Below are 55424 nucleotides of genomic sequence, written 5' to 3' on the forward strand. Positions count from 1 at the left end.
ATGACTCAGGTCTCGTGTCCGCGATCGCCGCGGGAACACCCCCGGACCGGGCGCCGCTTCACCGGCTAGGTCAGGTCGAACTCGCCCTCCCGGGCCCCCGAGACGAACGCGCCCCATTCGTCGGGCGTGAAGATCAGGGAGGGGCTCTCGGGCCGGGCGCTGTTGCGCATGGCGATGAAGCCTTCGACGAAGGCGATCTGTACATCCCCCCGGCCACGGCTGCTGGACTGCCAGTGTGCGTTGCTGAGGTCCAGGTCCGGCTTGTCCCAGCCCGTGAACGGGCGCTGTTGGGTGGTGGTCTCGGGCACGTCCGTGCTCCTCCCCATTTCGTCGTCCGCGGCCAGCCTAGCGACCGGGTCCCACCGCCGACAGGGCACGTGAGGAGGACCTTTCGGCGGTGGCGATTGAACCCCGGGTGACGTCCGGACGTACTGGTGGTGGCAGGCCCGCGCGAGGGCTCTGTTCGCCATGCCTTTGCACGACCGCACGGAAGGACCACCGGGTGTCGCCTTTCACTCGCTCCCGCCCTCAGCCGGACCCGGCCGCGAGCGGAACGGAACCGGACGACGACGGCACCGGACCGGCCCTCGATCGGGTCCAGAGCCCGGCCTCGGCCCCCACGCCTGCGGAGCACGCTCCCGGCGAGGACGGGAACGGCGGTACGGCGGAGCCCGAGGCCCCTGAGGACGGGGAGCGGCCCGGCTGGTTCCGCCGGCGTCATCCCCGGGCCGCCCGGGGGACCTCGATCGCGATCACCGGGCTGGCCGGCGTGCTCGTGCTGTTCGCGTTGCTCCTGCCCAACCGGATCGAGCGGCTGGAGTTCGCGTCGTTCGTCCGGATCCCCGCCGAGGGCGTGCTGCTGGCGGGGCTGCTGCTCGCGCTGCCGCCGAGGCCGAGGCGGATCACGGCCGTCGTGACGGGGGTGCTGCTGGGGCTGCTGACCGTCCTGAAGTTCCTGGACATGGGGTTCTACCAGGTCCTGGCGCGGCCGTTCGACCTGGTCCTGGACTGGATCCTGCTCGACGACGCGACGGACTTCCTGCGGGAGTCGTTCGGCCGCACCGGCCAGGTCCTGGCGGTGACCGCCGTGGTCGTGCTGTTCGTCGCGCTGCTCGTGCTCACGACCCTGGCGGTGGTGCGGCTGACGAACGTGATGGTCCGGCACCGGCAGACCGCCGGCCGGACCGTGCTCGTCCTGGGCACGGCGTGGATGACCTGCATGACGCTGGGGCTGCAGATCGGCACCGTGCCGATCGCCACCAAGGGCAACGCGGACTTCGTCGGCAACCGGGTCAAACAGGTCCGGGCGGGGTTGCGGGACGCGCGGGTGTTCCGTCAGCAGGCCGCCGTGGACGCCTTCGCGAAGACCCCGCCGGACCGGTTGCTGACGGGGCTGCGGGGCAAGGACGTCCTGTTCACCTTCATCGAGAGCTACGGCCGGGTGGCGATCGACGATCCGGCGATGGCCGCGCAGACCGGTGCCGTCCTCGAGGAGGGCACGGCCGGGCTGAAGTCCGCCGGGTTCGCCTCGCGCAGCGGCTGGCTGCGCTCACCGGTGACGGGCGCGGGCAGCTGGCTCGCCCATTCGACGTTCCTGTCCGGACTGTGGATCAAGAACCAGCAGCGCTACCGCAGTCTGACCACCAGCGACCGCATGACGCTGACCAAGTACTTCGGCAGGACGGGCGCCTGGCGGACCGTCGGCATCGTGCCGGGCGTGCGGCGGGCGTGGCCGGAGGGGAAGTTCTTCGGCCTGGACCACATCTACGACTCCGAGCACCTGGGCTACCACGGCCCCTACTTCAGCTGGACGCCGGTGCCCGACCAGTTCAGCATGGAGGCCTTCCAGCGCCTGGAGCACGGCAGGAAGGACCGCGAGCCGATCATGGCGGAGATCATCCTGGCCTCCAGCCACAACCCGTGGTCCCCCGTCGCACACATGATCGACTGGGAGGACCTCGGCGACGGCTCGGTGTTCCATCGGATCAAGAAGGAGGGCACCGACCCGAAGGAGGTCTGGAAGGACCCGGAGAAGGTGCGCGCCGAGTACCGCAAGGCCATCGCGTACTCGATCCGCAGCCTGACCGAGTGGATGCGGCGCTACGGCGACGAGGACACGGTCCTGGTCTTCCTCGGCGACCACCAGCCGGTGCCGACCGTCCTCGCCGGGGACACCGGCAGGGACGTGCCGATCAGCATCGTCGCCAAGGACCCCAAGATCCTGGACCGCGTGGCCGACTGGGGGTGGACCGACGGCCTCAAGCCGGCGAAGGACGCGCCCCGCTGGGGTATGCACGAGTTCCGCGACCGCTTCATGACGGCCTACGGCCCGCAGCCGTGACCGGCCCGCCCGGCGGCGGCACGGCCGGCCGGCGTGCGGTCAGGCGAAGAAGGCGGACACGCGGCGGGTGAACCACTCCGGGTCGTCGAGCCACGGGTAGTGCCCCGCGCCCGGCTGCACCACGCACTCGGCGTGCGGGAAGACACCGGCGGTGCGGCGGGCGAGGGCCGGGGCCGGTCCGCCGTCGGCTCCGCCGGCCAGGACGAGCACGGGGGCGGTCAGGCGGGCCAGTGCGCCGCGCGTCGCCTCCGGGTCGTAGGCGCCGTCACCGCCGTAGGCGCCGGCCGCCTCGTCGTTGGTCTCGGCCTCCTCACGTTCGGCGTGGGCCCGGGCGGTGTCGTCCCAGCGTCCGTGGAAGAACGGCACGAACACCGCGTCGAAGTCGCCGGAACCGTCGAGCCAGGCCTCGAATTCCGGGAACGCCTCCGCGAACCAGGGTTCCGCGGCCCTCAGCCGGGCCGCGGTACGCCGGTCGTCGGCCGTCGCGGGCCACCCCAGGGCCCAGGGAGTGGCGGTGACCAGCGCCAGCCGTGCGACCCGCTGCGGATACCGGGCCGCGTAGAGCATGGCGAGACTCCCGCCCGCCGAGTGCGCGAGCAGGTCCATCCGCTCCAGGCCCAGGTGGAGCCGCAGGGCCTCCACGTCGTCGACGAGCCGGTCGCAGCGGTACGTCGCCGGATCCGCCGGGGTCTCCGACTCGCCTGTGCCGCGCAGGTCGAGCAGCACCAGGTGCCGGTGGGCGTCCAGTCCGCCGAGGTTGCCCAGGTAGGCGGAGGCCCGCATGGGGCCGCCCGGCAGCACGACCAGCGGCTCGCCCTCGCCGAGCCGGTGGAAGGCGAGCCTGGTTCCGTCCGGGGCGTCGAAGATCGGCATGGCGTCGATCCTGGCGTCCGGGGCCGGTCTGGCACAAGCGGGCCGGCGGTCCGGTCTATTGCCGTCCGAGGTCGTCCCGGAGTCGGCGCTTGAGGATCTTCCCGCTGGCGTTGCGCGGGAGTTCGTCCACGAACACCACGCGTTTGGGCGCCTTGTAGGGCGTGAGCCGCTCGCGGACGTGGTCGATGAGCTCCGCCTCGGTGACCTGCCCGTGCGGGACGACGACGGCGGTGACGGCCTCGATCCACCGCTCGTCGGGCAGGCCCACGACCGCGGCCTCGGCGACCTGCGGGTGCGTGTACAGGGCGTCCTCGACCTGGCGTGAAGCGATGACGACACCGCCGGAGTTGATGACGTCCTTCACCCGGTCGACGATCGTGAAGTAGCCGTGGGCGTCGCGCACCGCGAGGTCGCCGGAGCGGAACCAGCCGTCGCGGAAGGCCTCGGCGGTCTCCTCGGGCTTGTCCCAGTAGCCGTCGCACAGTTGCGGGGAACGGTAGACGATCTCGCCGGGGGTGCCGTCGGGTACGTCCTTGCCGTCCTCGTCGACCACCCGGGCGTCGACGAACAGCACGGGCCGCCCGCAGGAGTCCATGCGGCCCTTGTGCTCGTCGGGCGCGAGGACGGTGGCCAGCGGGCCGATCTCGCTCTGCCCGAAGCAGTTGTAGAAGGCCAGGCCCGGCAGGCGCTCCCGCAGGCGTTCGAGCACGGGCACCGGCATGATCGACGCGCCGTAGTAGGCCTTGCGCAGGCCGCTGAGGTCGCGTGTGGCGAAGTCGGGGCGGTGGGACAGGGCGATCCAGACGGTGGGCGGGGCGAACAGGCTGTCCACCCGGCCCGTCTCGATCAGGTCGAACAGCCGGTCGCCGTCCGGTGCGTCGAGGACGGTGTTCGTCGCGCCGACGGCCAGGTAGGGCAGCAGGAAGACGTGCATCTGGGCCGAGTGGTACAGCGGCAGCGCGTGCGCGGGACGGTCGCCCGCACGGAGGTCGAGCGCGGTGATGGCGCTCATGTACTCGTGCACCAGGGCCCGGTGGGTCATCATCGCGCCCTTGGGCTGGGCCGTCGTGCCGGAGGTGTAGAGCAGTTGCACGAGGTCCTCGCTGCGCGGCTCGGGACCGTCGTATGCGGGTGCGCCCTCCAGCCGGGCGAGCAGCGAGCCGCCGGCGTCGCGCAGGGGCAGCGTCGGTGTCCCGCCGGGGAGCCGGGCGGCCAGGTCCGGGTCGGTGAGGACGAGCGAACTGCCGGACTGGGAGACGAGGTAGGCCAGATCGTCCCCGGTGAGGTTCTGGTTGACCGGGACGTGCACGAGTCCGACGCGGGCGCAGGCCAGGAAGGCGATCAGGTAGGCGTCGGAGTTGTGGCCGTAGGCGCCGACCCGGTCGCCCGGGGACAGTCCGAGGCCGAGCAGCACACTCGCCGCGCCGGAGACGGCGGTGTCCAGTTCCTGGTAGGTCCAGGTGCGCTCGCCGTACTCCACGGCGACGCGGGCCGGAGTGCGCCGGGCGCTGCGCCGCAGGAGTCCGTCGACCGTGCTGCCGTGTCCGGGCGGGATCGTCGCGGGCGTCGTCATGACGACGATCCTCGGTTCGGCCCGGCGGTGGGTCAAGGACGTGCACCGGCGCCCCCGCCGTCTGCCCTCCGTCTGGGTGCCCGTCAACAAGGCGCGTTGCGAAGGGGGCGTGTCCGCGCGGTCCTCCGGTTCGCGGGTGCGTGCGGCGGACATACTCCGGGGGACACGCGTGACGGTTGAGGCGAAGGGATGCGCGGTGACCCACGAAGCGGCAAGCGGCGGACCGACCCGGCGTCAACTGGCCCGGGCGGGACTGGCCCTGGGCGGGGCCCTCGCCCTGGCTCCCCTGCCCGCCGGGCCGGCGGCGGCCGCACCCGCGGCGCGGGACCGGCGCCCCACCCTGCGGCACGGCTCGGCCGCACGCGCGGGGCTGCTCCCCTCCCATCTGCGCCGGCTCGTCACCGACGCCGAGGCGTTCCTCGGCCCCTCCCCCGTGCACCCCTGGTACTCCGGTGCCGTGCTGCTCGCGGGGCGCGGCGGCACGGTCGCCCTGCACCGGCCCATCGGCATGGCGGTGCGCTACCGGGCCTACGACGAGAAGACCGACACGGGCGTGGAGTTCCCGCCCGGCGAGCAGATCCCCATGGCCGAGGACACCGTCTTCGACCTGGCGTCGGTGTCGAAGCTGTTCACCTCGATCCTGGCCGTGCAGCAGATCGAGCGGGGCGCCTTGGGGCTGGAGGCGAAGGTCGCCTCGTACCTGCCGGACTTCGGGCGGGCGGGCAAACAGGACATCACCATCCGGCAGTTGCTGACGCACACCTCGGGGTTCCGCGCGTGGATCCCGCTGTACAGCGCCCCGACGCCCGAGGCGAGACTGGAACTCGTCTGGAACGAGGCGCCGGTCTCCGCACCGGGCACGGCGTACCTCTACTCGGACCTGAACCTCATCTCGCTGCAACTGGTGCTGGAGCGGATCACGGGCCGCTCCCTGGACACCCTGCTGCGCGAGGAGGTCACCGCGCCGCTCGGGCTGCGCCGCACGCGCTACAACCCGCCCGCCTCGTGGCGGCCGCGGATCGCGGCCACCGAGGACGCCCGCAAGCCCTGGTCGGGGCTCGACCGGGGTCTGGTGTGGGGAGAGGTGCACGACGAGAACGCCTACGCGCTGGGCGGGGTCGCGGGTCACGCGGGTGTGTTCTCCGACGCGTGGGACCTCGCGGTGCTCGGCCGGACCCTGCTCAACGGCGGTGTGTACGGGCGCCGTCGGATCCTGTCGCCGGAGTCGGTGGAGCTGATGTTCACCGACTTCAACACCGCGTTCCCCGGTGACGAGCACGGCCTCGGCTTCGAGCTCTACCAGCACTGGTACATGGGCGCGATGGCCACCCCGCGCACCGCCGGGCACACCGGTTTCACGGGCACCTCGCTGGTGCTCGATCCGACGACGGACTCGTTCCTGGTGGTGCTCGGCAACTCCGTGCACCCGGTGCGCAGTTGGCGTTCGGGATCCGCTCCGCGGGTGGCCGCCGCGAATCATCTGGCCCGGGCGGTGCCGGTCCGGCCCGCCCGGGGCCGGACGGCCTGGTTCTCCGGTACGGCGGTCTCCGCGACGGCGACGCTCACGCTGCCCGCGCTCGACACGTCGCGCGGCCGGGCGCGGCTGCGCTGCGCGCTGTGGTGGGACACGGAGCCGGCGGCCGACGTGCTGGCGCTGGAGGCGTCCACCGACGGCGGTGCCGGCTGGCAGCCGGTGCCGTTCACCACCTCGCGCCCGGGCGAGGAGCAGCGACCGCACCCGGCGGGCACGGTCACGGGCTTCTCGGGCCGGGTCTGGCACCGGATGACCGCCGACCTGCCCGCCGCCCGCGGCCTCGTCCTGCGCTGGCGGTACACGACGGACCGGCTCTACGTGGGACGCGGCTGCTACGTGGACGGGCAGCGGGTGGAGTCGGCCGACGGCGTCCTGTTCGACGAGGCGCGTCCGGCGGACACGGCACGCGTCGAAGCGGTGGGCTGGGCGCCCTCGGCCGACTGACACGGCTGTCCGGTCACTGGTGGAAGACGGCCTTCTGCACCTCGTTGGGGCCGTCGAAACGGTCCTCCTTCAGGCCGTCGAGGGTGCTGACGACCTTGTCGTCGGCGTGGTTGCTGCGGGCGCGGTCCACCAGGGGTCTCCCATGGAGTGGTGCGACCGGCCGATACGGCCGGACACTCCGTTTTCTTGCGTTTTGCCGGAGTGCCCCGGGGCGGGCGGGGCGATTCATCCCGTCCGCGTTTCGAGGACCGCCATCGCCGCGTTGTGCCCCGGCACCCCGCTGACGCCGCCGCCGCGCACCGCGCCCGCCCCGCACAGCAGCACGTTGGCGTGCCGGGTCTCGACGCCCCAGCGGCCCGTGCCGTCCTGGGCGAAGGGCCAGCTCAGTTCGCGGTGGAAGATGTTCCCGCCGGGCAGGCCCAGGTCGCGTTCCAGGTCGAGGGGTGTGCGGGCCTCGATGCAGGGCCGGCCGTCGGCGTCGGTGGCCAGGCAGTCCGCGAGGGGTTCGGCGAGGTGGGCGTCGAGCTGGGCGAGGGTCGACGACAGCAGCTCCTCGCGTACCGCGTCGTTGTCCCCCGCGAACAACCGGGCCGGGGTGTGCAGGCCGAAGAGGGTGAGCGTCTGGCAGCCGCGCTCGGCGAGAGCGGGGCCGAGGATGGTCGGGTCGGTGAGCGAGTGGCAGTAGATCTCGGAGGGCGGAGCGGCGGGCAGCTCGCCGGCCGCCGCCTGGGCGTGCGCGGTGGCCAGCTGCTCGTAGCCCTCGGCGATGTGGAAGGTCCCGGCGAACGCCTCACGCGGGTCGACGGAGGTGTCGCGCAGCCGCGGCAGGCGTTCGAGGAGCATGTTGACCTTGAACTGTGCGCCCTCCGCGGGCTCCGGGGGCGTGTCGCCGGTGAGTTCGGCGAGGGCCTGGGGGGAGGCGTTGACCAGGACGTGCCGGGCGGCGACGGTGCCCTCGCCGTCGGCCGTGCGGTAGGCGACCTCGGCCGTGCGGCCGTCCGTGGCGATGCTCAGCGCCTCGTGACCGGTGGCGAGGACGGCGCCGGCGGCGCGGGCGGCGTCCGCGAGGGCGTCGGTGAGTGCGCCCATGCCGCCGACGGGCACGTCCCAGTCGCCGGTCCCGCCGCCGATCACGTGGTACAGGAAGCAGCGGTTCTGCTTCAGGGACGGGTCGTGGGCGTCGGCGAAGGTGCCGATGAGGGCGTCGGTCAGGACCACCCCGCGCACCAGGTCGTCCGTGAAGTGCTCCTCGACGGCGACGCCGACGGGCTCCTCGAACAGCGTCCGCCAGGCCCGGTCGTCGTCGAGGACGCGGCGCAGTTCCTCGCGGGTGGGCAGCGGCTCGGTCAGGGTCGGGAAGATGCGCCGCGCCGCGCGGCCGGTCATGCCGTAGAACTCCTGCCAGGAGCGGTACTCCCGGTCGGAGCCGGTGAGCCGGGCGAAGGCCTCCCGGGTGCGCCGCTCACCACCGCCGACCAGGAGGCCGGTGGCCCTGCCGTCGCGTGCGGCCGGCGTGTACGAGGAGACCGTGCGGGTGCGGACCCGGAAGTCCAGGCCGAGATCCCGGACGATCTTCCGGGGCAGCAGGCTGACCAGGTAGGAGTACCGGGACAGCCGGGCGTCGACCCCGGCGAAGGGCCGGGTGGACACCGCCGCCCCGCCGGTGTGGTCCAGCCGTTCGAGGACCAGCACGGAGTGGCCCGCCCGGGCCAGGTAGGCGGCGGCGACCAGGCCGTTGTGGCCGCCGCCGACGATGACGGCGTCGTAGGTCCGGTGGACACGGGGTGCCTCGGGTGCGGTCATGGTTCTTCGTAACACGGGGTGATCGCCGTCGGCCAGACGGCCGCCGGACCGGTCACTGACCGGCCGGCGTCCGCTGGTCCCGCAGGGCCGCCACCCTGCGGTACAGCCCGGCCGCCTCCTCGGCGCGGCCCAGTCGCTCCAGGCAGTGCGCCTCGTCCCTGCGGGCGTCCAGGGTGTCGGGGTGGTCCGGGCCGAGGACGCTCTCCCGGGCGGCGGCCACACGCCGGTAGGCGGTGAGCGCGTCCGCCCAGCGGCCCAGCCGGCCCAGGCCCACGGCCGCCTCGCGGTGGCTGAGCAGGGTGTCGGGGTGGTCCGGGCCGAGGAGGTGCTCGCGTTCGGCGGCGACGGCCCGGTGCACCTCCTCGGCCTCCTCCCAGCGGCCGAGCCGGCCCAGGCTCAGGCCCGCCTCGTGCCGGGTGGCCAAGGCGGTCAGGGCTCCCGGGGACGGGGTGGGCCGCTTCTCGGGGTCCGGGTCGCCAGGGCCGGTGGCGGGGCGGGCGATCCAGTCGTCGGACAGGGCGGCCGCCGGATCGGGCTGCGGGGTGCGCGGCACGGCGCCGGCCGCCCTGCGTCCGCTGGTCATGCCCTGGGCCCAGGACGGCACCCGGCCCGCCGGCGCCGGCCCGCCGGGAGCGGGAAGGGGTGCGCCGGCACCGGACGCGGGGACCGGGGCGGCGCGGTGGGCGGTGATCCGCCACGCCAGTTCCCGTGCGTCGCCCGGTCTGTCCTCGGGATCCTTCGCCAGGAGGTCCAGGATCACCCGCTCAAGGAACACCGGTATTCCGGGCCGGAGTTCGCGGGGCGGACGGGGCGGGGTGTCGCGGTGGCCGACGAGGATCGCCCAGGCGTCCTCGAGGTCGAACGGCGGCACGCCGGTGGCGAGTTCGTACAGCACGCAGCCGAACGAGTAGAGGTCGCTGCGCTGGTCGACGTCGGTGCCGCCGATCTGCTCGGGGGACATGTAGAGCGGGGTGCCCATGGTGATGCCGGTGCCGGTCAGCCGGGAGGTGAAGCCGATGTCGTGGCCGAGGCGGGCGATGCCGAAGTCGCAGATCTTCACCGTGCCGTCGCCGAGCCGCACGATGTTGGCGGGCTTCAGATCCCGGTGCACGATGGCCTGTTCGTGGCAGTACGCCAGAGCGGAGGCGACCTGTTCGGCGATCTCCACGATGTCGGCGACCGGCAGCGGGTGGTGCCGGTGCTCCGCGAGCAGCTCGCTGAGGTTGCGGCCGTCCAGCAGCTCCATCACCAGGTACAGGACGCCCTCGGACTCCCCGAAGTCGTGCACCACGGTGATGCCCCGGTGCTGCAACGCGGCGGCCACCCGGGCCTCGCGGCGGAACCGCTCCCGCACGACGCGGGTGAAGGTGTGGTCGTGGTTGGCGCCCAGCGGCTTCAGGCACTTGACCGCGACGTGCCGGCCCAGCGACTCGTCGCGCGCCCGCCACACCTCGCCCGTGCCGCCGCGCCCGATCAGCTCCAACTGCCGGTACCGGCCCTGGATGAGCCTGTTCTCCCCCATGTCGCGCGACGCTCCCCCCGGTAGCCGTTCGCCCGCCCCCTGGCCCCATCAGTATGGCGGCCCACCGTCCGCGTGTGTACGGGGCGGTCCGGGGAGCGCGCCGGCCGCGCCGCCGGTCAGTCGAGCGTGGCGAGGAACTCCGTGCAGGCACGCGCGCAGGCGCGGCAGGCCGCCGCCGAGTCCTCGGCGCCCGGCTGCCGGTCGAAGACGTGCGCGGCCTCCAGGCACACGGTCCGGCACCACTCCACCTGGACCCGGATGGTGTTCTCGTCCACCTGGTTCTGCTCGGACAGCACGCGGCAGGTCGCGTCGCAGACCTCCGCGCACATGATGCCCTTGCGCCGTACGAGTTCCTGGTTCTCGGTGCCGTCGGGATCCACGAGGCTCGCGCGCAGCGCGCAGGCCCGCGCACACTCGGTGCACGCCTGCGCGCAGGCGAACCGGTCCTCCAGGAACCGGAACAGCTCCTGCTGGGATGTCGTCGAAGTCACGCAGCGCGGGTAGCCGCGCCCGGCGCCGGTCAAACCCGGGACGGCGGCACCGGGTGAGCCTGGTTCACGACGCGAAGCAGGGGTACCCGCGTCACATGAATAGCGCATGGATGGAGATGGCCGCGGGGCGTGGAGCCCTCGGCATCGGGCTGGCTGTGGCGGGTGTGGTGGTCGTGGCCCTGCTGCTGGGGGCCTTCGTCCTCGGCTTTCGCAGCAAGCGCAAGGAACTGCCCACACCGCGCCCGGAGGAGCAGCCGCACCTGCCCGAGGGCGGCCCGGTCCGGGAGACGCAGGAGCGCCGGGAGCCCGACGAGATGCCGCGCAGCGACGAGCGCCTGACGCCGCACGAGCTGAAGACGAACGGCCGGCAGAGCGACCGGACGAGCGCCACGCAGGAGCGCCCGCGCTGGAACGAGGGCAGCAGCGGAGGCTTCGGCAGCGGCGGCCCCGGAGCCCGCTGAGCCGCGCGCTTCCCGCGACCTCGTCCGGTCCGGGAACCGACGAAGGGCCCGTGCCTGGAGCACGGGCCCTTTCGCATGCCCGGCACCCTTCGGCCGACCGTGGCGTGGATCACAGCTGCAGAGTGCAGCGCGGCGGGGGGCCCAGCGTCTTTCCACAGGTGTAGGGGGCCACTGAGACGCGGGACGGTGAGGATGGAGCAGGTTCGGGCGGACGGCTTCGACGAGTTCGCGGCCGCCCGTTGGTCGGCGCTGCTCCATGTCGCGCGTCTGCTCACGGGGGGCGATCGGCAGCGGGCCGAGGACTTGGTGCAGGAGGCCTTGGTGAAGCTCTGGTTCGCCTGGCCGAAGGTCGCCGAGCAGGCGCCGGAGGCCTATGTGCGCACGGTGCTCGTGCGGCTCGCGGCGCGCTCGGCCCGGCGCCGCTGGTGGGGCGAGCGCCCGGTGGACCAGCTGCCCGACCGGGCGGACCCCGGCGACATGTCGTCGGCCGTCGCCGAGCGCTCGCGGCTGGAGGCGGCGCTGGCCCGGCTGTCACCGAAGCAGCGGGCCGCCGTGGTGCTGCGCTACTACGAGGACCTGCCCGAGGCGCAGGTCGCCCAGGCGCTGGGCTGCCCGGTGGGTACCGCGCGGTCCCACGCCTCACGCGGAGTCGCCCGGCTCCGCCTGCTTCTGTCCGACACCGTCCGGCCCGTGGGGTGAGAGGAGTGGAGATGGACGACTTCGAGCGGGACCTGTCACGCCTGATGCGCGACACCCGGCAGCACGCCCCCTACGAGCCCGAGCACCGGCGGCGGCTGCACGCCGGCATCCGGGCCCGCCGCCGGTCCAGGATGCTGTGGAAGGCGGGCGGTTCGGCCGTCGCGGTGGCCGGGCTCAGCGTGGGACTCGCCCTGCTGCCCCAGCTGGGCAGCCGGGCCCAGCCCGCCGAACCCCGGCCGCAGCGCACGACCAGCCCGGCGCCCACCGTCGAGCCGTCCCCCACGACCGGCGCGCCGAGCCCGAGCGTCACCCCGACCCGGCCCGAGTCCTCCGCCCCCGCGACGACGGCGGGCAGCGACGCCCCGCAGGGCGGCACGACCATGCCGGTCGATCCGACCCCGCCCGCCACGGTCGCCGAGAGCGACACCGCGTCGAGCCCGCCGGACGCCACGCCGTCGTCCTCGGCTCCCGGCACCGTCCCGCCGTCCGTCCTGGAGTCGCGGCCGCCCTCCGCCTCGTCCTCCGTCGAGTAGCCGCCCGCGCGGCCCGTCCCGCCGGGTACGCCACCCGCAACCGTCATCCCGCCACCCGCCACCCGCCACGGGCGCCTTCGGCCTGCCCGGAAACCGGCGCGCCCGCCGTGGCCGCGCGCCAGAAAGCGACCGTGAGACGCCATGAGAACCGCACGGCGGCCGGCCCCGGCCGCCCGCCCGACACCCGAGCCGTCCGCGCTGCCGCGCCGGGCGCCCCTGCCCGCGCACCACCCCGAGCCGGTGCTCGACGTGGTCGTGCCCGTGCACAACGAGGAGAACGACCTGGAACGCTGCGTCCGGCGGTTGCACGCGCACCTGGGTGAGACGTTCCCCTACCCGTTCCGCATCACCGTCGCCGACAACGCCAGCACCGACGCCACGCCCCGTATCGCCGCGCGGCTGGCCGCCGAACTGCCCGGCACCCGCTGCATCCGGCTGGCGGAGAAGGGGCGCGGCCGTGCGCTGCACACCGCCTGGTCGCGGTCGGGTGCGCCGGTGCTGGCCTACCTCGACGTGGATCTGTCCACCGACCTCGCCGCACTGCTGCCGCTGGTCGCGCCGCTCATCTCCGGGCATTCCGACATCGCCATCGGCACCCGGCTGGCGCGCGGCTCACGCGTGGTGCGCGGGCCGAAACGGGAGATCATCTCCCGCTGCTACAACGGCCTGCTGCGCGGCACGCTCGCGGTGGGTTTCTCCGACGCGCAGTGCGGGTTCAAGGCGGTGCGCCGGGACGTCGCCGAGCGGCTGCTGCCGCTGGTCCGGGACCGCGAGTGGTTCTTCGACACCGAGCTGCTGGTCATCGCCGAACGGGCGGGGCTGCGGATCCACGAGGTGCCGGTGGACTGGGTGGACGATCCCGACAGCCGGGTGCACATCGTGTCCACGGCGCTGGCCGACCTGCGGGGCATGGCCCGGCTCGGCCGGGCGCTGGCCTGCGGCCGGCTGCCGCTGAGCGCGCTCGGCCGGCGCGGCGGCGACCTCGCCGGGGAGCTGCCGGCGGGCCTGGCACGCCAGGCCGTGCGCTTCGCCGCCGTGGGCCTGGCCAGCACCCTGTGCCATCTGCTGCTGTACACGGCCCTGCGGCCGGCGGCGGGCGCGCAGACCGCCAACGGTCTCGCCCTGCTCGTCAGCGCGATCGCCAACACGGCCGCGAACCGGCGGCTCACCTTCGGCGTGCGGGGCCGCGGCGGCGCACTGCGCCACCACCTCAAGGGCCTCGGGGCGTTCGTCGTCGCACTGGCCCTCACCAGCGGCTCCCTGGCCGTCCTGCACCGTCTCGCGCCCGGGTCGGGCCACCGCGTCGAAGTGGTGACGCTGATCGCCGCCAACCTCGCCGCGACCCTGCTGCGCTTCCTCCTCCTCCGGGCCTGGGTCTTCCCCTCCCGGCCCGCCCGCCGTACGACGGGGGCCTCATGACCACCGTCGAGCTGAGCCGGCCGCCGTCCGGCGGCGGGGCGCCCGAAGCCCCGGGCGCCCGGGGCGGGTTCCGCTCACGGCTGCGGGCCGCGGCGGTCCGCCACGGCCCCGTGCTGCTGACGTACGGCGTGCTGAAGCTGGCCGGCTTCGCCGTCTTCCTGTATCTGCTGGACTCCACGGGGGACTTCCGCGAGAAGCACCCGCGCTTCGGCGGCGGTGAGCACGCCTGGGACGTCCTGGCCAGCTGGGACGGCTGGTGGTACCAGCAGATCGCCCTGCACGGCTACGACCCCGCGCTGGAGCCGATCCCGGGCGCGACGGGCCTGATCACGCTGGAGGGGAACTCGGCGGCGTTCTTCCCGCTGTACCCGGCACTGATGCGGCTGGTGTCGGAGGTCACCGGCCTCGGCCCGTACGGCGCCGGCATGACCGTCTCCGTGATCGCCTCCTTCGCCGCGGCGCTCGGCATCCACACGGTCACGCGGCGGTTGGGCGGGCACCGGGCCGGTCTGATCGCGGCCGGGCTGTGGGCGGTCTGGCCCGGATCGGGCACCGAGTGGTCGGGCTACTCGGAGTCCCTCTACACGGCGCTGGCCGCCTGGGCCTGCCACGCCGTCGTGACCCGCCGCTGGCTCAGCGCCGGCGTACTGACCTGCGCCGCCGGGCTGTGCCGGCCCACCGCCGCCGCGCTGATCGCCGCGCTCGCCGTCGCCGTGGTGCTCTCCTTGCGGCGACGCGAGGACGGGGTCCGCCGTCCGCTGGCCGCGCTCGCCGTCGCCCCGCTGGGCCTGCTCGGCTACCTGGGCTGGGTCAACCACCGCATGGGGGACATCGACGGCTACGCGAAGCTCCAGGACGGCGCCTGGGCCCACAAGTTCGACGGGGGCGTCCACACGTTCGACGTACTGACCTCCGTGCCCGTCGGGCACTTCGACTACCTCTTCGCGATGCCCTTCGAGGACGTCATCGGTGTGTGCGTGGTCCTCATGGTGCCGGTGCTGACGGTCCTGCTGCTGCGTCTGCGGCCGCCCGCCGTGCTGGTGGTGTACACGGTGCTGTCGTACCTGATGGTGATGACGACCCAGCAGTACTTCGGGAACGTCTCGCGCTATCTGCTCCCGCTCTTCCCGCTGTTCGTCCCCCTGGCGCTCGCGATGCGCCGGCTGAGCTGGCCGTCCCTGGTCACGGTCCTCGGCACCGCCGCCCTGGCCTCCGGTTCCTACGCGGGATACGTGCCGTTCGAGCTGGGCGTGCCGTGACGTGGGGCGGCAGCGGGCGCGCGGGCGGGCGCAACGGCGCGACCTGGCGGCATACTGATCACGCGCCGTGCCACGACCGGGCAGAGCGGCGCGGAGGGGATGAGGTGACGTGACCACGGAAGGAACGGGTGGGCGGGGGACGTCCGGCGAGCCGGACGGCCTTCCGGCGCTCACCGACAAGGTGTGGCTGAGCTTCCTCGGGGACAGCGAATCGGCCATACGGGCCACCGCGCCGCGGGAGCCCTCCGCGCGGGAGCGGGCGCAGGGCCTGCGGCCCGAACCGCCGCAGTCCGTGGGCGAACTGTGGCAGCCGGACGACCCGCGGGTCCGCGTGGCCTGGCGGGATCTGGACCACCGCGCGAGGATGCGGCGCGCCGGACGCTTCGCGGCGACCGCCGCCGCCGTGGCCCTGGCCCTCGGGGCCTGGTCGCAGCTGTCCACGGGCGCGGGCACGGACGGCGGGCGGGAGGAGGGCACCGTGCAGCAGGTGGGCGCCGAGCTCTCCACGGCCACTCCCCTGCCCTCCGGCACCCCCGGCCCGGACGCCCCCCGATAGCACGCGCAGGACGGGTGCGGTCCGGCGCCTCCGCTTAGGATGACCTCACCGGCCGGATCCGGGCGTCCTCCCGGGCACGGCCCCCGCCGGCGAGCCGACCGGGACGCGCACGCCGACCCGAAGGGGACAGCCATGAGCGCGCCACGCCTCAGCAGTACGCCGTTGCCGGGCATAGGCGTCCGCTACGACCTGACGACCCGGGACAGCCGCCGCCTCTCGGTGGTCGCCCACCGCGACGGCCACCGCACCCTCAGCGCCTACCGGGAGGACGACCCGGACGCCTGCGACCTGTCCGTGCGGCTGACGGCCGACGAGGCGGCCACCCTCATCGACGCGCTGATGCCGGCGCACCACACCCCCAACCTGCTCTCCACCACCGACCTCGGACTCGTCGCCGAACGAATAGAACTGCCCGGCTCCTCGCACTGGAACGGGCGGCTGCTGGGCGAGTCCCGGATCCGCACCGACACCGGCGCCTCCATCGTGGCGGTGCTGCGCAGAGCGGACGCGGTCCCCTCCCCCGCCCCGGACTTCCGGCTGGCCGGCGGCGACATCCTCATCGTCATCGGCACCCGCGAGGGTGTGGAGGCGGCCGCCGCGATCCTCGGGCGGGAGTGACCCGCCGTGCACGACTCCGCGGTCTTCCTCATCGAGTTCGGGTGCCTCATCCTCGGGCTCGGACTGCTCGGCCGGATCGCCGGGCGCTTCCGCTTCTCACCGATCCCGCTGTACCTGCTGGCCGGGCTGGCCTTCGGCAAGGGCGGTCTGCTGCCGCTGGGCGCGAGTGAGGACTTCGTGGCCATCGGCGCGGAGATCGGCGTCATCCTGCTGCTGCTCATGCTGGGCCTGGAGTACACGGCGGCCGACCTCGTCACCAACCTGCGCACCCACTACGCGGCCGGGCTGGCCGACGCGGTCCTCAACGCCCTGCCGGGTGCCGTGCTGGCCCTGCTGCTGGGCTGGGGCCCGGTCGCCGCCGTCGTCCTGGCCGGGGTCACCTGGGTGTCGTCCTCCGGCGTCATCGCCAAGGTCCTCGGGGACCTCGGCCGGCTCGGCAACCGCGAGACACCGGCCATCCTGAGCATCCTCGTCCTGGAGGACCTCTCCATGGCGGTCTACCTGCCCATCGTCACGGCCCTGCTGGCCGGGGTGGGACTGGCCGCCGGCGGCGTGACCCTCGCCATCGCCCTCGGGGTGGCGTCCCTGGTGCTCGTCCTGGCGGTGCGCTTCGGCCGTCACGTGTCCCGCTTCGTCTCCAGCGACGACCCCGAGAAACTGCTGCTGGTGGTCCTGGGGGTAACGCTGGTGGTGTCCGGGGTGGCCCAGCAGCTGCAGGTGTCGGCCGCGGTGGGCGCCTTCCTGGTGGGCATCGCGCTGTCCGGGGAGGTGGCCGAGGGGGCGACGAGCCTGCTCGCACCGTTGCGGGACCTGTTCGCCGCGGTGTTCTTCGTCTTCTTCGGTCTGCACACCGACCCGGCCAGCATCCCGCCGGTGCTGCTGCCGGCCCTCGCCCTGGCGGCGGTCACGACGGCGACGAAGATCGCCACCGGTTACTGGGCCGCGCGCCGGGCCGGGGTCGGGCGCAAGGGGCGCTGGCGGGCCGGCGGCACGCTCGTCGCCCGCGGGGAGTTCTCCATAGTCATCGCCGGTCTCGCCGTCACCTCGGGCATCGAGCCCTCCCTCGGCCCGCTCGCCACGGCGTACGTGCTCATCCTGGTCCTGCTCGGTCCGCTGACCGCGCGCTGGACCGAGCCCCTGGCCACCCGCCTGACCGACCGCCGGGATCGCGGGAGGCGGACCGGGCGGACACCTCCGGCTCCCCCCGGCGACCACGAGACGATCGAGGGGCGGGACGCGGTCGGGCGGGCCTGACGCGAGCGAGCGGGCCACGGTGCGGGACGGATGCGTTCAGCCCGTCTTCCAGCCCCGGCGGGTGTCGATGCGCTCCCACTCCGCGTCCCACATCGCCAGGCGGCGCCGGTCCAGGGCCAGGCGGGCCAGCCACAGCGTGCCGAGGACCGTGCCGCCCACGAAGGCCCCCGCGAGCACACCGCCCATCGTCGAGTGCAGCCACGCCTCGCCGCCGGTCACGGGCGGTCCGGTGAGGTCGCCGGCCCGGTTCACCCACACGGCGACCGCTGAACCGGTCTCGGCGCGGGGCGGTACGCGGGCCTGCTCCTGGTGGCGGGATCCGTCCGGCGCGGTCCAGCGCACCTTGCCCCACACGCGGTTGTCACTCGACCCGCGGGCCGCGGACGGGCCCGGTGCGTCCTGCACGAGGACCGCCCGTACCTCGTGGCTCTCCGCCCGCTGCCGTTCGACGGCCCGGTCGACGGCGGCCGACGCCGTCAGTCCCGCGAGCGAGCCGCCCAGCAGGGCCAGCAGCCAGCCGGCGAGCACGACCCAGGCCTCGACGACGTCGATGCGCCGTCGGAGCGGGTTGTGTCGCCACCGCCACCACCGCGCGGTCGTGCGCTCGGACGCCTCCATGGCCGACACCCCCTCGTGAGCACCGGCAGCACCCTTCCAGTGTGCTCCCGGAACCGCCGCGAGGCCCTGTCGAGAGGGGCCCTCAACCGGACCAGCGGTCCTCTCCGGGGCGGCGCAGCACCGTCAGCAGGCCGTCCTGGCCGGCCACCGCCTCCAGGGCCAGGGTGCGGTACCCGGCCTGCGCGAAGAAGACGGTGATGCGGTCCTGGTCCTCGCTGAGCACCGTGCCGTCCCCCCACTGCTCGTGCCGGACCTCGGTGCCGACGGGGTAGGCGGCCGCGGCCGGGTGCTCGGGCCGCTCGCCGGGTCCCCGCCCGTCCCGGTCCTCGTCGCAGAGGTCGCAGTTGCCGCAGGGCGCCTCGTGCTCCTCCCCGAAGTAGCCGAGCAGGAACTGCCGCCGGCAGCCGGTCGTCTCGGCATAGGCCCGGGCCATCTCGACGCGGGTGCGGTCCGTGCGGCGGTGCGCCTGCGCCGTGCGCGCGGCCTCCTCCGCCGCCTCCTCGGGGGTCACCCCGTCGGCCGGGCGGATCTCACCGTCCTCGCCGGTGTCGACGGCCTCCGCCTCCTGGAGGAGGTTCACCGCGGCGGTGACCCGGTTCCTGGACAGTCCGGTGTCCTCGCGCAGGTCGTCGAGGCCGGCGGGGTCGTCGCCGTGCTCGTGGACGGCCCGGGCGACGTCGGACAGGGTGTCGCGGCCGGGGGTGCGGCCCGCGAACCAGGTCTGCATGCCGGTGTCCTCGGACCGGTAGTGCAGCACGGCCAGGGCCGGCTCCCCGTCCCTGCCGCAGCGGCCGATCTCCTGGTAGTAGGCGTCCAGCGAGCCGGGCAGCGACGCGTGCAGGACGAACCGCACGTCCTCCTTGTCGATGCCCATGCCGAAGGCCGAGGTCGCCACCACCACGTCCGTCTCGCCGGAGAGGAACGCGTCGTGGATGCGCTCGCGTTCGGCCGCGCGCAGCCCGGCGTGGTAGGCCTCCGTGGTCAGTCCCAGGGAGGCGAGTTCGCGGGCGAAGTGCTCGCTGTCCTTGCGGGTGCCGGCGTAGACGATGCCCGGCTTGGGCTCCGCGGCGGCGCGTTCGACGACGGTCCGGCGCCGCTCCTCGTCGTCCAGGAACCGGCGGACCTCCAGTCTGATGTTGGGCCGGTCGAAGCCGGTGACCATCAGCCGCGGCCGGCGCATGCCGAGCCGTTCGGCTATCTCCTTGCGCACCGGTGAGGCGGCGGTGGCGGTCAGGGCCAGGACGGGCGGCCGGCCCACCCGGCGCACGGCCTGCTCCAGGCGCAGGTAGTCGGGGCGGAAGTCGTGGCCCCAGGACGACACGCACTGCGCCTCGTCCACGACGAACAGGGCCGGTTCCACCGCGGCGAGCCGCTCCAGCACGTCGTCCTTGGCCAGTTGCTCGGGCGACAGGTACAGCAGCCGGGCCTCGCCCCGCTCCACCGCCTCCCAGGCCTCCTGGGTACCGGTCGCGCCCAGGTCGGAGTTGATCGCGACGGCGCCCGGCGCGCCCTCGCCCTGCGGCAGCCCGGCGATCTGGTCGCGCTGCAGGGCGAGCAGGGGCGACACGACCACGACCGGCCCGGACAGCAGGACCGCGGGGACCTGGTACACGGCGGACTTGCCGGACCCGGTGGGCATGACGACGAGGGTGTCCTCCCCGTCGAGCACCCACTCCATGGCGGTGGCCTGCTCGGGCAGGAGCGTGTCCCAGCCGAACACGTCGGCGGCGGCCTCCCGCAGGCTCGCGGCCCGGTCCCGTCGCGTCCCCGACCCCGTCCGTCCCATGCCGGCTCCTCGCTGTCTCCGTGCGGACGGCGCTGCGTCGCCTCCGCGGCGCAGCCCTGGGTACCCGCCGCGCCGCGTACGTATCAGGGGGGTGCGGCGGCGGCCTCAGCGCGGGGCGGCGGCGATCCGCACCCGGCCGCGCCCGTCGCCGGGACGGTCCGCATCGGCGGAGCCGGCGCGCAGGAAGGATGCCAGGGCGCGTCCCTCCTCCCCCACGGCGTCGCGTTCGGCACGGGAGAGGCCGCGCAGCGGGGCGACGTGGACGGTGTCCGCCTCGACGGTCCAGGTCGCGGCGACCCGGCCGTCGACGAGGACCAGGCGGGCGCCGGCGACCGACAGGCCGCGGTGGGCGTCGTCGACGACCCGGCCGCGGTCGTCGTAGCCGAGGACCGCGTTGTCGAACGCGGGCAGGAACCGCACCGGGGCCGGGGTGCCGGGGTCGGGGCGCGGCGCGTCGGGGAGGTCGAGGAGTTCCCGGCCGCGTTCGTCGCGGAAGGAGAGCAGTTCCCCGCGCAGGGCGCTCACCGCGCGCGGCAGCCCCGCCAGGCCGCACCAGGCGCGCAGGTCGGCGGTGGCGGCGGGGCCGTACGCGGCGAGGTACCTGCGCACGAGCGCCTGCCCGACGGGGTCGGAACCGTCCGTGGCCGGTGGGTCGATCGCGCGTCCCAGCCAGGAGGACATGAGGCCGTAGCGCGCGCCGCCCTTGGTCCGCCACAGGCCCCGCGGCGGGAGCTGCACGGTCGGCAGGAGACCGGCGACCAGCATCTCGCCCAGGGGCCGCGGGCCCGCCAGCGGCCAGCGGCCGGCGACGGCCCGGGCCAGTTCGGGCATGGTGCGGGGCTGCCCGTCGGACATGACCTTCTCGCCCTCCGCGGCGAGTTCGCCGAGGTCCACGCCGTCCAGCTCGCGGCGGTAGACGCCCAGGACCCGTTGGCGCAGCATGGCGTCGTGGCGGGCACGCCAGGCCAGGGCGTCGTCGGCGGTGACCAGGTGGACGGTACGGCGCATCAGGTGGGTGCGCACCACCCGCCGTGCGGTGAGCAGCGCGGACAGGTCGTCCGGGTCGAACGCCCGCAGCCGCGACCAGAGTCCGGTGAACGGCTCCTGCGGTTCCTGCGCCTGCAGCCCGCCCAGGTGGGCGACGGCGTCGAGCACGGGCAGGCCCACGCGTTCCAGGAGCAACTGGCGTGCCAGGGTGGCGCGGTTGAGCGCCCGTGTGTCGAGAACGGTCATCTCGGAACCTCGGTCTTCGCGTCGTTCGCCGGCCCGTCGTCCGCCGGGCGGGCGGCTTCGCGGCCACCCTGGCAGGCGAAGAGGTCAGGTGCTGACCGCGACCACCGGGTCCGCGGTCCCGCGCCACGGGTGCGACCCGCCCGCCCTCCGGCTGCGCGCGGTGCCGGGTCCGCGCGGTGCCGGGTCCGCGCGGTGCCGGGTCCTCACGGTTCGGGTCCGCGCGGTTCGGTGACGGGGCCCGGGGCCATGTCGCCCGCGCCGGGCTCCGGTGCCGCCGTCCGGCGGCCCGGGGTGTCACCGTTCGGCCGGGCCCTGGGGCGACAGTCCGGTCAGCCCGGCCGCCGCGCCGACCGGCTCCAGGCGCGGTCCGATCCATTCGCACAGCAGGACGGTGGCGTCGTCCTCCAGCCGGCCGTGGTGGTAGTCCAGGACGGCCTGGACCAGGCGGCGCAGCGTCTCGGGGACGGGCAGGCCGTCGGCGTGGTGGCGGACGAGGAAGTCGGTGAAGCGCGCCAGGCCGAACTCCCGGCCACCCGAGCTGCCGGCCTCGGTGATGCCGTCCGTGTACAGCACGATGCGGTCCCCCGGCTGGAGGTGCTCCTCGCACACGGTGGTGCGCAGACCCAGCTCGGTGCCCATGGGGTGGCCCGGAGGGCAGCGCAGATGGCTGGACCAGCGCCTGTCCCGGATGATGATCGGCGGGTGGTGGCCCCGGTTCACCCACCGCAGGACGCCGGTGCGGGTGTCGAGGGTGGCCAGGATCCCGGTGACGTAGCGCCGGTGGTCGTACTGCTCCAGCAGGGCGGCTTCGACGGCCTCGGCCTTGTCGGCCAGACCCGCACCCTGACGCCTGGCGTTGCGGCAGGCGCCGAGTGCGAGGGCGCCGGACAGCCCGGCTGCGGTGTCGTGCCCCATGGCGTCGAAGATCGTCAGGTGGACCAGGGGACCGTCGACGGCGTACTCGAAGACGTCGCCGCTGATGTCGTAGGCCGGTTCCAGGGCGGCGGAGACGGTGACCCTGCCGTCCGCGTAGGTGCGCGGCGGCAGGAGGTTCCACTGCATCTCCGCGGCCACGCTCATGGGCCGGCTGCGCGCGGCCCGGGCCAGCGCGTCGCTGGTGCTCCTCTTGCTCACGATGATCAGTGCGACGAGGCCCGCCAGCGCCTCCATGTCCGCGTGGGCTGCCGCGTCGTCGTGCTCGGCGCTCACCCGCAGCAGTCCGATGCGCTCCGTCCCGTCCAGCAGCGGAACCCACCACTCGGAGGCGTCGCCGACCGGGGGCGCGGCGGGCAGGACGTCGCCGTACTGGAAGGCCCGTCCGGCGACCGTGCTCTCGACGGGCAGCTCGCGTTCGACGTCGTCGCCGACCGGCCCGGCACCGGGCAGCAGGCGCAGCGTCCGGCGCTGGAGGTCGGCGAGGTAGATCAGCACCCGGCCGACGGAGGCCGCCCGTGCGCACTCGGTCGCCTTGTCCGGCAGCAGCTCGACCGGCATGAGGTGGCTCGCGGCCAGCAGATCGGCGAGCATCCGCCGTCCGTCCTCCCCGCTGTGTTCCCTCACGGTCCCCACTCCTCCGTTTCCCGCCCGCACCGGACGTGCGGGCCACCGTCGCGCGCGGGGCGGACGCCCGCCGGGCCGCCGCGCTCCGCCGCGGAGGCGTCGGCGACCGGCCCCTGGGTACTTCGAGGGTGGACCACTCCCCGCCGCACGTGGAAACGGAGGCCGTGTTGCTGTCCCACTCCCTCGCCAACGGAGTCCTCGTCGTCACCGTCCACCGTGACCCCGGCGCCGGCGGGCGCGCCGAGCTGTTCACCCGGATCAGCGGCCTCGCCGAGGCGTACCGCCCGGCTCCGCTGGTCGTCGTCCTGGAGGAACCGGCCTCGCCCGCCACGGTCGGTGTGCTGCTGCGGGTGCACCGCCTGTGCGGCCGGCTGGGCGTGCTGGTGTCGGTGGCGACGCACAGCGCCCCCACCCGCCGGGCGCTGGAGGCGGCAGCCGACGTGGCCGGCACGCGCCTGGTCGTCCACGCCCGTACGGACGTCGCCGTCACCGCCGCGTACGCCGCGGCCGCCTGAGAAGGGGGTCACCGGCGTCACGGCATCGTGCTCTGGGCGCTGACCAGGTCGGTGACGGCCCGCAGGCCCCCGTGTGCGAGGGCCGCGCGCTGCCGGTCGGCCCCGGTGCCGTCCTGCAGCAGCCGGTGGACCAGGGACGTGACCTGACGGGCGTCGCCCGAGGCGTCGAGGGCGAGGCTCACGTGCCGCAGGAGCTGGTACAGCACGTCGCCCGCGCGGTGCAGGGTGCCGCCGGGGTCGACCAGGGTGTCGCCCAGACCGTGCCGGGCGGCGTGCCACATCGCGCCCTGGAGCAGTTCCTGGGCGCAGTCGAGGGCGGGGACGCCGGCGTTCGCCTCCGCAAGGGCCGTCTCCACCAGGGCCCGGATGATCGCGGCGAGCATGACCGCCTCGTCGGCGCGCAGCTGGACGTCCGGGCAGCGGACCTCGATGGTCGGGTAGCGGGAGGAGAGGCGGGCCTGCCAGTAGAGCTGACCGACGTCGGAGATCAGGCCGGCCTCCAGCAGCCGCTCCACGCGCCGGTCGTAGTCCTCGACGTCACGGAAGGCCGGGGGCATCCCGCTGACCGGCCACCGGCTGAAGATCACCGTGCGCCAGCTGGCGAAGCCGGTGTCGTGGCCGTCCCACAGCGGCGAGTTGGCGGCCATGGCCGTCAGCGTCGGCAGCCAGAGGCGAATCCGGTTGAGGACCTGTACGCCCGCTTCCCGGTCCGGCACGCCCACGTGGACGTGCGTGCCGTTGACCAGCTGCTCGGCGACCAGCTGCGGTGCCTGGACGACCATCGCGCGGTAGCGGGCCTGGTCGGTGACCGCGGTGGGGCGGCCGTGCCGCACGGGGGGTGTCCCGCACACCCCGATCCGGCAGCCGTGCTCCTCGGCCGCTCCGCCCACGGCGTGCCGCAGCCGCAGCAGATGACCGCCGACCTCCTCCAGGGTGCTGCAGACCGGGGTGGCCACCTCCACCTGCGCCTGCAGCAGCTCGTACTGCACCTCCTGGTCGGCCACCAGGCGGCCCACGCCGGCCGCGGCGCGCACCTTGTCCGCCTGGGGCACGGGCAGACCCGTGGCCGGGTCGAGCAGCAGGTACTCCTCTTCCACGCCGATCGTCGTCATCGACCACCCTCTGTTCCGCCCGCCCGGCGGGCCGGGGCACCGTTCGCCCGGCCTGCGCTCGGTGCGCGGCGAGGACCGCTCTCGCGGGTCACCGAGTGCCGCGGCCCGCGCGCGGCAAACCAGGCCGGGGAGGGGGAAACCAGCTTCTCCCGGGAAAGACGCGTCCGCGAGGTGTGGGCGGCGGAGTATGGGTACCCGCGCGCGGCATCCGGCGCCCACGGGGGCGATGCCGGCGTCGCACCGGCCCGTGGAAGGGAACGGCCCATGCCGAGGATCGTCGAGCGAACGGCGTCGAGCGCACCGCCCCATCGAATGGAACATTCCGCCATTCAGCTCAAGAACGCACGATGTCGGGCAATGGCGACGAATGAGAGCGATTAGGTTCCTCGGGTCGGATGACCCGTCACCCGTCACGCATTGTTGCTGCCGATAGAGGACTGATGGCGACACACACTGAACCGGTTGCGCCCGTACCCGCGGCGGAGCGCCGCGGCAGGGGGAAGGTGATCGTCTCCTGGCTGACGACCACCGACCACAAGAAGATCGGACATCTGTACCTGATCACCTCGTTCGTGTTCTTCCTGATCGGAGGAGCACTGGCGATGGCGATCCGGGCCGAACTGGCGCGGCCGGGCCTGCAGATCCTGTCCAACGAGCAGTACAACCAGTCGTTCACGATGCACGGCACGATCATGCTGCTGCTGTTCGCGACGCCGACGTTCGCCGGGTTCGCCAACGCGATCATGCCGTTGCAGATCGGTTCCCCGGACGTCGCCTTCCCGCGGCTGAACATGTTCTCGTACTGGCTGTTCGCCTTCGGCGGGCTCATCGTGATCAGCAGCTTCCTCACCCCGCAGGGCGCGGCCGACTTCGGCTGGACCGCCTACACCCCGCTCAGCGGCGGCGAACGCACCCCTTACATCGGCGGAGATCTGTGGATCATGGGCCTGGCCCTCGCCGGTTTCGGCACGATCCTGGGCTCGGTCAACTTCGTCACCACGATCATCTGCATGCGCGCCCCCGGCATGACGATGTTCCGCATGCCGATCTTCACCTGGAACGTGCTGCTCACCTCGGTGCTGGTGCTGCTGGCGTTCCCGGTGCTGGCCGCCGCGCTGTTCGCCCTGGAGGCCGATCGCCGTTTCGGGGCGCAGATCTTCAACCCGGAGAACGGCGGAGCGGTGCTCTGGCAGCACCTGTTCTGGTTCTTCGGCCACCCCGAGGTCTACATCCTCGCCCTGCCGTTCTTCGGCGTGATCACCGAGATCATCCCCGTCTTCGCCCGCAAGCCGATCTTCGGTTACACGGGGCTGGTCGGCGCCACCATCGCCATCGCGGGCCTCTCGGTGACGGTGTGGGCCCACCACATGTTCGCCACCGGCGCGGTGCTGCTGCCGTTCTTCGCCTTCATGACGTACTTGATCGCCGTGCCGACGGGCGTGAAGTTCTTCAACTGGATCGGCACCATGTGGAAGGGGTCCCTGTCCTTCGAGCCGCCCATGCTCTGGGCGGCCGGCTTCCTGGTGACCTTCCTCTTCGGCGGTCTGACCGGCGTCATCCTGGGGTCGCCGCCGCTGGACTGGCACGTCACCGACAGCTACTTCGTCATCGCCCACTTCCACTACGTGCTCTTCGGCACCATCGTGTTCGCCATGTTCGGCGGCTTCAGTTTCTGGTGGCCGAAGATGACCGGCACGATGCTCGACGAACGCCTGGAGAAGATCCACTTCTGGACGCTGTTCGTCGGTTTCCACATGACGTTCCTGGTGCAGCACTGGCTGGGCGCCGAGGGCATGCCCCGCCGGTACGCCGACTACCTCGCCGCCGACGGGTTCACCGCCCTCAACACCATCTCGTCGATCGGCGCCTTCCTGCTCGGCATGTCGACCTTCCCCTTCCTCTACAACGTGTGGAAGACGGCCCAGAAGGGCGAGAAGGTCGAGGTCGACGACCCGTGGGGCTACGGCCGCTCCCTGGAGTGGGCGACCTCCTGCCCGCCGCCTCGGCACAACTTCGTCACCCTGCCGAAGATCCGCTCCGAGTCCCCCGCCTTCGACCTGCGCCACCCCGACGTCGCCGTGCTGGACCAGGCGGAGAACACCGGGCGGCGCGATGTCCTGGAGGCCGAGGGCCACAAGGGCGACCGGCCGTGAGACGCGGCGGGCACGGGGCGCCGGCCGGCGCGACCGGCAGCGGCCTGGCGGAGGAGGCCGAGGGGTATCTCCTCGCCCAAGCCCATCGCGACCAGGCCCGGCGTGAGGCCGAGGAACTGTGCGCGCACCTGCCGTGGCTGACCGCGGCCGAGGCCGAGGACCTCACCGTCCACTTCGTCCGGCAGCGGCTCGACGTCAGCCGCCGTCTGCTGCGCGGCACGATCCAGCGGGCGGCGGAACTGCGCGAGGAGTACGAGGCCCGTTACGCAGCACTGCGGCGCACTCTGCTCCGGCGCCACGCGGCCGGGGCGTGTGCCGTCCTGGCCTGTGCGGCGTCGCTGAGCGCCGTGGTCCGCGACCTCACCGGCTGACGACCGAACGACGAACGCGAGCGGGTCGCCTCGATCAACTTCGAGGCGACCCGCTCGCGTTCGTCGTTCGCGCTGCGGCTCACCGGGTGTGGGCGTCCCCTCGGGGCAGGGGCCCGACGCCGGCCCGGCGGCCCCGGCGCAGGGCGGCGTGCCGCTGTCCCGGGCCGGGTCCGTTCCGTGCGGCGAGCGCGTCGGCCACGGCGCCGGTGACGAAGGCGTAGACGGTCTTGTGCAGGACGTCGACGACGAGTTCCTTGCGGGGCCAGGTCTGGGGCGGGGCCCCGACGCCGGTCGCGTTCTCCAGGATCTGGTCGTTGGTGAGGCGCACGACCGTGAACTGGGCCGAGGCGAGCGGGCCGCGCAGCCCGGCCTGGGCCATGACCGAGCGCAGCACGCCGAGTACGGCTGCCTGGCCGAAGTGCATGGCCCAGTTCACGGGGAGCGGCTGGGTACCGGGCCGTTCGGGCAGCCCGGTGATCCGCTGCAGGACCCGGGCGGGCACGTGGGAGTCGGGCCGGCCGGTCACCGCCTGCTCCGCCTTCTCGCCGAGAGTCATCACGACGCCGCCGACGGTACCGGCGACCAGCCCCTGCCACAGTGCGCGCCTGATCATGCGGCGGCGGGTACCCCGGTGCCGCGGGCTTCATCCCGGTGCCGCGGCTTCATCCGGTGCCACGGCTTCATCCCGGTGCCGCAGCTTCATCCCCGGCACGGCTGAGCGGCCGGTGACGGGCCCGCCTCACGGCGTGCCGTGGACCATCCGCCCGGTCACAGGGCGTCGGCCAGGCGGTCGACCTGGGCCGGGTCGGAGCCGTAGCAGTAGAGCATCACCTCGTCGGCGCCGAGGCCGGCGAAGCCGGTGACCGTTTCCCGGACGCCGCCGGGCGTGGTGATCAGCCCGGCGACCATGCGGTCCGCCATGCCGGTGAAGGCATAGTAGGCGTGCATCGCGGTCCGGGCGTCGTCGACGACGTGGTCGGGGCCGAGGGCGACGTTGACCTGGGCGACCAGACGGGGTTGGCCGTCACGGCCGTACTCCTGCCAGAAGGCGCGGGCGGTGTCGAACAGGCCGCCCGCCCAGGTCAGCGGTGCCGCGGCGAGGAAGCCGTCGCCCCAGCGGGCGACGCGTTCGATCGCGGCCGGCTTGAAGCCGCCGAAGAGGACCTCGGGGCCGCCGGGCCGGGCGGGCAGCGGGCCGATCGGGCCCGCGCCGTCGCCGTGGGCCTGCCCCGACCACAGCCGCCGCATGACGTCCATCTGCCCGTCCAGGCGCCGGCCCCGGGTGCTCAGGGGGACGCCGGCGACCCGGTGGTCGTCGTCCCGGCCGCCGACGCCCAGACCCAGGACGAGGCGGCCGCCGGTCATCCGGTCCAGCGTGGCCGCCTGCTTGGCGAGCAGGGCGGTGTCGCGCAGCGGGGCGAGCAGCACCTCGGTCTGCACGCGGATGCGGGAGGTGGCACCCGCGAGGACCGCGAGCGCGACGAGGGGTTCGGGGTTGTCGTAGACGAGCCGGTCGAGCAGGCCGAGGGTGCTGAAGGGCCCGGCCTCGGCACGCCGGGCCCAGGAGAGCAGGGACGCGGGGTCGCCGATGGGCAGACCGATACCGACGTTCATGGAGAAGACCTCCGACAGGAAGGGTCGACAAGGACAGCTGCCGCCCCTCCGGCACCTCAGTGAGGTGGGACGCTCCCGCCCTGCGGCGTGCTTCCGGGGAACGTCTCGTCGAAGTGCCCCCACCCTAGGGCCGCCTGCGTCCGGCGCCAACCGGATTTCGCCGGGACGCGTCGCACGGCTGTCGGGCTCGGCTCGTCCCGCCGGATGGGGCCCGGGGCGAGGCCGCGGGAGCCGGCCCGTTGGGGCTGCGGGGGCCGGCCGGCGGGGCCGCGGGGGCCGGCCGGCGGGCAGGCCGGGTCAGAAGCCGCCTTCGATCCGGTTCTGCCGCATCAGCCGCTCCAGCTCCGCGTCCGACAACGGGCGCAGCGTGTACAGGAGCCGGCGCAGACCGGGTTCGGCGAGCGTCTGGCTGGAGACCTGGACCTCCTTGCCGCGGTACCTGCGGATCAGGGTGGTCTCCGGCCGGCCGCCGGGGTACAGGCGGACCATGCGCATGCCGCCCCGCGCGTCCGCGGTGCAGGTCGAGCCCTTCTCCGTCAGCTCGGGGCACCTCGCCCGAGGGGCCGACGGGGTGCGCACGCTGAGCGAGACCAGCGAGAACTCGTCCTCCCGGACACCGCGGTACTCGACACCGAACGCCGGGCCGACCCGGACGCGCTCCACCCTCATCCCCGGCGGCGCGGCACCCAGGTACTGCACCTCCGCGTACTCCCGGTAGCGGGCGACCTCCCCCTCGTGCTGCCGCTGCCGGGCCTGCGCCGGTCCGACGAAACCCCCGTAGGCCACACCGGCCGCCAGTGCGACAACCGCCCCCGCCCGCACCCACCGGCCCGGCACGAAGAACGCGGCGGCCACGGCGTAGGGGAGCCCCGTCAGCGCGACCCGGGTGCCGGCCCCGCCCAGGTCCACCCCGGCGTGGTACGCGGCCAGCCCCGCCAGGACTCCGGGCGTGCCGAGGAGGAAGACCGCGGCCGCCCAGCCGAAGCGGCCCCGGGCGGTACCGCACAGCGGAACCACGGCCCGCGCCGGGACGGCCGCCGCGGCCAGCAGGCCCACGGCCGCGGGCACACCCACCGCGAGGACGACGGCAGCGGCTCCGCTGCCGCCGCCCCAGGCCGCCGCCACCAGCACGAGACCCAGGGCCGGTACGGCCATCACCGCCACCGCCCAGACCAGGAGAAGGTGCAGCGCCGTCGTCGCTTCTCTGCCACCGCTCGTCATACGGCGGATGCTGTCAGCCGGCCTTCCGTTCCACATGAGTTGCCGTACTCAGTGCTCGACGGCATCGGCGGCACACGTGACCATCGCCCCCGTACGGTCGATACTTGCCCGGAGCTGACGTCCTGTCGGCGAGGCCGGTGCCGCCCGCGCCGGCGGCCTGCCTTGCTCGCCCGCGAACGGGGCAGGCCGAGAACTGGCCCGCCCCACGCTGAACTGCGAAAATGTTGGCCGGAGACAGGTTCACCGGTCCCACCAGGAGGTTCCCGTGAAGATGCTGATCAACGTCCCGGAGACCGTGGTCGCGGACGCGCTGCGCGGTATGGCGGCTGCTCACCCGGAGCTGACCGTGGACGTGGAGAACCGGGTGATCGTGCGGCGGGACGCCCCTGTCGCCGGGAAGGTGGGGCTGGTCTCGGGCGGGGGTTCGGGCCACGAGCCGCTGCACGGGGGTTTCGTCGGCCCCGGCATGCTGTCCGCGGCCTGTCCGGGCGAGGTCTTCACCTCCCCCGTGCCGGACCAGATGGTGCGCGCGGCCGCCGCCGTGGACAGCGGGGCCGGTGTGCTGTTCATCGTGAAGAACTACACCGGTGACGTGCTCAACTTCGACATGGCCGCCGAGATGGCCGAGGACGAGGGCATCCGGGTCGCGAAGGTGCTGGTCAACGACGACGTGGCGGTGACCGACAGTCTCTACACGGCCGGCCGGCGCGGCACGGGCGCGACCCTGTTCGTGGAGAAGATCGCCGGAGCCGCCGCCGACGAGGGCCTGCCGCTGGAGCGCGTCGAGGCGATCGCCCGGCAGGTCAACGAGAACTCCCGCAGCTTCGGTGTCGCGCTGAGCGCGTGCAGCACCCCGGCCAAGGGCAGCCCGACCTTCGATCTGCCGCCCGGTGAGCTGGAGTTGGGCATCGGCATCCACGGCGAGCCCGGCCGGGAGCGGCGGGCGATGATGACGTCCGGCGAGATCGCCGAGGCGGCCGTCGAAGCGGTGGTGGAGGACCTGAGGCCGCGCAATCCGGTGCTGGTGCTGGTCAACGGCATGGGCGCGACGCCGCTGCTGGAGCTGTACGGCTTCAACGCCGAGGTGCAGCGGGTGCTGGCCGAGCGCGGGGTGCCGGTGGCCCGCATCCTGGTGGGCAACTACGTCACGTCCCTGGACATGGCGGGCGCCTCCCTCACCCTGTGCCAGGTCGACGAGGAGATGCTGCGGCTGTGGGACGCGCCGGTGAAGACGCCGGGACTGCGCTGGGGCATGTGACGCGCGAGTGCCAGCGGACCACGACGTACCTACCAGGCAAGGAGAGCCCGTGCTCGACGCCGATTTCTTCCGCCGTTGGATGACGGCGACCGCCGCGTCCGTCGACCGTGAGGCGGAACGGCTGACCGCCCTCGACTCCCCCATCGGGGACGCCGACCACGGCAGCAACCTGCAGCGTGGCTTCGCCGCCGTGACCGCCGCGCTGCGGGAGGAGTCCCCGGACACCCCCGGCGCGGTCCTGACCCTGGCGGGCCGCCGGCTCATCTCCACGGTCGGCGGTGCCTCGGGGCCGCTGTACGGGACACTGCTGCGCCGCACCGGGAAGGCCCTCGGCGACGCTTCCGAGGTCAGCGCGGAGCAGTTGGCGCAGGCGCTGCGGGCCGGGGTGGACGCGGTGATGACGCTCGGGGGCGCCGCACCGGGCGACGCGACCATGATCGACGCCCTGGTCCCGGCGGTGGAGGCGCTCGGGGAGTCCTTCGCGGCGGCCCGCACCGCCGCCGAGGAGGGCGCGGTGGCCACGACGCCCCTGCAGGCGCGCAAGGGCCGGGCGAGCTATGTGGGTGAGCGCAGCATCGGGCACCAGGACCCGGGTGCCACCTCGGCCGCGCTGCTGATCGCGGGACTGGTGGAGGCCGACGGTGAGTGACGAACGGCTGGTCGGGATCGTGCTGGTGTCGCACAGCGCGGAGGTGGCCGCCTCGGTCGCGGCGCTGGCCAAGGGCCTCGCGGGCGGCGGCCCGGTGGTGCCGGTCGCCCCGGCGGGCGGCACGGAGGGCGGAGGGCTCGGCACCAGCGCCGAACTGATCGCCGCGGCGGCCGCGTCGGTCGACCGGGGCGCGGGGGTCGCCGTGCTCACCGACCTGGGCAGCGCGGTACTCACCGTCAAGGCGCTGCTCGCCGAGGGCGACGAACTCCCGGAGGGCACGCGCCTGGTGGACGCGCCGTTCGTGGAGGGGGCCGTGGCCGCGGTCGTCACGGCGGCGACCGCGGCGGACCTGGCAGCCGTGGAAGCGGCGGCGGCCGAGGCGTACTCCTACCGGAAGGTGTAGCGGCGTCGTACTCCTGTTCCTGCGGAGGCCGAGCGACGACGGACGCCTCGCTCACGCGCGAGCACGCGGCGTGCGGCGGCGGGACGAGCTACTCGGCGCTAGCGGGCCGCCCGCGTCCAGGCGGGTGCTGGTCACGCGGCCGGGCCGCCGCGCGTCCGGTGCAGGTGCGGGTCGCGCGGCCCGACCGACACACGCCCGGCCGGGCCCTGGAGCACCCACGAGCGAGCTGACGGCCGCCGGCAAGGCGCACGGGCCCGCGGCGCGCCCCCGCGCGTGCGGCCGGAGTGACGCGCACTCGGCGCGGCCACCCAGCCGCGTACGGGGCGGGGCGGGCCGCCGCGTGTCCGGGGCGGGTGCCGGTCACCCACCCCGGCTGACGCGGGCGCGGCTGGGGGGCTGTGCGCCCGGCTCGGGGGGGGGGGTGCGGCTCGGCCGGTGTGCGGTCAGCCTGTCGGTGTGCTCGCGTCGGGGGTCGCGCCGACGAGCCGCTGTGCCGCCCGCTCCCCCGCCCGCACCGCCGCCGCGTGGTCCTCGATCGGAGACGCCTTGGTGTTCTTGAAGACGATGTACGTCACACCCGACGGCACGCCCCCGCCGTGCGGGTCGGGCCGGATGCCGAGCGCCTCGGCGGTCGCGTAGGACGCCTCGCCGATGATGTTCTGCGGGCCCGTGTCGCCGACGACGGCGTACTGCACGCGGTCGCGGTGGACGACCGCCACGACCGAGCCGCCGCCGATCCCGTGGGCGCGGTAGTCCCAGATGCGGCTCGGCGCCGGCACCACGATGAAGGGGAGGCGTTCGGCGCTCAGCGGGCGGCCGTCGGACTGCGCGAACGCCGTGCTCGCGGCGAAGTAGGGGTCCGTGGCCCGGTTGCAGCGCGGGCCGGGACGACCGTCGCAGTCGATGTCCATATCGGCCTTCCAGTGCACGACGTCGCGGGTCCCGCAGACGGGGATGTCCGCCGGTCTGCCGTTGTCGCTGCGGTACCGGCCCGTGGAGATCTGGTCGCAGTGGCGCACCGCGGCGAGCAGGTCGGCGGCGCGGACGGTGCCCTCGCGCCACACCACCGGCTGGGCGTGGTGCGGGGACGGGTCCGCGGGCACGGCCGACGGGGCGAGCAGGGCGGCACTGGCCGCGGCCAGTGTGAGGGACCGGGCACGCACGATGGGTGAGCCTCTCCTCGGGGACCTGACGGGCACTCAGCCCAATCTGTCCCCGGTCCGGTGGCCGGGCCACCGCTGGGGGGCCGGACGGTGCACGCGTCCGTGAGCCGCGACGGGGGCCGGGAGGCCGGGTCCGCGGAGGACCCGGCCTCCCGGCCGCCCGCGCCGGCGCGGTTTCTGCGACGACAGCGGTCCGCGCGACGGGCCCGAACTCCGGTTTGCTGACCTCCAGTTCGAGCACCTGACTCCTCAGCATACGGGCCGATGAAGGGCGGCCGACAGCGGATCGCGGCGCCCCGCGACGCCCACGGCGTGAGGAGCTCTGGCCCGTCGACCGACGCCGCCCTCTTGATGTGATCGCGTCAGCGGCGGCATATTGGTCCGGACCATTGCCGAGTGCCGCCCCGGGAGGCAGCGACGTGCGAGTTCCCTCCGCTCTCCCCGCTTCCCCGCGCCGGCTCGCGTGCTGCGCGGTCCTCGCCCTGCTCACCGCGTGCGGCGGGCCCGGCGCCGGCCAGGAGGACGGCGGCTCGCCGCCCGGCGCGCCGACGGGCGTCACCGCGGAGGCGGGAACCGCCACCAGCGTGCACGTCATGTGGAACACCACCGCCCGGGCCGAGCGCTACGAGGTGTATCGCGGCACCACGAAGGTCAAGGAAGTGCCTGGTGCCAAGCACATGGTGGATGTCACCAAGCTCCGGCCCTCCACGTCGTACGTCTTCACCGTGCGGGCGCGGGACGCAGAGGGGCGTCTGAGCCCGAGCAGCCGTGCCGTGCGGGCGCGGACACCGGCGGCCGTCGCGGACGACCGCTCGGCCCCGAGCCGCCCGGCGGAACCCCGGGGCCGGGCGGCCGGCAGCCGTGCGGTGCAGCTGACCTGGTCCGCGTCCAAGGACGACCGGAAGGTGGTGTCGTACGACATCCAGCAGAGCGGTACGAAGATCCACAGTGTGGGCGGGAACCAGACGGCCGCGGTGGTCACCGGGCTGCGTCCCGGCCGCGCCTATGTGTTCACCGTCCTGGCCCGGGACGCGGCCGGGAACGTCTCCCCCGCCAGTGCCGACGTGCGGATCACCACCCCGGGCGGGGACGACGGACGCGGTACGGCGCCCACCGGCTTCCGGGCGGCGAGCCACCGGGCGGACGGTGCCCACTACCTGGACCTCAGCTGGGTTCCGCCCCGGGTCGACGGCCGGATCACGGAGTACGAGATCCAGCTGGACGGCAGGACCGCCACCTCCCTGGTGTACGGGGGCCGGGCACCCTGGGACCGGGCCGAGTACAGCTTCTACGTGGGCCGGGAGTCCGGGGTCCGGCACCGGGTGCGCGTCCGGGCGATGCTGCCGGACGGCACCTGGGGAGGCTTCTCGGCGGAGCGGACGGTGACCACGGGCGCGGGGCGCTGACCCGGCCCGCGCGTCACCCGGTGGCGGCACACCGTCACCTGCACGGGGGCGCCCGGCGTGCGGCCCGGGTCCGGGGCGCATTGGCTGGCCACGAGGCAGCACGGGCGTTCCCCGACCCTCGGCGGCGCAAGGGATGTACCGCCAACCGTGCCGCCGGAGGGCAGTCCACATGAGCAACTCATCGTCAGTTCTCCGCTCCGGCCTGACCGTGGCAGCCGCCGCCGCGCTGCCTCTCTTCCCGGCCGCGGCGCCCGCCTTCGCCGGCCCGGGCATCTCCGTGAGCACCACGGGGACGACCGTGTCGGTCACGACCAGCTCGTGCACCCAGATCAACGGCAGCTGGGGCACGGCATCGCTGCTGACCAGCAGTCAGGGCAGTTTCGCGCAGGGCCGTCAGGTGACCCTGTCCGGGACGTCCACCAGCCAGTCCGCCGCCTGGTCCGGCGTCTCGCCGGGCACGTACACGGTGATCGTGGTCTGCTCCGACGGGACCACGGCCGGCACGCAGTCCGTCGTGGTGTCCACGGCGCCCTCGCCCTCGCGGTCGGCGTCCCCCTCGGCCTCGCCGTCCCGCGGCGTCATGGGCGGGGTCGGCGGCTCCTCGACGGACTACGGCACCGTCACGCTGGTGGCGGGCGGCGCGTTGGTCGGCACCGGTCTGCTCGGCACGGCGCTGTACCTGCGCCGGCGCAACAAGCCGCACCGGATCTGATCCGGTGCGTACCGCGGCCCGCCCCTCCGAAGCGCTCCGGTCGGGCGGGCCGCGGTCATGCCCGTCCTCAGGGCCCGGCCGGTGCGCCGTCCGGTAGTTCGGGGAAGTCGGCCAGGGCCCGCCGCAGCCACTGGGTCCAGAAGGTCTCCAGGTCGATGCCGGCCCGCAGCACCAGGTGCCGCAGCCGGTCCTCGGTGCCGTCGCGGCCGGGCGGGAAGTCCCGCTTCTCGATCTCCCGGTACTCCGCCAACTGCTGTTCGTGCAACTCCAGATGGCGTCGCAGATCGGCCTCGATGCCGGCCGTTCCGACGACGGCCGCGGCCCTGAGCCGCAGCAGCAGGGTGTCGCGCTGCGGCTTGGGATCCTGTGCGGCGGCGGTCCAGCGGGCCAGTTCGGCCCGGCCCGCGGACAGGACCTCGTAGCTCTTCTTCTGCCCGCGGGCGGGCTGCTCGGACGGCAGGGCCCGGATGAGGCCGTCGGACTCCAGCTTTCCCAGCTCGCGGTAGATCTGCTGATGCGTCGCCGACCAGAAGTATCCGATCGACCGGTCGAAGCGGCGCGTCAGCTCCAGCCCGGACGACGGCTTCTCGAGCAGGGCGGTGAGGATCGCGTGCGGGAGTGACATGGCCTCATCCTAGGATCGCGGTTGCGCCCTACAGCGCGGCCGCCAGCTCGGTGCCCTGCTTGATGGCGCGCTTGGCGTCCAGCTCCGCGGCCACGTCGGCGCCGCCGATCAGGTGCGCGCTGCGTCCGGCCGCGATCAGCTCCTCGTACAGGCCGCGGCGCGGGTCCTGGCCGGTGCACAGCACGATCGTGTCGACCTCCAGCACGGTGCTCTCCTCCCCGACCGTGATGTGCAGCCCGGCGTCGTCGATCCGGTCGTAGCGCACGCCGGGGACCATGGTGACGCCGCGGTGCTTGAGCTCGGTGCGGTGGATCCAGCCGGTCGTCTTGCCGAGGCCGGCGCCCACCTTGGACGTCTTGCGCTGCAGCAGGTGGACGGCGCGCGGCGGGGTGGGCCGCACGGGGGCGGCGAGGCCGCCGGGGCCGCGGTAGTCGAGGTCGACGCCCCACTGGCGGAAGTACGTCTGCGGGTCCTCGTGGGCCTTGTCGCCACCGTCGGTGAGGTATTCGGCGACGTCGAAGCCGATGCCGCCCGCGCCGAGGATCGCGACCCGGTCCCCGACGGGTGCGCCGTCGCGCAGGACGTCGAGGTAGCCGAGGACGCTCGGGTGGTCGACGCCGGGGATCTCCGGGGTGCGGGGGGTGACGCCGGTGGCGACGACGACCTCGTCGTAGCCGTCGACGTCCGCGCTCGTGACGAGGGTGTTCAGCCGGACGTCGACGCCGTGCCAGTCGAGCTGGGTGCGGAAGTAGCGCAGCGTCTCGTCGAACTCCTGCTTGCCCGGCACCTTGCGGGCGACGTTGAGCTGGCCGCCGATCTCGCTCGCCGCGTCGAACAGCGTGACCTCGTGCCCGCGCTCGGCGGCGGACACGGCGCACGCCAGTCCGGCCGGTCCGGCGCCCACGACGGCGACGCGCTTGCGCAGCCGGGTCGGGGAGAGCACCAGCTCGGTCTCGTGGCAGGCCCGCGGGTTGACCAGGCAGGAGGTGATCAGGCCGCTGAAGGTGTGGTCGAGACAGGCCTGGTTGCAGCCGATGCAGGTGTTGATGGCCTCGGGGCGGCCGGCCTCGGCCTTGGTCACAAAGTCGGGGTCGGCGAGCATCGGGCGGGCCATGGACACCATGTCGGCCGCGCCGTCGGCGAGCAGTTCCTCGGCCAGCTCCGGGGTGTTGATCCGGTTGGTCGTGACGAGGGGCACGGACACCTCGCCCATGAGCCGCTTGGTCACCCAGGTGTAGGCGCCGCGCGGCACGGAGGTCGCGATGGTGGGGATGCGGGCCTCGTGCCAGCCGATGCCGGTGTTGATGATCGTCGCCCCGGCGGCCTCGACGGCCTTGGCCAGGGTGACGACCTCGTCCAGGGTCGAGCCGCCGGGGACTAGGTCGAGCATGGAGAGCCGGTAGACGACGATGAAGTCCTCGCCGACCGCCTCGCGCACGCGGCGCACGATCTCCAGCGGGAAGCGCATGCGGTTCTCGTACGAGCCGCCCCAGCGGTCGGTGCGCCGGTTGGTCTGCGTGGCGATGAACTCGTTGATGAGGTAGCCCTCGGAGCCCATGATCTCCACGCCGTCGTAGCCCGCCTGCCGGGCGAGGCGGGCGGTGCGGGCGTAGTCCTCGATGGTCCGCTCGACGTCGGCGTCGGTCATCTCGCGGGGCGGGAAGGGGCTGATGGGCGCCTGGAGGGGGCTGGGCGCGACGAGGTCGCGGTGGTAGGCGTAGCGGCCGAAGTGCAGGATCTGCAGGGCGATCCTGCCGCCCTCGCCGTGCACGGCGTCCGTGACGACCCGGTGCTGCTCGGCCTCCTCCTCGGTGGTGAGCCTGGCGCCGCCCTCGTAGGGGCGTCCCTCGTCGTTGGGGGCGATGCCGCCGGTGACGATCAGACCCACACCCCCGCGGGCGCGGGCGGCGTAGAACGCGGCCATGCGCGCGAACCCGCCCTCGGCCTCCTCCAGACCGACGTGCATCGAGCCCATGAGGACCCGGTTGGGCAGGGTGGTGAAGCCCAGGTCGAGGGGGCTCAGCAGGTGCGGGTAACGGCTCATCGGGCCCTCCGTGCGCGGTGTCGTGCCAGTAGTTGTAGAGGACTACCGCAGGTTTGTGCAACTAGTTGCACAAGGCGTGACGGAGGGCACAGCCGGGCCGTGACCAGCGGTTCCGGGCCAGGGCCGGGTACACGTGCGGCCGGCCGTCGCGCCCGGGGCGCGACGGCCGGCGTACGGCGGGGGGCTCACCTGCTCTGCAGGCGCACGTGCAGCTCCTTCTCCTGGTCGCCGGAGACGGTGCTCAGGTCGTGGACGTCGAACAGCGAGTCCAGGGTCGTGCGGAACCGCTCGATCGCCCAGTAGCCGCCGTGCAGGTCGGCCTCGACGGAGGACGCCAGCGTCACCGGGGGGCCACCCTCGTGCTCGTCGGCCACGTCGAAGGTGCCGAGCCAGACGGTCGGCCGGGTCTCGTGCAGGTCCTCCGGCACATCGTCGGCGCACCGGTCGGACTCGTAACAGGAGCACAGCGCGTCGAACACGGTCCGGGCGTCGTGCTTGCTGCACCCGCTGATCTCCACCGAGACGGAGTGGGGGTGCGGTCGCTCATGATCCATCGTGATCGCTCCTTCCACGGCCACGCTGCCGGTCCGCCCCTCCCCCAGCAAAGCACCACCCGCCGATGAGCACTACCGGCGGCGCCCCGCCGTCCGCACGGCGGTCCGGGCCGCGGTGGGAGATGGTGGAAGGTGACGCAAGGAGCCGCTCGAATGCGGCCGCACGCGGTAGAACATGGGGTGTCGGTGCACGACGGCGTGCGCCGGGACGGCGAACGGGGCGTGGGATGAGTGCAGCCGGGGCTCCCGGGAACGAGGGACGGCCACGCGGCTCCGCGCGGCCCAGCGGACTGCTCGACGTCCTGCGGGTGGCCTCCATCGTCCTGGACTCCGAGGGCCGCATCGTGCTGTGGAGCCCGCAGGCCGAGGAGCTGTTCGGCTACGACGCGGTCGAGGCGCTCGGGCAGTACGCCGCCCGGATCATGGTCCACGAGAAGCACCTCGACCTCGTGGTCAAGCTGTTCGCCGACGTCATGGGCACCGGCCAGAGCTGGGCCGGGGCGTTTCCCGTCCGCCGCAAGGACGGCACCACGCGGGTGGTGGAGTTCCGCAACATGCGGCTGCTGGACGACCAGGGCGACGTGTACGCGCTGGGCCTGTGCGCCGACCAGAGCACCGTGCACCGGCTGGAGCGCGAGGTGGCGCTGTCCACCCGGATGATCGCCCAGTCCCCGACCGGGCTCGCCGTGCTGGACACCGGACTGCGGTACGTGTCCGTCAACCCGGCGCTGGAGGAGATCAACGGCGTCCCCGCCGAGGAGCATCTGGGCCGCACGGTCCGCGAGGTCCTGCCGGGGATGGACGTCGACGCGCTGGAGACCGCCGCGCGAGGCGTGCTGGAGACCGGCCGGCCGGTCGTCGACCAGTCCACCGTCGGCCGCACCCCGGCCGACCCGCACCGGGACCACGCCTGGTCGGTCTCGCTGTACCGGCTGGAGAACGCCTTCGGGACCGTGCTGGGCGTGGCCGTCTCCATCGTCGACGTGACCGAGCAGTACCAGGCGGGCATCGAGGCGGAGGCCGCGCGGCGGCGGCTGGCCCTGATCGCCGACGCCTCGGGGCGGATCGGCACCACGCTCGACCTGGACCGCACGGCCAGCGAACTCGCCGAGGTGGCGGTGCCCGAGCTCGCCGACATCGCGGCCGTCGACCTGCTGGACGCGGTGGTGCAGGGCCGGCGCACCAGCCTCGGGCCCGCCGAGTCCGCGGTGATCCGCGCCCTGGCGGTACGGGGCTACGACTCCGCCGAGGCACTGGAGGCGGCCGACCCACCCGGGCAGGTGGCCCGGTACGCCTCCGACCGGCTGGTCACCGAGTGCGTGCGCACGGCGAGCCCGGTGGTGCTGCCGAAGGTCGCGGACGAGGACCTGGTGCGCATCGCGCGCTCCCCCGAGGCGGCCGAGCTGCTGCGCCGGGCGGGGGTGCACTCGTACCTGGCGGTGCCGCTGATCGCACGGGGCGAGGTGCTGGGCGCACTGGATCTCAAGCGCACCCGCAATCCGCTGCCGTTCAGCGAGGACGACCTGCTGCTCGCCCGGGAGCTGGCCGCGCGGGCCGCCGTGCAGATCGACAACGCGCGCTGGTACCAGAGCGCCCGCGAGACCGCCCTCACCCTCCAGCGGAGCCTGCTGCCCAGCCACCCGCCGGTGACGGGCGGTCTGGAGGTCGCCTCCCGTTACCAGCCTGCCGGGGCCACCAGCGAGGTCGGCGGCGACTGGTTCGATGTGATCGAACTGGACGGGGGCAAGACCGCTCTCGTGGTGGGCGACGTGATGGGCAGCGGCATCCCGGCGGCGGCCGCGATGGGGCGGCTGCGCACCGCCACGAACACCCTCGCCTCCCTCGACCTCGATCCGCACGTGCTGCTGGAGCACCTCGACCGGATCACCGCCGGCCTGGAGCAGTCCATCGCGACCTGCGTGTACGCCGTGCACGACCCGCATCTGCGCCAGTGCCGGATCGCCAACGCCGGGCATCTGCCGCCGGTGCGGGTTCGGGCCGGCCGCTCCCCGGAACTGCTCGACCTGCCGACCGGCGTGCCGCTGGGCGTGGGCGGGGTGGCCTTCGCCACCACCACCGTGGACCTCGACCCGGGCGACCGGCTGGTGTTCTACACCGACGGCCTCGTCGAGACCCGCCGTGACCCGCTCGACGACCGGCTCGGCACGCTGCTGTCCCTGCTGGAGGGCCCGGACCGCCCGCTGGAGGAGGTGTGCGAGCTGCTGCTGCGCACCCTGCACGAGCCGGACAACTTCGACGACGTCGCCCTGCTCATCGCCCGGGCCACGGCCCCGGGCCGGGGCTCCGGTGCCGCGGCCGGGCCGGACCTCAGCTCCTGACGCCGATCACCACGTGCGCGTGCAACTCCTCCGACACGGCGGGCCGGGCCGCCAGGCCGTGGCTCTCGAAGGCCGCGACGGCCTGCGGGGTCTGGTCCCGGCTCGTCTCCACGAGGACGCAGCCGCCCGGGGCGAGCCAGTCCGGCGCCCCGGCCGCCACCCGGCGCAGGACGTCCAGGCCGTCGCCGCCGCCGTCGAGGGCGACCCGGGGTTCGTGGTCGCGCGCCTCCTGCGGCAGCAGCGGGATCTCGCCACTCGGCACGTAGGGCACGTTGGCGGCGAGGATGCCGACCCGCCCGCGCAGCTCGCCGGGCAGCGCCTCGAACAGGTCGCCCTGGTGGACGTGTCCGCCGAGGGGGCCGATGGTGCCGCGGGCGCAGCGCACGGCGGCCGGGTCCACGTCCGCGGCGTGCAGTTCCACGGGGCCGAGTCCGGCGGCCAGCGCGGCGGCGACCGCACCCGCGCCGCAGCACAGGTCGACGACGACGCGTGCGCCGGGCGCCTGCAGCAGCGCCTGCTCCACGAGGAACTCGGTGCGGCGGCGCGGTACGAAGACGCCGGGGGCGACAGGGATCCGCAGCCCCCGGAACGCGGCCCAGCCGACGACGAGTTCCAGCGGCAGTCCCGCGGCGCGGCGTTCGGCCATGGCGGTGGCCTCGGCCGGGGTGCGCGCGGCGTCGAGGATCAGGTCGGCCTCCTCCTCGGCGAAGACACAGCCCGCGGCACGCAGGGCGGCGACGAGGGACGCACGCGAGGAGGGCGTGGGAGCGGAGGAGTGCGAGGGGGCGGCTGAGTCGGCGGACGCGGACGCGGGCGATGCGGAGACCCCGGACAGCGCAGACGGCGCGGACGGCGCTGACGATGCGGACGGCGCGGACGACGCGGAGAACGGGGATGATGCGGGCGACATGGAAGCCAGGAGCCTTTCGAGAGCCGAAGGGCGCTCAGCGGTCGCCTACGGCCGGCGATCCGCGCGAGGTCGGAAGGAGAGCACCCGAGCTGACACAGCGGTAATGGGTCTCACCTCCTCGGCTTTCCGGCGACCGGGTTCGTCCCCGGCCGGACGGCAACCCTACCCGACCCACCGACAGCCCTGGGGGCTCGGCGCCCGCACGGGAAGTGGTTGGCTCATGCAACCATGGAGGTGAACCACAGCGTCCGAGGGAGGTTCCCGTGCACACCGCGCACACCCGGCGTACCGCCGACGCCGTGGAGACCATCCAGCGGGAGATGACGGTCTTCGCCCGCCGGGCCCGGGCCGCCGCGGGACGGATGCATCCGGAGCTGTCGCTTGTGTCGTACACGCTGCTCGGGCATCTGGAGGAGAGCGGCGGGTGCCGGGCCACCGACCTGGCCGCCCACTACGCCCTGGACAAGTCGACGGTGAGCCGCCAGGTGACCGCGCTGGAACGCGCGGGACTGGTCGCACGCCGTCCGGACGCGGACGACCAGCGCGTGCAGGTGCTGCATCTGACGGAGGCCGGGCGGCGCATCCTGGCGCAGGTCACACACCGGCGCAGGGCGGCCTTCCGGGAGCGGCTGGCGCACTGGCCGGCGCCGGACCTGGAGCGGTTCGCCGACTACCTGGTGCGCTACAACACCTCGCCGGGGCCGGACCCGGAGGACCAGGACACGGACCCGGCCCGAACGGCCACCCCCTAGGTCGTGTCCGCAAAGTCCCGCCTGCCCCGCGACGCCTGGCACGCACTCTCGCCGCACCGGACGAAGCCCCAAGTACGATCCAGTACGAGGGACTCCGCCCGGCACGCCGAGAGCACGCACCAGACGCCGCGGGGCCCGCCCTCCGGGCGAACGACGGGACTTTGCGGACACGACCTAGGACGGCCGCCGGGCGGCCGCCCGGCACCCAGGTCCGCGCACCACGTACGGTTGAGCAGGCAATCACCGAGCACACCGGCCCGGCGGGGCACCGCGGGACCGGCCCGGAGGCACCACCGCATGCACATCACCCGAGGCTTCACCGGCCGCCCGCGCGCCGCCGGCCCCGCCCTGCCGCCCGGGCAGTACGACGCCCGTGACGACTGGCCGGTCCTGTCCGCCGAGGTCACTCCCGAGCTGGCGCCCGCCGACTGGACCTTCCGCGTCGACGGGCTGGTGGAGGAGCCGCGCACCTGGGACTGGGAGGAGGCGCACCGGCTGCCCGCCTCGGCGTACGAGGGTGACATCCACTGCGTGACCGGCTGGTCGAAGTTCGGGGTGCGGTTCTCGGGTGTGTCCGTGGACGCCTTCCTGGATATGGTCCGGCCCCATGGGTCTGCCACCCATGCCGTCGCCTACGCCCATACCGGCTACACCACGAACCTGCCGCTCGCCGACTTGACCGGCGGGCGCGCCTGGATCGTCTGGGAGTACGGCGGCCGGCCGCTCGCCCCCGAGCACGGCGGCCCGGCCCGGCTGGTGGTTCCGCACCTGTACTTCTGGAAGAGCGCGAAGTGGATCGCCGGCCTGCGCGTCCTCGACCACGACGAGCCCGGGTTCTGGGAGTCGAACGGCTACCACGAGCGCGGCAACCCCTGGGAGGAGCAGAGGTACTCCGGTGACTGAGACGTTCGTGCCGCCCACACCCTTCGCGGTGCCCGGCCGTATCGCCGTGGACGAGCAGGCCGCCTCCGTGTGGCAGACCGCCACCTTGACGGAGATCCGCCGGGAGACCCCGCGTGCCGCCACGTTCCGGTTCACCGTGCCGCACTGGCCGGGGCATCTGCCCGGCCAGCACCTGATGGTCCGGCTCACCGCGGAGGACGGCTATGTGGCGCAGCGCCACTACTCGATCGCGTCGGCGCCGGACGACTCCGGCCATGTGGAGCTGACCCTCGACCGCGTCGAGGGCGGCGAGGTCTCGGGGTGGTTCCACGGGGTCGCCCGCCCCGGCGACCGGGTCGAGCTGCGGGGTCCCGTGAGCGGCTTCTTCGCCTGGCCGGGCGACCGGCCCGCGCTGCTCGTCGGCGCCGGTTCCGGAGTCGTCCCGCTGATGTCCATGGTGCGTCACCACCGGGCGCGGAACCTGGACCTGCCGCTGCGCATGCTGGTCTCCGCGCGCAGCCCCGAAGAGCTCATCTACGCCCGGGAGTTGGGGGACGAGACCACGGTGGTGTTCACCCGGAGCGCGCCGGAGGGTGCGGCGGTGGGTCGTATGGCGGCTGCACATGTGGCGCCACTCCTGTCCGAGCAGCCTCCTGGTGGGTGGGAAGCCTATGTGTGCGGCTCCAACTCGTTCGCCGAGCACGCCTCCCGGCTGCTCGTGGCGGCGGGCCAGCCCGTCGACCGCATCCGGATCGAGCGCTTCGGCTGAGGGCGGGTGCGCGGGAGTGAGGAGAGCCGGCATGGCCTCCGGCCGTCCCGCACGCCGTGCCGCCCCAAGTCGGCCCCGCCCCCGCGGGTTTCGCTCGGGACCCGCCGGGCACCCCACTCTCGGGCCGATCCCGGTCTGCCGGTCCCGGCCCTCCCCCGCGCGTGACGGTGAGGAGGTCGACATGCGAACCCGGATGCCCGGCCTGTACCAGGGGTACAGTCCGCTGCGCCGCAGGTGTGACGTCGTCGAGGCGTGGACGGTCCTGGCGGCCGCCCTCCTGGTCCTCGTGGGCGCGCCCCTGGCCGGGGCGGCGACCGGGCGCTGGGCGTACGGCGAGGCGAAGTCGATGTCGGTGGCGCAGCACGCCGAACGGCACCGTGTCCGCGCCGAGGTCCTGGGCAGGAGCGAGGGTTCCCTGCCGTCGGCGCAGGCGGGTGGTCAGCACGCCTACCGGGCGACGGTGCGCTGGACGGAGGACGGCGGCGCCGCACGCACCGCGAGCGTCCGGGTCCGCGCGGGGACGGGGCCGGGCGAGGTCGTGGACGTCTGGCTCGATTCCCGGGGACGCACCGTGGGACGGCCGCTGGACGGCACGACGGTGTGGCAGCACGCCCTCACCATGGGCGTGGCCGCCGCCGGCGGTGCGGTGCTGCTGGTACTGCTCGGCCACTTCGCGGTACGCCGCGTCGCGCTGCGCCGCAGACTGGCCGAATGGGACCGGGCGTGGGCCCGGACCGAACCGCTGTGGACGCACCGCAACGTGTGACGGCTGCACCGGCGCGAACGTGTGACGGCCTGCACCGGCACGTACGTGTGACGGCTGTACCAGCGCGTACGTGTGACGGCTGTACCAGCGCGTACGCGTGACGGCTGCATCGGCGCGGAAGCACCTGGCCGCCTCTCCGGCCGCCCCCGTAGTGTGCTCCTGCGCACCACTCCGGCAGCCGTTCTCCCCCAAGGTGGTCCTGCATGGCCCTGTTCGACCTTCCCGCCGACGAACTGCGCGGCCACCGGAGCACGTCCGTCGAACCCGAGGACTTCGACGCGTTCTGGTCCGCGACCCTCCAGGAGGCACGCGAGCACGACCTGGACGCCCGCTTCGAGCCGGTGGACACCGGCCTGTCCACGGTGCGCGTCCTGGACGTGACGTACGCCGGCTTCGGCGGTCATCCCGTCAAGGGCTGGCTGACGTTGCCCGCCGCGGCGCAGGAACCACTGCCCCTGGTCGTGGAGTTCATCGGCTACGGCGGCGGGCGCGGCCTGCCGCACGAGCACCTGCTGTGGGCGTCCACGGGCCGGGCGCACTTCGTGATGGACACCCGCGGCCAGGGCAGCGCCTGGGGCGGGGGCGGCGGCACGGACGACCCGGTGGGCGGCGGGCCCGCCTTCCCCGGGTTCATGACGCGGGGTGTGGACGCGCCCGAGACCTACTACTACCGCCGGGTGTTCACGGACGCGGTGCGTGCCGTGGAGGCGGCCCGTGCGCATCCGCTGACCGACCCCGCGCGCACGGTGGCCGTCGGATCCAGTCAGGGCGGCGGCATCACGATCGCGGTCGGCGGTCTGGTGCCGGACCTGGCGGGCATCGCGCCGGACGTGCCGTTCCTGTGCGACTTCCCGCGCGCGGTGACCCTGACGGATCGTCACCCGTACCGCGAGATCGGGCTGTTCCTCAAGACGCACCGCGGCCGCAGCGAGCAGGTGCTGCGGACGCTGTCCTACTTCGACGGCGTCCACTTCGCCTCCCGCGGCCGGGCCCCGGCGCTCTTCTCGGCCGCGCTGGAGGACCAGACCTGCCCGCCCTCGACCGTCTTCGCGGCGTTCAACGCCTGGGCGCACGAGGACAAGGCGATCGAGGTCTACGACTTCAACGACCACGAGGGCGGCGGCCCGTTCCAGGCGGCGGCGAAGCTGCGCTGGATGCGGTCGTACATCTGATCCGGCCGTTCCCCGCACGCACTCTTCCCTCCCGGTCCGACCGGTCGGTACGTTCGTCGGGCCCGGGCCTCGGCAGACCGGCCCGGGTCCCAGTGTCGGTCCGGTGGAGGGGTGGGCTTCATGTCCGGGAACGGGCGCTTCGAGGACGGGACGCGGGTGCACGGCCATTGCGAGCCGCGTTTCGCCGCGGTGCGCCGGGCCTTCGAGGAGAATTTCGGCGCGCGGGAGGAGCTGGGTGCCGCGGTGGCCGTCGTCCAGGGCGGCCGGACGGTGGTGGACCTGTGGGGCGGCTGGGCCGACGCGGCGCGCACCCGGCCCTGGGAGCGGGACACGCTGGTCAACGTCTGGTCCACCACCAAGGGACCGGTGGCCTTGTGCGCCCATGTCCTCGCCGACCGCGGCCTGCTGGACCTGGACGCGCCGGTGGCGGTGTGCTGGCCCGAGTTCGCCGCGGCGGGCAAGGACCGGATTCTGGTACGGCACCTGCTGTCCCACCGCGCCGGGCTGGCCGGGCTGCGCGAGCCGCACTCGCTGGAGCAGCTGTGCGACTGGGAGCTGACCACGCAGCGGCTCGCGGCGACCGAGCCGTGGTGGGAGCCCGGCACCCGGTCCGGCTACCACGCGCTGACCTACGGCCATCTGGTCGGCGAGCTCGTGCGGCGCGTGTCGGGGTTGTCGCCCGGCGCGTTCCTGCGGCGCGAGGTGACCGGGCCGCTGGGCGCCGACTTCCACATCGGCGTCGCGGAGAAGGACGTCGGGCGGGTGGCGGAGCTGGTCCAGCCGCCCGTGGTGCCGGACGGTGGGCCGGCGACCGCCTCCCCGCAGCCCGCGCCGGTGGTGATCGCCGCGCTGGCCAATCCGCCGGTGTCGGCCGCCGCGGCCAACTCGCCCGGCTGGCGGACCGCCGAGATCCCCGCGGCGAACGGGCACGGCACCGCGCGGGGGGTCGCCGAGGTGTACGCCGTCCTCGCGGGGCGGGGCACCCACCGGGGTCGGCGCCTGCTGTCGCCGGAGGCCGCCGAGCGGGTGCGCGAGGGGCAGGGCCGGTGCCTGGACCTGGTCCTCGGGGCCGGGCTGGGCGGTGAGACGGAGGCCGGGCTGGGGCTGTGGCTCAGCGGCCCGCAGCGCTCCTACGGGCCGAACCCGCGCGCTGTCGGTCATGACGGCTACGGCGGCTCCTGCGGCCTCGCCGACCCGGAGGCGGGCGTCGCCCTCGGGTACGTGATGAACCGCATGGGCCCGCACATCGCGGACGACCCCAGGAAGACGGCGCTGGTGGAGGCCCTCTACGGCGCCCTGTGACGGTGGCCCGGGTGTCCGCGCGCGCACGATCCCCGGATCACGGCGAACCTGGAGAGGACGGCTCTCCGACCGATCCGGCACCGTCCCGTGCCGGCCGCCACCGAGAGGAACCCTGTGCGATGAGCACGTTCACCACCTCCGACGGAACCGAGATCTACTACAAGGACTGGGGCACGGGCCGGCCCGTGGTGTTCAGCCACGGCTGGCCGCTGAACGCCGACGCCTGGGACGGGCAGGCCCGGCTCGTCGCCGAGCACGGTTTCCGCGCGGTGGCGCACGACCGCCGCGGGCACGGCCGCTCGGGCCAGCCGTGGCAGGGCAACCACATGGACCGGTACGCCGACGACCTGGCCGAGCTGATCGAGTCGCTGGACCTGCGGGACGCGGTCCTGGTGGGCCACTCGACCGGCGGCGGCGAGGTGACCCGCTACATCGGGCGGCACGGCACGGAGCGGGTCTCCAAGGTCGTGCTGCTGGGCGCGGTCCCGCCGCTGATGCTGCGCACGGAGGCCAACCCGGAGGGCACGCCGAAGGAGGTCTTCGACGGCATCCGCGCGGGCGTGGAGTCCGACCGGTCGCAGTTCTACTGGGACCTGAGCGAGAGTTTCTACGGCTTCAACCGGCCCGGTGCCGCCGTGTCGGAGGGCATGCGCCGGCAGTTCTGGCTGTGGAGCATGCAGGTGGGCCTGAAGGGCGCCTACGACTGTGTCGCGCAGTTCTCGGAGACCGATTTCACGCAGGACCTGGCGCGGATCGACGTCCCGACGCTCGTGGCGCACGGTGACGACGACCAGATCGTGCCGATCGGCGCCGCCGCGCACCGGACGGCCAAGCTGGTGGCGAACGCGACGCTGAAGGTGTACCCGGGCGCCCCGCACGGTCTGGTGGGCGACTACGAGAAGTCCTTCAACGACGATCTGCTGAACTTCCTGCGGGGCTGACGGTCCCCGCGGCCCGGGCCACGACCAGGCGCGCCCTCGGGCTGCCGTCCGGTCGTCGCCCGAGGCCGGGCAGCGCCCGCAGTTCCACCTCGAATCCCGCGCGCAGCAGCTCGCGGCGGACGTCGCCGAGGCGGAAGGCGCGGTAGTACATGACGAACGGGGGCCGCCACAGCGCGTTGCGCACCCGCATCACCGTGTCGAAGCCGAGCAGAGCCCAGGAGCCCGGGGAGCCCGGTCGGGGCGGGGCGAGGACGGGGAAGGCGAAGCTGCCGCCCGGCCGCAGCACGGCGCGCACCTGGGCGAACAGGCCGGGCAGTTCGCGCGGCAGGAAGTGCCCGAAGGCGCCGAAGCTCACCACCAGGTCGAAGGCGGACGCGAAGGGCAGGGCGAGGGCGTCGGCGCGGACCCAGGAGACCGGCGGCCGCGCCGGGCGGGCGCGCTCGCGGGCGATCGTCAGCATGCCGGCGCTGAAGTCGACCCCGGTGACCCGCTCCCGGCACACCTCGGCCAGGACGCCGACACCCGCTCCGGTGCCGCAGCACAGGTCGAGTCCGGCTCCGTAGGGTCCCGTGCCCCGCAGCGCGCCGGCGACGGCGTCGAGGACCACGTCGGGCGTCCGGAAGGGGGTGTGGTCGAACTTCGGCGCGAGCAGGTCGTAGCCGCGCTCCACCGACGACAGGGCCTGGACGGCGAGTTCGCGCAGCGTGGGACCTTCGGGGCTGAACATCGGTTCAGCCTAGGGGACTGCGCTGCCGCAGGACGGTCAGCACGCGTTCGCACCAGCGGAGGTTGTCCTCCTCGAAGGAGATGCCTCCCATGAGGGTGAGGTAGGGGCCGATGCGGTCGCTCTCGCGGAGGTATTCCTCCTCGCTGCGACCGGCCAGGAGGCGTTCGCGGACGCGCAGGTAGCGGGCGAGCTTGCCGCGGGCCCACTCGCGGCGCTCCTCGACCAGCGCGCGGGTCGCCGCGGGGTCCACGCCGTCGTCCATGGCCTGGATCTTGATGAGCAGCTCGTCGCGGATGGCGGTGGGCCGCCTGGGCGGTGTGGCGGCGAAGGTCCGCAGGTCCCGGCGGCCCTCCTCGGTGAGGGTGAACATCCGCTTGTCCGGACGTCGTTCCTGGCGCACGACCCGCGCCTCGATCAGGCCGTCCCGGGCGAGCCGCTCCAGTTCCCGGTAGAGCTGCTGGGGGGTGGCGGCCCAGAAGTTCGCCAGCGACACGTCGAACAGCTTGGACAGTTCGTAGCCGGAGGCCTCGCCCTCCAGGAGGGCGGCCAGGACGGCGTACTTGAGGGACATGTGGACACCGTACCAAGGGTTGAATAGTCTACTGCGCACCTACTCAACTAGTTGACCAAGGCGGCCCAGAGATGCGTGCATTCCGTGAGGCGATCGAAGCCCTCGACCTCGACGCCGCGGAGGCGCTGCTGGCGCCGGACGTGGTGTTCACCAGCCCGGTCGTGTTCAAGCCGTACGCCGGGAAGGCGATCACGGTCGCCATCCTGCGCGCGGTCTCGGAGGTCTTCGAGGACTTCCGCTACGTACGCGAGATCAACGACGCGCAGGGCCGGGACCACGCCCTGGTCTTCACGGCGCGCGTGGGCGACCGGGAGATCCAGGGCTGCGACTTCATCCACGTCGACGACAACGGTCTCATCGACGAATTCACCGTGATGGTGCGGCCGTTGTCCGCGGCCCAGGCGCTCGCGGCCGCCATGGGCGCCCGGTTCGACCGCGTCGCGCAGGACGCCCGGGCCCGCTCCGTGTGAACGGACGGGCGCGGGAGCCGGATTCGCGCGTCCGGCCGCCGGCCGGGGCCCGTCCGCGGTTGGATGTCCTCATGACGTCCGCCGAGCACGACCGGCTGATGCGGGCCAACCAGGCGAACTGGGACGCCCGCACACCCGTCCATCTCGCCAGCCGCTTCTACGGTCTCGACCAGGACCTCGATCCGGAGCGCTGGTTCGCCCCGTTCGAGTGGGAGGACCTCGGCGACCTGGCCGGACGGGACGTACTGCACCTCCAGTGCCACCTGGGCACGGAGACCCTGGCCTTCGCCCGGCGCGGAGCCCGGGCCGTCGGCCTCGACTTCTCCGCGGCGTCCGTCGCGGCCGCGACCGGCATCGCGCGGCGGGCCGGCGCCGACGCGCGCTACGTGTGCGCGAACGTCTACGACGCCGTCGAGGCCCTGGACGGGCGGCAGTTCGACGTCGTCTACACCGGCAAGGGCGCCCTGTGCTACCTGCCCGACCTCGACCGGTGGGCGCGGACCGTGGCCCGCCTGCTGCGCCCGGGCGGCCTGCTCTACGTGGTCGAGTTCCACCCCCTGCTCCACGCCCTCGGCCCGAAGCCCGCACCCGGCGAGGGCCCGGAACTGCTCCTGCGCCACGACTACCTAGGCGGTGGCGGGCCCGTGCACCGCGACGCGACCCACACCTACACGGACGGCCCCCCGGTCCGCGGCGCCACCGACAGCTACGAGTGGATGCACGGGATCGGCGAGGTCGTCACCGCGTCGACGAGGGCGGGACTGACCGTGCGGCAGCTGCGCGAGACCGACGAACTCCCCTGGCCGCGCTGGCCGCGGACGGTGCGCACCGAGTCCGGATGGTGGCGGCTGCCCGAGCCGCGGATCCCCCTGCTGTACGGGCTGTCGGCCGTCCGCTGACTTCCACCTCTCGCCCGGCGCACCGCCCGGGTGGTAGCCTGCGGACAGCACTTGTGCACGCCCCCTGTCGTGGGCGCCGGTGCGGTTCTCACATTTCTCACGTTTCTCGTTTCTCTCCTTCTCCACAGCACGTCCGTCGGTGCGCCGATGCGTCCGGTGCTGTGTCCCCGCCGCTTCCCGGGTGCTCCCACCCGCTCGCGCGGCCCTCTCCCCTCCCCCAGGCATGTCCCATGACGTCCGTCCGTGAAAGGACACCCCCGATGACCATCACGATCGACACCCCGGCCGTCCGGCCGCGTCCCGAGCCCCGGGCCGTCCTCGGCGTCCTCGACGTCGACGCCGACGGGAAGGGGCACCTGCGCGGCCCCGACTGTCTGCCCACCCCCGCCGACCCCGTCGTCTCCCCCGCCCTGATCCGCCGGCACGGCCTGCGCAAGGGCGACCTCGTCGAGGGCTCCCTCGGTGACCGGCACGGCCTCGGCGACGTCGTGCGGATCGACGGCCGCGCACCGGCGGACGTGCGCGGCCGCCGCCACTTCCGGGACCTGACAGCCCTGCATCCGCACCGCAGGCTCCGCCTGGAACACCCGGCCGCCGGGCTCGCCGGCCGGGTCGTCGACCTGGTCGCACCGGTCGGCAAGGGCCAGCGCGGACTCCTGGTCGCCCCGCCCAAGACCGGCAAGACGGTGCTCCTGCAGCAGATCGCCGCGGCCGTCGCCGGCAACCATCCCGAGTGCCGGCTGATGGTGCTGCTGCTCGACGAACGGCCCGAGGAGGTCACCGACATGCGGCGCGCGGTGCGGGGCGAGGTCTACGCCTCCACGTTCGACCGGAGCGCCCGGCAGCACATCGCGCTCGCCGAGCTGGTGATCGAACGGGCCAGGCGGCGCGTCGAGGCCGGTGAGGACGTGGTCGTCCTGCTCGACTCGCTGACCCGGCTGTGCCGGGCGCACAACAACGCGGCCGCCGCCGGTGGCCGCATCCTCAGCGGCGGCGTGGACGCATCGGCGCTGACCGGGCCGAAGCGGTTCTTCGGCGCGGCGCGGGCCGCCGAGGAGGGCGGCTCCCTCACGATCCTGGCCACCGCGCTGGTGGAGACCGGCTCGCGGGCCGACGACTTCTACTTCGAGGAGCTGAAGAGCACCGGGAACATGGAACTCCGCCTGAGCCGGGACCCGGCGTCCCGCCGTCTCTTCCCGGCCGTCGACATCACCCTCTCGGGGACCCGGCGCGAGGAACTCCTGCTGGAGCCCGACGATTCGGCGGCCGTGCACGGCCTGCGCCGGGTGCTGCGCGACCGCGACGGCCAGAGCGGCCTGGAGACCCTTCTGGCGCGGATGCGCGAGACGCCGGACAACGCCGCGTTCCTGCGGCGCGTCCGGCCCACCCTGCCCGCGTGAGGCCCTGGTGACGCGGCGACGGCGCAGCGGCTCCTTCCCGTCGGGCCCTCTCCCCCCCGGGGCTGCCTCCGTCCGGCCGCCTCCGTCCCGCCGGCTCCGTCCGGCCGCCTCCGTCCGGCTGCCTCCATCCGGGTGCCGGCGGCGGGTGTACGGCCCCGTCGGCCGCGTCGGAGAGCCCATGGGTTTCTACGTTGATTCGTATGATCATCGGATTCTCCTCGAGGCTGGCCGTGTCCGCGGGCGCGCTGTGTGCGGCGGGCCTGATGGTCCTGATGCCCGTCGCGGCGGCCGACACCGAACCGGCGCAGCCAACGGCCCCACCGGCCGGCCCCAGGGCGGCCGCCCCGCTCCCCTCGCTGCTGCACCGCCCCGGTGTCCAGGTGCGCCCGCGCGCCGGGGCCCCCCGCGTGCCGAAGCTCTCGGCCCTGTCCTGGCTGGTGGCCGACGCCCGGACCGGCGAGGTGCTCGCCGCCCACAACGCCCACCGCAGGCTGCCCCCGGCGAGCACGCTCAAGACGCTCTTCGCGCTCACGGTGCTGCCCTCGCTCCCGGCGGGTGTCCGGCACACCGTCCGCGCGGAGGAACTGCGGGGCATCGGCGCCGGCAGCAGCCTGGTCGGGGTCGCCGAGGGGCGCACGTACCGCGTCGACGACCTGTGGCGCGGTGTCTTCCTCAACTCGGGCAACGACGCCGTGCACGTCCTGGCCGAGCTCAACGGCGGCTGGCAGGCCACGGCCCAGCGGATGCAGGCCAAGGCACGGTCGCTCGGCGCCCTCGACACCCATGTGGTGTCCCCCGACGGCTACGACGCCCCGGGCCAGGTCTCGTCCGCGTACGACCTGGCGCTCTTCGGCCGCACCGGGCTGCGCAACCCCGACTTCGCCCGCTACTGCGCCACGGTCGAGGCCCGGTTCCCGGGCGCCGGCGGGTCGTACGCGATCCGCAACACCAACCGGCTGCTGAGCGGCGCCCACGGCGTGAAGCCCTACCGGGGGATGATCGGCATCAAGAACGGCTACACCAGCAAGGCCGGCAACACCCTGGTGGCGGCGGCGCGCCGGGACGGCCGCACCCTCGTCGTGACGGTGATGAACCCGCAGGAGGACGGCGGGTCCACGGTGTACGAGGAGGCCCGCGGTCTCCTGGACTGGGGCTTCCGCTCGGCCGGCCGGGTCGAGGCCGTCGGCTCGCTCGGCGCCCCGCGGCCCGCGGCGCGGGCGGCGACGACACCACCCGCGGTCGCGGCGGCCGTGTCCGGACAGCAGGAACCCGCCTGGACCTCGGCGGTCCTGATCGCGGGGGCCGCCGGAACGGGAGCCGCGGTCGTCGTCCTGGTGCTGCGCATCCCGGTCCGCAGGAAGAGCCGGCCCTGACGGGTCCCCCGGCGGCCTCGCGCGGGCGGCGTGGGCACCCGCGCGAGGCCGGTCCCGGCGGGGTCAGAACACCGACAGACCGGTCAAAGTCGTGAAGCGGTCGAGGGCCGCCACCCCGGCCACCGAGTTGCCCCGCTCGTCCAGGCCGGGGCTCCACACGCACAGGGTGCAGCGGCCCGGGACCACCGCGACAATGCCGCCGCCCACGCCGCTCTTGCCGGGCAGGCCCACCCGGTAGGCGAAGTCGCCGGCCGCGTCGTAGGTCCCGCAGGTCAGCATGATCGCGTTGATCTGTTTGGCCTGGCTGCGGGTGAGCAGGCGCGTGCCGTCGGCGCGGATGCCGTGCCGGGCGAGGAAGCCCGCGGCGAGCGCCAGGTCGGCGCAGGACGCGGCGATCGAGCACTGGCGGAAGTACTGGTCCAGCAGCGTGGGCACCGGGTTGTCGATGTTGCCGTAGGACGCCATGAAGTGGCCGAGGGCCGCGTTGCGGTCGCCGTGGGTGGACTCGGAGGACTCCACGGCCCGGTCGAAGGTCAGGTCCGGGTTGCCGCTCTCCGCGCGCAGGAACGCCAGCAGCTCGCCCGAGGCGTCGCCGGTACGGGTGTGCAGCCGGTCGGTGACCACCAGCGCGCCCGCGTTGATGAAGGGGTTGCGCGGGATGCCGTTCTCGTACTCCAGTTGCACCAGCGAGTTGAACGGGTTGCCGGAGGGCTCGCGGCCCACGTGCTCCCACAGGGCGTCGCCCTCGCGGGCCAGGTCCAGGGCGAGGGTGAAGACCTTGGTGATCGACTGTGCGGAGAACGGCTCGCGCCAGTCCCCGACGCCGTACACCGTGCCGTCCGGTTCGGCCACGGCCATGCCGAAGCGGCGCGGGTCGCGGGCGGCGAGCGCCGGGATGTAGTCGGCGGGCCGGCCACGGCCGGGGGTCCGCTCGATCTCCTCGGCGATGCGCTCCAGGACCGGCTGGAAGGTGGTCGGCGACGTCATGATCGGCATTGTCCCTCCCGGCCGGTCCGTTCGCGCGTCCCGCGGGTCAGGCCCGGGCCGGGCCACTGCCGGCCAGCACCTCGGGCCGGAGCAGGTCCGCGAGCCGGTCGGCCGGCAGCAGGCCCTTGTCGAGGACGAGTTCGGCCACGCCCCGGCCGGTGGCGAGGGCTTCCTTGGCGATCTCGGTGGCCGCGGTGTAGCCGATGTGCGGGTTGAGGGCGGTCACCAGGCCGATGGAGTTCTCCACGCTCGCCCGCAGCGCCTCGGTGTTGGCGGTGATGCCGGACACGCACCGCTCGGCGAGCGTCACGCAGGCGTTGCGCAGATGCGTGACGGACTCCGACAGGGAGTGCAGGATGATCGGCTCGAACGCGTTGAGCTGGAGCTGTCCGGCCTCGGCGGCCATGGTGATGGCGACGTCGTTGCCGATCACCTCGAAGGCGACCTGGTTGACGACCTCCGGGATCACCGGGTTGACCTTGCCCGGCATGATCGACGAACCGGCCTGCACCGGCGGCAGGTTGATCTCGCCCAGCCCGGCGCGCGGCCCGGAGGACAGCAGCCGCAGGTCGTTGCAGCTCTTGGACAGCTTCACCGCGATGCGCTTGAGCACCCCGGACATCTGCACGAACGCGCCGCAGTCCTGCGTCGCCTCCACCAGGTTGGCCGCGGTCACCAGGGGCAGCCCGGTGAGGGCGGCGAGGTGGCGGCGGGCCGACTCGGCGTATCCGGCGGGGGCGTTGAGGCCGGTGCCGATGGCGGTGGCGCCCAGGTTGATCTCGTGGAT

General features: G+C 74.0%; 53 protein-coding genes and 1 pseudogene (1 of these 54 cut by a window edge). 30 read left to right on the forward strand and 24 right to left on the reverse strand.

The features are described 5' to 3' along the window. Window positions 1-65: 65 nt before the first annotated feature. Window positions 66-308, reverse strand: a complete 243-nt coding sequence (locus tag ACZ4M5_RS12415) for a DUF397 domain-containing protein (RefSeq protein ID WP_369194108.1) — start codon at window positions 306-308, stop codon at window positions 66-68. A 194-nt stretch (window positions 309-502) separates the two neighbouring features. Here ACZ4M5_RS12415 and ACZ4M5_RS12420 point away from each other — a divergent pair, with 194 nt between their 5' ends. Beyond that, window positions 503-2341: an alkaline phosphatase family protein gene (locus ACZ4M5_RS12420; protein ID WP_467735773.1), complete on the forward strand. Its 1839-nt coding sequence runs from the start codon at window positions 503-505 to the stop codon at window positions 2339-2341. 39 nt (window positions 2342-2380) lie between these two features. Here the strand turns inward: ACZ4M5_RS12420 and ACZ4M5_RS12425 are convergent, their stop codons facing one another. Both ACZ4M5_RS12425 and ACZ4M5_RS12430 read right to left on the reverse strand, forming a co-directional pair. Next, on the reverse strand, window positions 2381-3214 hold the full coding sequence (locus ACZ4M5_RS12425; RefSeq protein WP_467735775.1) for an alpha/beta fold hydrolase: 834 nt from the start codon (window positions 3212-3214) through the stop codon (window positions 2381-2383). 55 nt (window positions 3215-3269) lie between these two features. Further along, the gene (locus ACZ4M5_RS12430; protein WP_467735777.1) at window positions 3270-4787 is read right to left on the reverse strand and encodes an acyl-CoA synthetase; all 1518 of its coding nucleotides are present in this window, start codon (window positions 4785-4787) and stop codon (window positions 3270-3272) included. 196 nt (window positions 4788-4983) lie between these two features. Here ACZ4M5_RS12430 and ACZ4M5_RS12435 point away from each other — a divergent pair, with 196 nt between their 5' ends. Further along, window positions 4984-6765, forward strand: a complete 1782-nt coding sequence (locus ACZ4M5_RS12435; RefSeq protein WP_467735779.1) for a serine hydrolase domain-containing protein — start codon at window positions 4984-4986, stop codon at window positions 6763-6765. A gap of 13 nt (window positions 6766-6778) precedes the next feature. Here the strand turns inward: ACZ4M5_RS12435 and ACZ4M5_RS12440 are convergent, their stop codons facing one another. The 4 genes and pseudogenes from ACZ4M5_RS12440 to ACZ4M5_RS12455 all read right to left on the reverse strand — a co-directional run bounded on the left by ACZ4M5_RS12440 (window position 6779) and on the right by ACZ4M5_RS12455 (window position 10581). Next, complete coding sequence (locus tag ACZ4M5_RS12440) at window positions 6779-6895, reverse strand: DUF2795 domain-containing protein (protein ID WP_467735781.1); 117 nt, start codon at window positions 6893-6895, stop codon at window positions 6779-6781. 95 nt (window positions 6896-6990) lie between these two features. Next, window positions 6991-8568, reverse strand: coding sequence for a phytoene desaturase family protein (locus tag ACZ4M5_RS12445; protein WP_467735783.1), 1578 nt, complete (start codon window positions 8566-8568; stop codon window positions 6991-6993). Window positions 8569-8641: 73 nt separating this feature from the next. Then, window positions 8642-10090, reverse strand: a pseudogene (locus tag ACZ4M5_RS12450) (serine/threonine-protein kinase); the annotation flags it as partial. Window positions 10091-10206: 116 nt separating this feature from the next. Next, window positions 10207-10581, reverse strand: coding sequence for a four-helix bundle copper-binding protein (locus ACZ4M5_RS12455; protein ID WP_333930143.1), 375 nt, complete (start codon window positions 10579-10581; stop codon window positions 10207-10209). Between the two features lie 95 nt (window positions 10582-10676). Between ACZ4M5_RS12455 and ACZ4M5_RS12460 the strand changes: the two genes are divergently transcribed. The 8 genes from ACZ4M5_RS12460 to ACZ4M5_RS12495 all read left to right on the forward strand — a co-directional run bounded on the left by ACZ4M5_RS12460 (window position 10677) and on the right by ACZ4M5_RS12495 (window position 17380). Further along, a complete protein-coding gene (locus ACZ4M5_RS12460) occupies window positions 10677-11042 on the forward strand; it encodes a DUF6479 family protein (RefSeq protein ID WP_467735785.1) in 366 nt (121 codons plus the stop codon). Between the two features lie 192 nt (window positions 11043-11234). Beyond that, complete coding sequence (locus tag ACZ4M5_RS12465; RefSeq protein WP_467735787.1) at window positions 11235-11741, forward strand: SigE family RNA polymerase sigma factor; 507 nt, start codon at window positions 11235-11237, stop codon at window positions 11739-11741. A gap of 11 nt (window positions 11742-11752) precedes the next feature. Beyond that, window positions 11753-12274: a cellulase gene (locus tag ACZ4M5_RS12470; protein ID WP_467735789.1), complete on the forward strand. Its 522-nt coding sequence runs from the start codon at window positions 11753-11755 to the stop codon at window positions 12272-12274. 141 nt (window positions 12275-12415) lie between these two features. Continuing rightward, the gene (locus ACZ4M5_RS12475) at window positions 12416-13693 is read left to right on the forward strand and encodes a bifunctional glycosyltransferase family 2/GtrA family protein (RefSeq protein ID WP_467735791.1); all 1278 of its coding nucleotides are present in this window, start codon (window positions 12416-12418) and stop codon (window positions 13691-13693) included. Further along, window positions 13690-14952, forward strand: coding sequence for a hypothetical protein (locus ACZ4M5_RS12480; protein WP_467735793.1), 1263 nt, complete (start codon window positions 13690-13692; stop codon window positions 14950-14952). Before ACZ4M5_RS12475 ends, ACZ4M5_RS12480 begins: the two co-directional genes overlap by 4 nt. 109 nt (window positions 14953-15061) lie before the next feature. Then, a complete protein-coding gene (locus ACZ4M5_RS12485; RefSeq protein WP_467735795.1) occupies window positions 15062-15508 on the forward strand; it encodes a hypothetical protein in 447 nt (148 codons plus the stop codon). Between the two features lie 132 nt (window positions 15509-15640). Then, complete coding sequence (locus ACZ4M5_RS12490) at window positions 15641-16126, forward strand: cation:proton antiporter regulatory subunit (RefSeq protein WP_467735797.1); 486 nt, start codon at window positions 15641-15643, stop codon at window positions 16124-16126. Between the two features lie 6 nt (window positions 16127-16132). Then, window positions 16133-17380 carry a cation:proton antiporter gene (locus tag ACZ4M5_RS12495; protein WP_467735799.1) on the forward strand — a complete coding sequence of 416 codons (1248 nt, stop codon included), beginning with the start codon at window positions 16133-16135 and terminating at the stop codon, window positions 17378-17380. A 36-nt stretch (window positions 17381-17416) separates the two neighbouring features. Here the strand turns inward: ACZ4M5_RS12495 and ACZ4M5_RS12500 are convergent, their stop codons facing one another. From ACZ4M5_RS12500 to ACZ4M5_RS12515, 4 genes are all read right to left on the reverse strand, one after another. Then, window positions 17417-17998: an Rv1733c family protein gene (locus ACZ4M5_RS12500; RefSeq protein WP_467735801.1), complete on the reverse strand. Its 582-nt coding sequence runs from the start codon at window positions 17996-17998 to the stop codon at window positions 17417-17419. Between the two features lie 82 nt (window positions 17999-18080). Continuing rightward, the gene (locus tag ACZ4M5_RS12505) at window positions 18081-19784 is read right to left on the reverse strand and encodes a RecQ family ATP-dependent DNA helicase (protein WP_467735803.1); all 1704 of its coding nucleotides are present in this window, start codon (window positions 19782-19784) and stop codon (window positions 18081-18083) included. Between the two features lie 105 nt (window positions 19785-19889). Further along, window positions 19890-21017: a winged helix DNA-binding domain-containing protein gene (locus ACZ4M5_RS12510; protein ID WP_467735805.1), complete on the reverse strand. Its 1128-nt coding sequence runs from the start codon at window positions 21015-21017 to the stop codon at window positions 19890-19892. Window positions 21018-21311: 294 nt separating this feature from the next. Continuing rightward, window positions 21312-22544, reverse strand: coding sequence for a PP2C family protein-serine/threonine phosphatase (locus ACZ4M5_RS12515; protein ID WP_467736539.1), 1233 nt, complete (start codon window positions 22542-22544; stop codon window positions 21312-21314). Between the two features lie 197 nt (window positions 22545-22741). Between ACZ4M5_RS12515 and ACZ4M5_RS12520 the strand changes: the two genes are divergently transcribed. Next, the gene (locus ACZ4M5_RS12520) at window positions 22742-23092 is read left to right on the forward strand and encodes a hypothetical protein (protein ID WP_467735807.1); all 351 of its coding nucleotides are present in this window, start codon (window positions 22742-22744) and stop codon (window positions 23090-23092) included. Between the two features lie 17 nt (window positions 23093-23109). On the opposite strand, the gene ACZ4M5_RS12525 is transcribed toward ACZ4M5_RS12520, so the two are convergent. Further along, a complete protein-coding gene (locus ACZ4M5_RS12525; RefSeq protein WP_467735809.1) occupies window positions 23110-24204 on the reverse strand; it encodes a carboxylate-amine ligase in 1095 nt (364 codons plus the stop codon). A gap of 440 nt (window positions 24205-24644) precedes the next feature. Here ACZ4M5_RS12525 and ctaD point away from each other — a divergent pair, with 440 nt between their 5' ends. Further along, window positions 24645-26357, forward strand: coding sequence for an aa3-type cytochrome oxidase subunit I (gene ctaD / locus ACZ4M5_RS12530; protein WP_467735811.1), 1713 nt, complete (start codon window positions 24645-24647; stop codon window positions 26355-26357). Continuing rightward, window positions 26354-26728 carry a hypothetical protein gene (locus ACZ4M5_RS12535; RefSeq protein WP_467735813.1) on the forward strand — a complete coding sequence of 125 codons (375 nt, stop codon included), beginning with the start codon at window positions 26354-26356 and terminating at the stop codon, window positions 26726-26728. The genes ctaD and ACZ4M5_RS12535 overlap by 4 nt, the downstream gene beginning before the upstream one ends. A 79-nt stretch (window positions 26729-26807) precedes the next feature. Here ACZ4M5_RS12535 and ACZ4M5_RS12540 read toward each other — a convergent pair whose 3' ends face one another. From ACZ4M5_RS12540 to ACZ4M5_RS12550, 3 genes are all read right to left on the reverse strand, one after another. Then, a complete protein-coding gene (locus ACZ4M5_RS12540; protein WP_467735815.1) occupies window positions 26808-27341 on the reverse strand; it encodes a hypothetical protein in 534 nt (177 codons plus the stop codon). A 155-nt stretch (window positions 27342-27496) separates the two neighbouring features. Next, window positions 27497-28342, reverse strand: coding sequence for an LLM class flavin-dependent oxidoreductase (locus ACZ4M5_RS12545; protein ID WP_467735817.1), 846 nt, complete (start codon window positions 28340-28342; stop codon window positions 27497-27499). Window positions 28343-28639: 297 nt separating this feature from the next. Beyond that, window positions 28640-29563, reverse strand: a complete 924-nt coding sequence (locus ACZ4M5_RS12550; RefSeq protein ID WP_467735819.1) for a hypothetical protein — start codon at window positions 29561-29563, stop codon at window positions 28640-28642. Window positions 29564-29828: 265 nt separating this feature from the next. On the opposite strand from ACZ4M5_RS12550, the gene dhaK reads away from it, so the two are divergent. From dhaK to ACZ4M5_RS12565, 3 genes are read left to right on the forward strand one after another with little or no spacing between them, the layout of a single operon-like run. Further along, on the forward strand, window positions 29829-30821 hold the full coding sequence (gene dhaK, locus ACZ4M5_RS12555) for a dihydroxyacetone kinase subunit DhaK (RefSeq protein ID WP_467735821.1): 993 nt from the start codon (window positions 29829-29831) through the stop codon (window positions 30819-30821). A gap of 49 nt (window positions 30822-30870) precedes the next feature. Beyond that, window positions 30871-31470 carry a dihydroxyacetone kinase subunit DhaL gene (gene dhaL, locus ACZ4M5_RS12560; protein WP_467735823.1) on the forward strand — a complete coding sequence of 200 codons (600 nt, stop codon included), beginning with the start codon at window positions 30871-30873 and terminating at the stop codon, window positions 31468-31470. Next, window positions 31463-31873, forward strand: coding sequence for a PTS sugar transporter subunit IIA domain-containing protein (locus ACZ4M5_RS12565; protein WP_467735825.1), 411 nt, complete (start codon window positions 31463-31465; stop codon window positions 31871-31873). The genes dhaL and ACZ4M5_RS12565 overlap by 8 nt, the downstream gene beginning before the upstream one ends. 443 nt (window positions 31874-32316) lie before the next feature. On the opposite strand, the gene ACZ4M5_RS12570 is transcribed toward ACZ4M5_RS12565, so the two are convergent. Then, window positions 32317-33036, reverse strand: coding sequence for a glycoside hydrolase family 75 protein (locus ACZ4M5_RS12570; RefSeq protein WP_467735826.1), 720 nt, complete (start codon window positions 33034-33036; stop codon window positions 32317-32319). A 419-nt stretch (window positions 33037-33455) separates the two neighbouring features. On the opposite strand from ACZ4M5_RS12570, the gene ACZ4M5_RS12575 reads away from it, so the two are divergent. Both ACZ4M5_RS12575 and ACZ4M5_RS12580 read left to right on the forward strand, forming a co-directional pair. After that, window positions 33456-34442 carry a fibronectin type III domain-containing protein gene (locus ACZ4M5_RS12575; protein WP_467735828.1) on the forward strand — a complete coding sequence of 329 codons (987 nt, stop codon included), beginning with the start codon at window positions 33456-33458 and terminating at the stop codon, window positions 34440-34442. 169 nt (window positions 34443-34611) lie between these two features. Next, window positions 34612-35154: a hypothetical protein gene (locus ACZ4M5_RS12580; RefSeq protein ID WP_398108349.1), complete on the forward strand. Its 543-nt coding sequence runs from the start codon at window positions 34612-34614 to the stop codon at window positions 35152-35154. Window positions 35155-35221: 67 nt separating this feature from the next. Here ACZ4M5_RS12580 and ACZ4M5_RS12585 read toward each other — a convergent pair whose 3' ends face one another. The 3 genes from ACZ4M5_RS12585 to ACZ4M5_RS12595 all read right to left on the reverse strand — a co-directional run bounded on the left by ACZ4M5_RS12585 (window position 35222) and on the right by ACZ4M5_RS12595 (window position 38377). Beyond that, entirely contained in the window at window positions 35222-35779 is a 558-nt protein-coding gene (locus tag ACZ4M5_RS12585) for a PadR family transcriptional regulator (RefSeq protein ID WP_467735830.1), read from the reverse strand. Window positions 35780-35807: 28 nt separating this feature from the next. Continuing rightward, a complete protein-coding gene (locus ACZ4M5_RS12590) occupies window positions 35808-37823 on the reverse strand; it encodes an FAD-dependent oxidoreductase (RefSeq protein WP_467735832.1) in 2016 nt (671 codons plus the stop codon). 185 nt (window positions 37824-38008) lie between these two features. Further along, the gene (locus ACZ4M5_RS12595) at window positions 38009-38377 is read right to left on the reverse strand and encodes a hypothetical protein (RefSeq protein WP_467735834.1); all 369 of its coding nucleotides are present in this window, start codon (window positions 38375-38377) and stop codon (window positions 38009-38011) included. 227 nt (window positions 38378-38604) lie between these two features. Here ACZ4M5_RS12595 and ACZ4M5_RS12600 point away from each other — a divergent pair, with 227 nt between their 5' ends. Next, on the forward strand, window positions 38605-40716 hold the full coding sequence (locus ACZ4M5_RS12600; RefSeq protein WP_467735836.1) for a SpoIIE family protein phosphatase: 2112 nt from the start codon (window positions 38605-38607) through the stop codon (window positions 40714-40716). On the opposite strand, the gene ACZ4M5_RS12605 is transcribed toward ACZ4M5_RS12600, so the two are convergent. Next, the gene (locus tag ACZ4M5_RS12605; protein WP_467735838.1) at window positions 40706-41626 is read right to left on the reverse strand and encodes a putative protein N(5)-glutamine methyltransferase; all 921 of its coding nucleotides are present in this window, start codon (window positions 41624-41626) and stop codon (window positions 40706-40708) included. The genes ACZ4M5_RS12600 and ACZ4M5_RS12605 overlap by 11 nt on opposite strands. A 320-nt stretch (window positions 41627-41946) precedes the next feature. On the opposite strand from ACZ4M5_RS12605, the gene ACZ4M5_RS12610 reads away from it, so the two are divergent. The 7 genes from ACZ4M5_RS12610 (at window position 41947) to ACZ4M5_RS12640 (ending at window position 48210) form a co-directional block, all read left to right on the forward strand. Continuing rightward, window positions 41947-42378, forward strand: coding sequence for a MarR family winged helix-turn-helix transcriptional regulator (locus ACZ4M5_RS12610; RefSeq protein ID WP_467736541.1), 432 nt, complete (start codon window positions 41947-41949; stop codon window positions 42376-42378). A gap of 297 nt (window positions 42379-42675) precedes the next feature. Next, the gene (locus ACZ4M5_RS12615; RefSeq protein ID WP_467735840.1) at window positions 42676-43281 is read left to right on the forward strand and encodes a sulfite oxidase-like oxidoreductase; all 606 of its coding nucleotides are present in this window, start codon (window positions 42676-42678) and stop codon (window positions 43279-43281) included. Further along, a complete protein-coding gene (locus tag ACZ4M5_RS12620; protein WP_467735842.1) occupies window positions 43274-44029 on the forward strand; it encodes a ferredoxin reductase in 756 nt (251 codons plus the stop codon). Before ACZ4M5_RS12615 ends, ACZ4M5_RS12620 begins: the two co-directional genes overlap by 8 nt. A 181-nt stretch (window positions 44030-44210) precedes the next feature. Continuing rightward, a complete protein-coding gene (locus ACZ4M5_RS12625) occupies window positions 44211-44795 on the forward strand; it encodes an Rv1733c family protein (protein WP_467735843.1) in 585 nt (194 codons plus the stop codon). Window positions 44796-44998: 203 nt separating this feature from the next. Beyond that, window positions 44999-45967 carry an acetylxylan esterase gene (locus ACZ4M5_RS12630; RefSeq protein ID WP_467735845.1) on the forward strand — a complete coding sequence of 323 codons (969 nt, stop codon included), beginning with the start codon at window positions 44999-45001 and terminating at the stop codon, window positions 45965-45967. A gap of 120 nt (window positions 45968-46087) precedes the next feature. Beyond that, window positions 46088-47269, forward strand: coding sequence for a serine hydrolase domain-containing protein (locus tag ACZ4M5_RS12635; protein ID WP_467735847.1), 1182 nt, complete (start codon window positions 46088-46090; stop codon window positions 47267-47269). Window positions 47270-47388: 119 nt separating this feature from the next. Further along, window positions 47389-48210, forward strand: coding sequence for an alpha/beta fold hydrolase (locus tag ACZ4M5_RS12640; protein ID WP_467735849.1), 822 nt, complete (start codon window positions 47389-47391; stop codon window positions 48208-48210). Here the strand turns inward: ACZ4M5_RS12640 and ACZ4M5_RS12645 are convergent. Together ACZ4M5_RS12645 and ACZ4M5_RS12650 are read right to left on the reverse strand one after the other, a co-directional pair. Further along, window positions 48176-48937 (reverse strand): class I SAM-dependent methyltransferase, encoded by a 762-nt coding sequence (locus ACZ4M5_RS12645; protein WP_467735851.1) that lies wholly within the window; start codon window positions 48935-48937, stop codon window positions 48176-48178. The genes ACZ4M5_RS12640 and ACZ4M5_RS12645 overlap by 35 nt on opposite strands. Before the next feature lie 4 nt (window positions 48938-48941). Next, window positions 48942-49508, reverse strand: a complete 567-nt coding sequence (locus tag ACZ4M5_RS12650) for a PadR family transcriptional regulator (protein WP_467735853.1) — start codon at window positions 49506-49508, stop codon at window positions 48942-48944. 71 nt (window positions 49509-49579) lie between these two features. On the opposite strand from ACZ4M5_RS12650, the gene ACZ4M5_RS12655 reads away from it, so the two are divergent. The 4 genes from ACZ4M5_RS12655 to ACZ4M5_RS12670 all read left to right on the forward strand — a co-directional run bounded on the left by ACZ4M5_RS12655 (window position 49580) and on the right by ACZ4M5_RS12670 (window position 53650). Beyond that, window positions 49580-49978 (forward strand): nuclear transport factor 2 family protein, encoded by a 399-nt coding sequence (locus ACZ4M5_RS12655; protein WP_467735855.1) that lies wholly within the window; start codon window positions 49580-49582, stop codon window positions 49976-49978. Between the two features lie 71 nt (window positions 49979-50049). Then, a complete protein-coding gene (locus ACZ4M5_RS12660; protein WP_467735857.1) occupies window positions 50050-50877 on the forward strand; it encodes a class I SAM-dependent methyltransferase in 828 nt (275 codons plus the stop codon). 260 nt (window positions 50878-51137) lie between these two features. Beyond that, window positions 51138-52277, forward strand: coding sequence for a transcription termination factor Rho (gene rho, locus ACZ4M5_RS12665; protein WP_467735859.1), 1140 nt, complete (start codon window positions 51138-51140; stop codon window positions 52275-52277). A 200-nt stretch (window positions 52278-52477) separates the two neighbouring features. Continuing rightward, window positions 52478-53650 carry a D-alanyl-D-alanine carboxypeptidase family protein gene (locus ACZ4M5_RS12670; protein WP_467735860.1) on the forward strand — a complete coding sequence of 391 codons (1173 nt, stop codon included), beginning with the start codon at window positions 52478-52480 and terminating at the stop codon, window positions 53648-53650. A gap of 63 nt (window positions 53651-53713) precedes the next feature. Here the strand turns inward: ACZ4M5_RS12670 and ACZ4M5_RS12675 are convergent, their stop codons facing one another. Together ACZ4M5_RS12675 and aspA are read right to left on the reverse strand one after the other, a co-directional pair. Continuing rightward, window positions 53714-54646, reverse strand: coding sequence for a glutaminase (locus ACZ4M5_RS12675; protein ID WP_467735862.1), 933 nt, complete (start codon window positions 54644-54646; stop codon window positions 53714-53716). A 37-nt stretch (window positions 54647-54683) separates the two neighbouring features. Beyond that, a protein-coding gene (gene aspA, locus ACZ4M5_RS12680) for an aspartate ammonia-lyase (protein ID WP_467735864.1) crosses the window boundary here: on the reverse strand, window positions 54684-55424 show its 3' portion. It continues 669 nt past the right edge of the window; only the last 741 of its 1410 coding nucleotides appear in the window; its start codon lies beyond the right edge, outside the window; it ends in the stop codon at window positions 54684-54686.

The organism is Streptomyces sp. NPDC026246 (assembly GCF_055567995.1).

Coding starts and splice junctions, on each gene's coding strand:
- ACZ4M5_RS12425 (WP_467735775.1), bottom strand. CDS start 3,214: ATGCCGATCTTCGACGCCCCGGACGGAACCAGGCTCGCCTTCCACCGG.
- ACZ4M5_RS12430 (WP_467735777.1), bottom strand. CDS start 4,787: ATGACGACGCCCGCGACGATCCCGCCCGGACACGGCAGCACGGTCGAC.
- ACZ4M5_RS12445 (WP_467735783.1), bottom strand. CDS start 8,568: ATGACCGCACCCGAGGCACCCCGTGTCCACCGGACCTACGACGCCGTC.
- ACZ4M5_RS12460 (WP_467735785.1), top strand. CDS start 10,677: ATGAATAGCGCATGGATGGAGATGGCCGCGGGGCGTGGAGCCCTCGGC.
- ACZ4M5_RS12465 (WP_467735787.1), top strand. CDS start 11,235: ATGGAGCAGGTTCGGGCGGACGGCTTCGACGAGTTCGCGGCCGCCCGT.
- ACZ4M5_RS12470 (WP_467735789.1), top strand. CDS start 11,753: ATGGACGACTTCGAGCGGGACCTGTCACGCCTGATGCGCGACACCCGG.
- ACZ4M5_RS12475 (WP_467735791.1), top strand. CDS start 12,416: ATGAGAACCGCACGGCGGCCGGCCCCGGCCGCCCGCCCGACACCCGAG.
- ACZ4M5_RS12480 (WP_467735793.1), top strand. CDS start 13,690: ATGACCACCGTCGAGCTGAGCCGGCCGCCGTCCGGCGGCGGGGCGCCC.
- ACZ4M5_RS12490 (WP_467735797.1), top strand. CDS start 15,641: ATGAGCGCGCCACGCCTCAGCAGTACGCCGTTGCCGGGCATAGGCGTC.
- ACZ4M5_RS12500 (WP_467735801.1), bottom strand. CDS start 17,998: ATGGAGGCGTCCGAGCGCACGACCGCGCGGTGGTGGCGGTGGCGACAC.
- ACZ4M5_RS12505 (WP_467735803.1), bottom strand. CDS start 19,784: ATGGGACGGACGGGGTCGGGGACGCGACGGGACCGGGCCGCGAGCCTG.
- ACZ4M5_RS12510 (WP_467735805.1), bottom strand. CDS start 21,017: ATGACCGTTCTCGACACACGGGCGCTCAACCGCGCCACCCTGGCACGC.
- ACZ4M5_RS12515 (WP_467736539.1), bottom strand. CDS start 22,544: ATGCTCGCCGATCTGCTGGCCGCGAGCCACCTCATGCCGGTCGAGCTG.
- ACZ4M5_RS12525 (WP_467735809.1), bottom strand. CDS start 24,204: ATGACGACGATCGGCGTGGAAGAGGAGTACCTGCTGCTCGACCCGGCC.
- ctaD (WP_467735811.1), top strand. CDS start 24,645: ATGGCGACACACACTGAACCGGTTGCGCCCGTACCCGCGGCGGAGCGC.
- ACZ4M5_RS12540 (WP_467735815.1), bottom strand. CDS start 27,341: ATGATCAGGCGCGCACTGTGGCAGGGGCTGGTCGCCGGTACCGTCGGC.
- ACZ4M5_RS12545 (WP_467735817.1), bottom strand. CDS start 28,342: ATGAACGTCGGTATCGGTCTGCCCATCGGCGACCCCGCGTCCCTGCTC.
- ACZ4M5_RS12550 (WP_467735819.1), bottom strand. CDS start 29,563: ATGACGAGCGGTGGCAGAGAAGCGACGACGGCGCTGCACCTTCTCCTG.
- ACZ4M5_RS12580 (WP_398108349.1), top strand. CDS start 34,612: ATGAGCAACTCATCGTCAGTTCTCCGCTCCGGCCTGACCGTGGCAGCC.
- ACZ4M5_RS12585 (WP_467735830.1), bottom strand. CDS start 35,779: ATGTCACTCCCGCACGCGATCCTCACCGCCCTGCTCGAGAAGCCGTCG.
- ACZ4M5_RS12590 (WP_467735832.1), bottom strand. CDS start 37,823: ATGAGCCGTTACCCGCACCTGCTGAGCCCCCTCGACCTGGGCTTCACC.
- ACZ4M5_RS12595 (WP_467735834.1), bottom strand. CDS start 38,377: ATGGATCATGAGCGACCGCACCCCCACTCCGTCTCGGTGGAGATCAGC.
- ACZ4M5_RS12600 (WP_467735836.1), top strand. CDS start 38,605: ATGAGTGCAGCCGGGGCTCCCGGGAACGAGGGACGGCCACGCGGCTCC.
- ACZ4M5_RS12605 (WP_467735838.1), bottom strand. CDS start 41,626: ATGTCGCCCGCATCATCCCCGTTCTCCGCGTCGTCCGCGCCGTCCGCA.
- ACZ4M5_RS12610 (WP_467736541.1), top strand. CDS start 41,947: ATGACGGTCTTCGCCCGCCGGGCCCGGGCCGCCGCGGGACGGATGCAT.
- ACZ4M5_RS12615 (WP_467735840.1), top strand. CDS start 42,676: ATGCACATCACCCGAGGCTTCACCGGCCGCCCGCGCGCCGCCGGCCCC.
- ACZ4M5_RS12625 (WP_467735843.1), top strand. CDS start 44,211: ATGCGAACCCGGATGCCCGGCCTGTACCAGGGGTACAGTCCGCTGCGC.
- ACZ4M5_RS12630 (WP_467735845.1), top strand. CDS start 44,999: ATGGCCCTGTTCGACCTTCCCGCCGACGAACTGCGCGGCCACCGGAGC.
- ACZ4M5_RS12635 (WP_467735847.1), top strand. CDS start 46,088: ATGTCCGGGAACGGGCGCTTCGAGGACGGGACGCGGGTGCACGGCCAT.
- ACZ4M5_RS12640 (WP_467735849.1), top strand. CDS start 47,389: ATGAGCACGTTCACCACCTCCGACGGAACCGAGATCTACTACAAGGAC.
- ACZ4M5_RS12645 (WP_467735851.1), bottom strand. CDS start 48,937: ATGTTCAGCCCCGAAGGTCCCACGCTGCGCGAACTCGCCGTCCAGGCC.
- ACZ4M5_RS12650 (WP_467735853.1), bottom strand. CDS start 49,508: ATGTCCCTCAAGTACGCCGTCCTGGCCGCCCTCCTGGAGGGCGAGGCC.
- ACZ4M5_RS12655 (WP_467735855.1), top strand. CDS start 49,580: ATGCGTGCATTCCGTGAGGCGATCGAAGCCCTCGACCTCGACGCCGCG.
- ACZ4M5_RS12660 (WP_467735857.1), top strand. CDS start 50,050: ATGACGTCCGCCGAGCACGACCGGCTGATGCGGGCCAACCAGGCGAAC.
- rho (WP_467735859.1), top strand. CDS start 51,138: ATGACCATCACGATCGACACCCCGGCCGTCCGGCCGCGTCCCGAGCCC.
- ACZ4M5_RS12670 (WP_467735860.1), top strand. CDS start 52,478: ATGATCATCGGATTCTCCTCGAGGCTGGCCGTGTCCGCGGGCGCGCTG.
- ACZ4M5_RS12675 (WP_467735862.1), bottom strand. CDS start 54,646: ATGCCGATCATGACGTCGCCGACCACCTTCCAGCCGGTCCTGGAGCGC.